The organism is Variovorax sp. LG9.2, from assembly GCF_035018885.1.
GTDB lineage: Bacteria > Pseudomonadota > Gammaproteobacteria > Burkholderiales > Burkholderiaceae_C > Variovorax.
Genome location: NZ_JASJXB010000003.1, coordinates 57494 through 115164, shown reverse-complemented (window position 1 = coordinate 115164; position 57671 = coordinate 57494). Strand labels below are relative to the sequence as shown.

General features: G+C 64.3%; 45 protein-coding genes (1 of these 45 cut by a window edge). 35 read left to right on the top strand and 10 right to left on the bottom strand.

From position 1 onward, the window contains the following. Positions 1–25 precede the first annotated feature (25 nt). From QN413_RS04070 to QN413_RS04060, 3 genes are read left to right on the top strand one after another with little or no spacing between them, the layout of a single operon-like run. Positions 26–1252, top strand: coding sequence for an efflux RND transporter periplasmic adaptor subunit (locus QN413_RS04070; RefSeq protein ID WP_323495373.1), 1227 nt, complete (start codon positions 26–28; stop codon positions 1250–1252). Then, the gene (locus QN413_RS04065; protein ID WP_323495372.1) at positions 1242–4433 is read left to right on the top strand and encodes a CusA/CzcA family heavy metal efflux RND transporter; all 3192 of its coding nucleotides are present in this window, start codon (positions 1242–1244) and stop codon (positions 4431–4433) included. Before QN413_RS04070 ends, QN413_RS04065 begins: the two co-directional genes overlap by 11 nt. Beyond that, positions 4430–5851 (top strand): efflux transporter outer membrane subunit, encoded by a 1422-nt coding sequence (locus tag QN413_RS04060; RefSeq protein WP_323495371.1) that lies wholly within the window; start codon positions 4430–4432, stop codon positions 5849–5851. Before QN413_RS04065 ends, QN413_RS04060 begins: the two co-directional genes overlap by 4 nt. 75 nt (positions 5852–5926) lie before the next feature. Here the strand turns inward: QN413_RS04060 and QN413_RS04055 are convergent, their stop codons facing one another. From QN413_RS04055 to QN413_RS04045, 3 genes are read right to left on the bottom strand one after another with little or no spacing between them, the layout of a single operon-like run. Continuing rightward, positions 5927–7228, bottom strand: a complete 1302-nt coding sequence (locus tag QN413_RS04055) for a TRAP transporter large permease (RefSeq protein WP_187050907.1) — start codon at positions 7226–7228, stop codon at positions 5927–5929. After that, positions 7225–7773, bottom strand: coding sequence for a TRAP transporter small permease (locus QN413_RS04050; protein ID WP_261802234.1), 549 nt, complete (start codon positions 7771–7773; stop codon positions 7225–7227). The genes QN413_RS04055 and QN413_RS04050 overlap by 4 nt, the downstream gene beginning before the upstream one ends. A gap of 3 nt (positions 7774–7776) precedes the next feature. Beyond that, complete coding sequence (locus QN413_RS04045; RefSeq protein ID WP_323495370.1) at positions 7777–8811, bottom strand: TRAP transporter substrate-binding protein; 1035 nt, start codon at positions 8809–8811, stop codon at positions 7777–7779. Between the two features lie 160 nt (positions 8812–8971). Between QN413_RS04045 and QN413_RS04040 the strand changes: the two genes are divergently transcribed. The 3 genes from QN413_RS04040 (at position 8972) to QN413_RS04030 (ending at position 13525) form a co-directional block, all read left to right on the top strand. Further along, the gene (locus QN413_RS04040; protein WP_416352136.1) at positions 8972–9775 is read left to right on the top strand and encodes an SDR family NAD(P)-dependent oxidoreductase; all 804 of its coding nucleotides are present in this window, start codon (positions 8972–8974) and stop codon (positions 9773–9775) included. A 170-nt stretch (positions 9776–9945) separates the two neighbouring features. Next, complete coding sequence (locus QN413_RS04035) at positions 9946–12381, top strand: catalase (RefSeq protein WP_323495368.1); 2436 nt, start codon at positions 9946–9948, stop codon at positions 12379–12381. A gap of 163 nt (positions 12382–12544) precedes the next feature. Continuing rightward, a complete protein-coding gene (locus QN413_RS04030; protein ID WP_323495367.1) occupies positions 12545–13525 on the top strand; it encodes a PA2169 family four-helix-bundle protein in 981 nt (326 codons plus the stop codon). A 51-nt stretch (positions 13526–13576) separates the two neighbouring features. On the opposite strand, the gene QN413_RS04025 is transcribed toward QN413_RS04030, so the two are convergent. Further along, positions 13577–14827: a DUF2252 family protein gene (locus QN413_RS04025; protein ID WP_416352135.1), complete on the bottom strand. Its 1251-nt coding sequence runs from the start codon at positions 14825–14827 to the stop codon at positions 13577–13579. Positions 14828–15022: 195 nt separating this feature from the next. Further along, entirely contained in the window at positions 15023–17407 is a 2385-nt protein-coding gene (locus QN413_RS04020) for an AI-2E family transporter (protein ID WP_416352134.1), read from the bottom strand. A 429-nt stretch (positions 17408–17836) separates the two neighbouring features. Between QN413_RS04020 and QN413_RS04015 the strand changes: the two genes are divergently transcribed. Then, positions 17837–19138 carry a phospholipase D-like domain-containing protein gene (locus QN413_RS04015; RefSeq protein WP_323495364.1) on the top strand — a complete coding sequence of 434 codons (1302 nt, stop codon included), beginning with the start codon at positions 17837–17839 and terminating at the stop codon, positions 19136–19138. A 74-nt stretch (positions 19139–19212) separates the two neighbouring features. On the opposite strand, the gene QN413_RS04010 is transcribed toward QN413_RS04015, so the two are convergent. Continuing rightward, a complete protein-coding gene (locus tag QN413_RS04010) occupies positions 19213–19470 on the bottom strand; it encodes a hypothetical protein (protein ID WP_323495363.1) in 258 nt (85 codons plus the stop codon). A gap of 102 nt (positions 19471–19572) precedes the next feature. After that, positions 19573–20649, bottom strand: a complete 1077-nt coding sequence (locus tag QN413_RS04005; RefSeq protein ID WP_323495362.1) for a LacI family DNA-binding transcriptional regulator — start codon at positions 20647–20649, stop codon at positions 19573–19575. 124 nt (positions 20650–20773) lie between these two features. On the opposite strand from QN413_RS04005, the gene QN413_RS04000 reads away from it, so the two are divergent. From QN413_RS04000 to QN413_RS03975, 6 genes are read left to right on the top strand one after another with little or no spacing between them, the layout of a single operon-like run. Then, a complete protein-coding gene (locus QN413_RS04000; RefSeq protein WP_323495361.1) occupies positions 20774–21793 on the top strand; it encodes a TRAP transporter substrate-binding protein in 1020 nt (339 codons plus the stop codon). A gap of 8 nt (positions 21794–21801) precedes the next feature. Next, positions 21802–23700 carry a TRAP transporter large permease subunit gene (locus tag QN413_RS03995; RefSeq protein WP_323495360.1) on the top strand — a complete coding sequence of 633 codons (1899 nt, stop codon included), beginning with the start codon at positions 21802–21804 and terminating at the stop codon, positions 23698–23700. A gap of 26 nt (positions 23701–23726) precedes the next feature. Further along, complete coding sequence (locus tag QN413_RS03990; protein ID WP_323495359.1) at positions 23727–24266, top strand: VOC family protein; 540 nt, start codon at positions 23727–23729, stop codon at positions 24264–24266. 5 nt (positions 24267–24271) lie between these two features. Continuing rightward, a complete protein-coding gene (locus QN413_RS03985) occupies positions 24272–25543 on the top strand; it encodes a ribulose-bisphosphate carboxylase large subunit family protein (RefSeq protein ID WP_323495358.1) in 1272 nt (423 codons plus the stop codon). A gap of 2 nt (positions 25544–25545) precedes the next feature. Continuing rightward, positions 25546–26865 carry a four-carbon acid sugar kinase family protein gene (locus QN413_RS03980; RefSeq protein WP_323495547.1) on the top strand — a complete coding sequence of 440 codons (1320 nt, stop codon included), beginning with the start codon at positions 25546–25548 and terminating at the stop codon, positions 26863–26865. Between the two features lie 55 nt (positions 26866–26920). Continuing rightward, the gene (locus tag QN413_RS03975; protein WP_323495357.1) at positions 26921–28174 is read left to right on the top strand and encodes a divalent metal cation transporter; all 1254 of its coding nucleotides are present in this window, start codon (positions 26921–26923) and stop codon (positions 28172–28174) included. Between the two features lie 227 nt (positions 28175–28401). Here the strand turns inward: QN413_RS03975 and QN413_RS03970 are convergent, their stop codons facing one another. Continuing rightward, a complete protein-coding gene (locus tag QN413_RS03970; protein ID WP_323495356.1) occupies positions 28402–28863 on the bottom strand; it encodes a DUF4188 domain-containing protein in 462 nt (153 codons plus the stop codon). Between the two features lie 430 nt (positions 28864–29293). On the opposite strand from QN413_RS03970, the gene QN413_RS03965 reads away from it, so the two are divergent. From QN413_RS03965 to QN413_RS03880, 18 genes are all read left to right on the top strand, one after another. Beyond that, the gene (locus tag QN413_RS03965; RefSeq protein WP_323495355.1) at positions 29294–29737 is read left to right on the top strand and encodes a hypothetical protein; all 444 of its coding nucleotides are present in this window, start codon (positions 29294–29296) and stop codon (positions 29735–29737) included. A gap of 106 nt (positions 29738–29843) precedes the next feature. Continuing rightward, positions 29844–30200: a DUF302 domain-containing protein gene (locus QN413_RS03960; protein ID WP_323495354.1), complete on the top strand. Its 357-nt coding sequence runs from the start codon at positions 29844–29846 to the stop codon at positions 30198–30200. 229 nt (positions 30201–30429) lie between these two features. Next, the gene (gene xdhA, locus QN413_RS03955; protein WP_323495353.1) at positions 30430–32088 is read left to right on the top strand and encodes a xanthine dehydrogenase small subunit; all 1659 of its coding nucleotides are present in this window, start codon (positions 30430–30432) and stop codon (positions 32086–32088) included. Then, on the top strand, positions 32085–34532 hold the full coding sequence (xdhB, locus tag QN413_RS03950) for a xanthine dehydrogenase molybdopterin binding subunit (RefSeq protein WP_323495352.1): 2448 nt from the start codon (positions 32085–32087) through the stop codon (positions 34530–34532). The genes xdhA and xdhB overlap by 4 nt, the downstream gene beginning before the upstream one ends. Positions 34533–34613: 81 nt before the next feature. Then, positions 34614–35615 carry a LysR family transcriptional regulator gene (locus QN413_RS03945; RefSeq protein WP_323495351.1) on the top strand — a complete coding sequence of 334 codons (1002 nt, stop codon included), beginning with the start codon at positions 34614–34616 and terminating at the stop codon, positions 35613–35615. Next, complete coding sequence (locus QN413_RS03940; RefSeq protein ID WP_323495350.1) at positions 35612–37186, top strand: ABC transporter ATP-binding protein; 1575 nt, start codon at positions 35612–35614, stop codon at positions 37184–37186. The genes QN413_RS03945 and QN413_RS03940 overlap by 4 nt, the downstream gene beginning before the upstream one ends. Next, positions 37179–38342 carry an ABC transporter permease gene (locus tag QN413_RS03935; RefSeq protein ID WP_187050919.1) on the top strand — a complete coding sequence of 388 codons (1164 nt, stop codon included), beginning with the start codon at positions 37179–37181 and terminating at the stop codon, positions 38340–38342. Before QN413_RS03940 ends, QN413_RS03935 begins: the two co-directional genes overlap by 8 nt. After that, positions 38342–39262 (top strand): ABC transporter permease, encoded by a 921-nt coding sequence (locus tag QN413_RS03930; RefSeq protein ID WP_187050920.1) that lies wholly within the window; start codon positions 38342–38344, stop codon positions 39260–39262. The genes QN413_RS03935 and QN413_RS03930 overlap by 1 nt, the downstream gene beginning before the upstream one ends. A 76-nt stretch (positions 39263–39338) precedes the next feature. Beyond that, positions 39339–40508 carry a BMP family ABC transporter substrate-binding protein gene (locus QN413_RS03925; RefSeq protein ID WP_323495349.1) on the top strand — a complete coding sequence of 390 codons (1170 nt, stop codon included), beginning with the start codon at positions 39339–39341 and terminating at the stop codon, positions 40506–40508. 175 nt (positions 40509–40683) lie between these two features. Continuing rightward, positions 40684–41880, top strand: coding sequence for an MFS transporter (locus tag QN413_RS03920; protein ID WP_323495348.1), 1197 nt, complete (start codon positions 40684–40686; stop codon positions 41878–41880). Between the two features lie 46 nt (positions 41881–41926). Then, the gene (locus QN413_RS03915; RefSeq protein ID WP_323495347.1) at positions 41927–42982 is read left to right on the top strand and encodes an adenosine deaminase; all 1056 of its coding nucleotides are present in this window, start codon (positions 41927–41929) and stop codon (positions 42980–42982) included. 124 nt (positions 42983–43106) lie between these two features. Then, on the top strand, positions 43107–44216 hold the full coding sequence (locus QN413_RS03910; RefSeq protein WP_323495346.1) for a BMP family ABC transporter substrate-binding protein: 1110 nt from the start codon (positions 43107–43109) through the stop codon (positions 44214–44216). 81 nt (positions 44217–44297) lie between these two features. Then, entirely contained in the window at positions 44298–46247 is a 1950-nt protein-coding gene (locus tag QN413_RS03905) for an acyl-CoA synthetase (protein ID WP_323495345.1), read from the top strand. 80 nt (positions 46248–46327) lie between these two features. Next, entirely contained in the window at positions 46328–47617 is a 1290-nt protein-coding gene (gene guaD, locus QN413_RS03900) for a guanine deaminase (protein WP_323495344.1), read from the top strand. Positions 47618–47685: 68 nt separating this feature from the next. Beyond that, positions 47686–48252 (top strand): dCTP deaminase, encoded by a 567-nt coding sequence (dcd, locus tag QN413_RS03895; protein ID WP_187050927.1) that lies wholly within the window; start codon positions 47686–47688, stop codon positions 48250–48252. A 172-nt stretch (positions 48253–48424) separates the two neighbouring features. Further along, positions 48425–48661 (top strand): hypothetical protein, encoded by a 237-nt coding sequence (locus tag QN413_RS03890; protein WP_323495343.1) that lies wholly within the window; start codon positions 48425–48427, stop codon positions 48659–48661. Between the two features lie 48 nt (positions 48662–48709). Further along, positions 48710–49597 (top strand): neutral zinc metallopeptidase, encoded by an 888-nt coding sequence (locus QN413_RS03885; RefSeq protein WP_323495342.1) that lies wholly within the window; start codon positions 48710–48712, stop codon positions 49595–49597. Positions 49598–49713: 116 nt separating this feature from the next. Next, positions 49714–51258, top strand: a complete 1545-nt coding sequence (locus QN413_RS03880; RefSeq protein ID WP_323495341.1) for a DEAD/DEAH box helicase — start codon at positions 49714–49716, stop codon at positions 51256–51258. 58 nt (positions 51259–51316) lie between these two features. Here the strand turns inward: QN413_RS03880 and QN413_RS03875 are convergent, their stop codons facing one another. Further along, the gene (locus QN413_RS03875) at positions 51317–52162 is read right to left on the bottom strand and encodes a symmetrical bis(5'-nucleosyl)-tetraphosphatase (RefSeq protein ID WP_323495340.1); all 846 of its coding nucleotides are present in this window, start codon (positions 52160–52162) and stop codon (positions 51317–51319) included. A gap of 23 nt (positions 52163–52185) precedes the next feature. Between QN413_RS03875 and QN413_RS03870 the strand changes: the two genes are divergently transcribed. Continuing rightward, on the top strand, positions 52186–53502 hold the full coding sequence (locus tag QN413_RS03870) for a hemolysin family protein (RefSeq protein WP_323495339.1): 1317 nt from the start codon (positions 52186–52188) through the stop codon (positions 53500–53502). 40 nt (positions 53503–53542) lie between these two features. Here QN413_RS03870 and QN413_RS03865 read toward each other — a convergent pair whose 3' ends face one another. After that, positions 53543–55354, bottom strand: a complete 1812-nt coding sequence (locus QN413_RS03865; RefSeq protein ID WP_323495337.1) for an acyclic terpene utilization AtuA family protein — start codon at positions 55352–55354, stop codon at positions 53543–53545. Positions 55355–55645: 291 nt separating this feature from the next. Here QN413_RS03865 and QN413_RS03860 point away from each other — a divergent pair, with 291 nt between their 5' ends. From QN413_RS03860 to QN413_RS03850, 3 genes are all read left to right on the top strand, one after another. Next, positions 55646–56452: a TIGR03084 family metal-binding protein gene (locus QN413_RS03860; protein WP_323495336.1), complete on the top strand. Its 807-nt coding sequence runs from the start codon at positions 55646–55648 to the stop codon at positions 56450–56452. Continuing rightward, positions 56449–57348, top strand: coding sequence for a phosphatidylglycerol lysyltransferase domain-containing protein (locus QN413_RS03855; RefSeq protein WP_323495335.1), 900 nt, complete (start codon positions 56449–56451; stop codon positions 57346–57348). Before QN413_RS03860 ends, QN413_RS03855 begins: the two co-directional genes overlap by 4 nt. A 174-nt stretch (positions 57349–57522) precedes the next feature. Beyond that, positions 57523–57671, top strand: partial view of an ABC transporter substrate-binding protein gene (locus tag QN413_RS03850; protein WP_323495334.1) — the beginning only. Its footprint extends 781 nt past the window's final position; 149 of the gene's 930 nt are visible here — the first part of the coding sequence; it begins with the start codon at positions 57523–57525; its stop codon lies beyond the right edge, outside the window.

Sequence of the window (57671 nt, the reverse complement as noted above, 5' to 3'; positions counted from 1 at the left end):
TCCGGCTTCGTGGCAGCGCCCCTCAATGAATATCTCGCGTCGATCTGCACATGCCGGCTGGCGGACGCTCACCGTCCTTTTGCTCGTGCTGGCAGTGGGCATTGGCATTGGTACGGAAGTCGCGCGCCACAAGGCGGTGCTGGATGCAGGAACAGCGTCCGCCCCCAGCCCAGCCGTTGCAGCGGCGGCCACGACCGCCCCGTCGGGATCCGGTTTGCTGCGCTATGCCCGCGACGCACCCGAGCTCGCATCGATCCGCATCACGCCGGTCGAGGCTGTGCCACTGCCGGCGCTGCCGCCGGCCAATGCCCACCTGGCCTATGACGAAGACGTGACGGCCAGGGTCAGCTCGCCGGTCGCGGGTCGCGTGGTTCGTCTGATGGTCCAGGCCGGTGACCGCGTGCGGCGTGGCGCCGCGCTGGCTGAACTTGACTCGCCCGACCTGGCGTCGGCCCAGTCCGACCTGGCCAAGGCGAAAGCCGACGAGGCGCACAAGCGGCAGAGCGTCGAGCGCACCCGGGCGCTGGCCGAAACCGAAACCGGTTCGCGCAAGGACAACGAGGCGGCCGAGGCCGATTTGCAGCAGGCCGTCGCAGAGACCCGTCGCGCTGCCCAGCGGATGAACAACCTGGCAACGGCAACGGCAACGGCAACGGCAACGGTCAGCGGTTCAGGTCGCTTCGTGCTCCGGGCGCCGATCGACGGCGTGGTGGTCGACCGGCAGATCAACGCCGGCATGGAAGTGCGCCCCGATCTGGCCAACCCGCTGTTCGTCATCACCGACACGGCAAAACTCTGGGCCTTGGCAGACGTGTCCGAAACGGCCTTGAATGCGGTGCACGCGGGGCAGCCGGTGGAACTCGAGGTCGATGCCTGGCCCGGCCAGCGTTTTGCCGGCGTGGTGCGCCACGTGGGCGCCGCGCTCGATGCCGCATCGCGTCGCCTGCAGGTGCGTTGCGAGATCGCCAACGCCGACGGCCGGCTCCGAGCAGAGATGTTCTCGCGCGTGGCTTTTCTCTCCGACACGCAGGCGACGGCAATTCGGGTACCCAACGGCAGCCTGGTGCTCAACGGTATGCAGAACTTCGTCATCGTGGAGCAGGAGCCGGGCGTTTTCGCGCGGCGGCCGGTGCAACTCCGCTGGAGTGGGCCTGACACCACCTATCTGTCCGCAGGCCTGCACGCCGGTGATCGGATCGTGTCCGAAGGCGCGCTCTTGCTGGCGTCCGAGTTTCCTGCCCATGCTGAATAAGTTCGTTCGCTTCGTGTTGGCCCAGCCGGTCTTCGTGCTGGTGATGACGGTGGCGTTGGCCGCCTTCGGCATCAATGCGGTCCTGCACTTGCCGATCGAGGCCTTTCCCGACGTGCAGGATGTGCAAGTCCAGATCATCACTCTGAGCGCCGGCTCCGCGCCGGAAGAGGTCGAGCGAACGCTGACGCTGCCGATCGAGCGCGAGATGACCGGTGTGCCGGGCGAGACCCAGTTGCGCTCGGTCTCCATGACCGGTCTGTCGGTGGTCACGCTGACCTTTGCAGATGGCACCGACAACTACTTCGCGCGCTCGCAAGTGCTGGAACATCTGGGCAACGTGACGCTGCCCACGGGTGTGCAGCCAACGCTCGCGCCACTCACCACCGCCGTCGGCGAGGTACTGCGCTATGTCGTGCAGGCGCCGCCGGACATGGCCGAGAACGACGTGCGTGCGCTGCAGGATTGGGTCGTACGCCCGGCCCTGCGCATGGTGCCGGGCGTGGCCGACGTGGCGAGCTTTGGCGGCACGGTCAAGGAGTACCAGGTGCTGGTGGACCCGGCACGGCTCAAGCGTTTCGGCGTGACCCTGGACCAGGTCGCGCTGGCCCTGACCAACAACAGCGCGAACGTCGGTGGCGGGGTGCTGCGCCGAGGCGACGAGGCGCTGGTCGTGCGCAGTATAGGACTGGTCGATTCGCTCGCCAGCATCGGCCAGGTGATCGTGCAGGCCAAGCAAGGCCGCACCGTGCTGGTGTCTGACATCGCCCAGGTGGAACTCGGCCACAAGCCGAGGTCGGGCATCGTCGCCTACGACGATCACGACAGCGTCGTCGAGGGCGTCGTGAGCATGACCAAGGGTCAAAACGCCGCCGTGGTGGTGGCGGGTGTCGAACAGGCCATGGCGGCGCTGGCGCCGCGCCTGCCGCGAGGCGTGACCTTGCCGGTGGTCTACACGCGGACCGACTTGATCCACCAGACGGTCGACACGGTGGTCGAAAACCTGGTGACCGGCGCCTTGCTTGTGATCGTCATCCTGGTCGTGTTCCTGCGCAACTGGCGTGCCGCGGTCATCGTCGCGACGGTGATCCCGCTGTCGCTGCTGTTCGCTTTCATCATGCTCGACCTGCGCGGCATACCGGCCAATCTGATCTCGCTCGGCGCTGTCGATTTCGGCATCATCATCGACAGCGCCGTCGTGCTGGTGGAGGCATTGATGGTCCGGCTCGCCCTGGACCGGAGCCTCTCGGTGACGGCGCCAGCGCACACGCCTTCGAGGCCCGGCGCCGCCGACCAGAAGGCGCTTACCTTTCATTCGCGGCTGCGGGTGTTGCGCGAAACCGTGGTGGACCTGGGCCGGCCGATCCTCTTCTCCAAGGGGATCATCATCATCGCGTTCCTGCCGATCTTCACCTTCCAGCGGGTCGAAGGAAAGATCTTCGCGCCCGTGGCTTTCACACTGACCTTCGCGTTGCTCGGCGCGCTCGTGCTGACCGTCACGCTGGTACCGACGCTGCTGCGTTTTGCCATGCGCGGCGCCAACATGGCCGAGCGGCGCAGCCAGTGGATGGAGCATCTGCAGTCGGGCTACCAGCGCCTGCTCTTGTGGGGTGGTGTGCGGCGCGTCATCGTCTTCACCCTGTCGCTGATGGTGCTGGGCGTGACGCTGTTGCTGGCGCCGCTGCTCGGCAGCGAGTTCTTGCCCAAGCTGGACGAAGGCAACATCTGGCTGGCCATCACCTTGCCGACCTCGACCGCCATCGACACCACCAAGCAGGTGGAGCGCAAGGTGCGTGCGGTGCTGCGCAGCTATCCGGAAGTGCGCCGGGTCATCACGCAGGTCGGGCGACCCGACGACGGCACCGATGCCAAGGGACCGAACAACCTGGAAATTCTGGCCGACCTGGTGCCGCGCAGCCAGTGGCACTTTGCCGACAAGCAGGCGCTGGTGGAAGACATGACTCGCCGCCTCAAAGCGCTGCCTGGCGTGCCGACCAATTTTTCGCAAGTGATCGAAGACAACGTCGAGGAGTCGTTGTCCGGCGTCAAGGGCGAGATCGCCGTCAAGATCTACGGGCCCGACCTGCAGGTGCTGGAAAAGAAGAGCGATCAGATCGCCGCCGTGCTGCGCGGATTGCGCGGGGCGGCCGACGTCGCAGCGATCCGCATCGGCGGCCAGAGCGAAGTCGACATCCAGGTCGACCGGCGGCGGCTCGCGCGGCTGGGCATCAGCGTAGCGGACGTCAACACGGTCATCGGCAGCGCGCTGGGCGACGTGGCGGTGAACAGCTTCTACGAGGGCGACCGGCGCTTCGACGTGACGATGCAAGTTGCGAAAGGCGCGCGCGCATCGATCGACGACATCGGAGCATTGCAGGTCAACCTGCCCGACGGCGCCGGCACCGTGTCACTCGACCAGGTCGCGCACATCGCATTGCGTCAGGGCGCCTCGCGGGTGAGCCGCGAAGGCGGCGAGCGCAATGCGTCGGTCAAAGCCAATCTGCTCGGGCGTGACCAGGGCAGCTTCATCGCCGAGGCGCAGCAGGCGGTGGCGGCACAGGTCGTGTTGCCGCCGGGCTACCGCATCACCTGGGGCGGCCAGTTCGAGAACCAGCAGCGCGCCGTCAAGCGGCTCGCCGTGATCGTGCCGATCAGCGCACTGCTGATTTTCTCGCTGCTGTTCTGGGCTTTCGGCTCGGTCCGGTACGCCTGCCTGGTGCTGGTGCTGGTGCCGTTCACCCTGATCGGCGGCATTGCCGGCCTGGCGATCGCGGGGCTTCACTTCTCGGTGTCGGCGGCGGTCGGCTTCATCGCGGTGGCCGGGATATCGGTGCAGAACGGCGTGATCATGGTGGAGCACATTGCCGACAACCTCGATGCGTCGGTCTCGCTTTTCGAGAATGCGGTGGCGGGCGCCGTCGCCCGGTTGCGCCCGATTCTGATGACGGCGCTGATGGCCGGCCTAGGCCTGTTGCCAGCGGCGTTGTCGCATGGCATCGGCTCCGAAACGCAGCGCCCGTTCGCCGTGGTGATCGTCGGCGGCGTGGTGTCGGCCACGCTGTTCACGCTGCTGTTGCTGCCATTGCTCTATCCGATCTTCGCGGGTGGCAAGCAGAAACGGCAAGAGGATTTCGAACCCGCTGTCGTTCCTGCTCCGGCTCCCGTTATTCCGGGCACACCATGATGTTCCTTCGAGATGGGTTTGCAGCGGTCTCGTTGGCGCTGGTCGCCGGCTGCGCTGTCGGCCCCGACTTCGTTGCGCCTCCAACACCGGCGCCGCCGGGCTACACCGCCGCGCCGGTTGCCGTGGTCACCCGCGGCACCGACATTCCGGCGCTGTGGTGGGAGCTTTTTCAGTCGCCCGCGCTGAGCCGACTGGTGGCGCGCGCGCTGTCGAACAACCCCGGGATCGAATCGGCCCAGGCCGCACTGAAGGCTGCGCGTGAAAACGCCGAAGCGCAGCGCGGCGCCTTCTTTCCGCAGGTCGGCGTGACAACGATGTCGAGCCGGCAGTCCTCGTCCACCACGCTGTCGTCGCCGCTAAATGACAACCGCTACATCTTCAACCTGCACACGCCGCAGCTGAACATCGCCTACACGCCCGATGTCTTCGGTGGCAATCGGCGACTGCTCGAATCGCAGCAGGCGCAGGCCGACGCGCAGCAATTTTTATACGAGGCCACGCGCCTGACGCTGGCCGCCAACGTCGTCTTGGCTGCCGTCACCGAGGCATCGATTCGCGGACAGATCGCCGCCGCGAACGACACCGTGCAGCTGCAGCAACGCCAACTTCTGCTGCTGCAGCGGCAACGAAAACTGGGTGCCATCGGCATCGCAGACACCGCCGCCCAGGAAAGTCTGCTGGCGCAGACCCAGGGCGCGATGCTGCTGCTTGAAAAACAACTCGCGCTGCAACGCAACCAGTTGTCGACCCTGCTCGGTCAGCGGCCCGACGAGGCACTGCCAGAGCGTTTCGAGCTGGCCGACCTCGTGCTGCCCAAAGCGCTGCCTTTGAGCCTGCCGTCGCAACTGGCCGACCAGCGCCCGGATGTGCGCGCGGCGCTGGCGCAACTGCAGTCGGCCAGTGCGCAGATCGGGGTCGCCGTGGCCGCCCGTTTGCCGGCCATCACGCTCACCGCGAACGCCGGTTCGACCGCGCTGACGGTGGGCAGCCTGTTCGGACCCGGCACCGGCTTCTGGGCACTGGGCGCAGGACTCGTGCAACCGCTGTTCGATGGCGGCACGCTGCTTCACCGCCAACGCGCTGCCGAGGCGACCTATGAAGAGGCCAGGGCGCAGTACCGGGGTGTGGTGATCGGCGCCTTCCAGAGCGTTGCCGATGCGCTCCAGGCACTCGACCATGACACGCGGATGGTCGATGCGGCCGCGCAGGGCGAGGAGGCTGCCGCGCGGTCGTTGCGGGCTGCGCAACACCGCTTCAATACGGGTGACACCGGCTTGTTCGAAGTGCTCGGTGCCCAGTTGATCGAGAGCCAGGCCAAGAGCACGGCGGTGCAGGCGCGCGCGAGTCGCTATGCAGACACCGTCGCGCTGCTGCAGGCGCTCGGTGGTGGCTGGTGGAATCAGCCGGTCCCGCACTAGCGTCCTGAACCCTGGCGTCTTGAACGCTACCGTCTCGAACCGCGCTGCAGCACAGCGCGGCCCCGTTCATCCCCGTCAGCCCATGCGCGTGGGCAGCCAGAGCGCGATGATCGGGAACGCGATGAGGATCACCAGCCGCAGCATGTCGGTCACGATGAAGGGCAGCACGCCCTTGAAGATGGTCGTGAAGCTCACCTCTTTCACCACGCTCTTGATGACGAAGACGTTCATGCCCACCGGCGGATGAATCAGCCCGAGTTCGACCGTCATGACGATGATGACGCCGAACCAGATCGGATCGAAGCCCAGGTGCACGATCACCGGATAGATGATCGGCACCGTCAGGATGATCATCGCCATGGCGTCCATCAGGCAGCCGAGCACGAGGTACATCAGCATGATGAGCGCCAGCACCCCATAGCGGCCGATGCCCAGCCCGGTAAGAAACTCGGTCAGCTTTTGCGGGCTCTGCGTGATGGTCAGAAAGTAGCCGAAGAGCAGGGCGCCGATCAGCACAGTGAACACCGCTGCCGAGGTCCGCGTGGCCGAGAGCAAGGCCTCGCGAATCTTCGGCCCGTCGAGCTTGCCGCGTACCAGGCCGAGGATGAAGGCGCCGCTCGCGCCCACGCCGCCCGCCTCGGTCGGCGTGAAGAAGCCACCGTAGAGCCCGCCGATCACGAAGATGAAAAGCACCAGCGGCGCCCACACGTTCTTCAGGTCGACCAGGCGTTCCGACCAGGGTTTGTTCTCGCCGGCCGGCAGCCAGTCGGGCCGTACCTTGACGATGATCGCGATGGTGATGACGTACATCAGCATCGCCAGCAGGCCGGGGATGATGCCGGCCATGAAGAGCTTGCCGATGTCTTGCTGCGTCAGGATGGCGTAGACCGCGAGCACCGTCGACGGCGGCAGGATGGCGCCGAGCGTGCCGCCCGCGGCGATCACCCCGGTCGAAAACGACTGCGGGTAATTGAAGCGCCGCATCTCCGGATAGGCCACGGCAGAGAAAGTCGCCGCGGTGGCGACTGACGAGCCGCAAATGGCCGCGAAGCCGCCGCAGGCCAGCACGGTGGCCACGCCGAGTCCGCCCCGCAGGTGGCCGATCATCGAGTTGGCTGCCTTGAAGAGTTCGCGGCTCACGCCCGACACCGACACCAGCGCCCCCATCAGCATGAACATGGGGATGACGCCGAAGGTGTAGTCGGTGACGGTGCGCATCGAGGTCTGGCCGACCAGCTTGAGCGCGGGCATCGGCCCGACGATCCACGCATAGCCGGTGACACCGACCAGCCCCATCGCCATGCCCACGGGCACGCGCAGCAGCATCAGCGCGAAGAGCGCGACGAAACCCAATACCGCTATCGCATCGGCGCTCATTCGTCTGCTCTCTGTTCAGGCTTGACTTCGTCCAGCTGCTCGGGGTGAAAGATAAGGCGATAGGTGCGGATGCCGATCAGCAGCACCGCGCAGACATCGCCGAACCAGGCGACCGCATAGAACGGCCAGGTCGGGATGTTCATGTCGTAGGTCTGCACGTTGTCGACGTAAGTGCCGCGCACCTTGTCGAACAGCATGGCGGTCTGCACCGCCACCACGAACAGCAAGACCAGCGTCGCGAAGACGTCGATCGCGCGCTTCATGCGCGGCCCGGCGGTCGACCACACCAGGTCGACCGTGATGTGGCTGCCGCGGTAGCTGGTCGCCGCGATGCCCCAGAAGATCAGGATGCCGAGAAACATCCGGCCGAAGTCGTAGGCATCGGGAATCGAGGTGTTGAAGAACTTGCGCAACACCACCGCGATGAAGATGTTCAGCGCAACCAGGCCGACGAAGATGGCTGCCAGCCATTCGATGCCGTTGATCATCCGGTCCATCACGCCGACCCGGCGCTTCTGGCCGGCCACAGGAGACACCGAATCCATCGACTACAGCGCCGCCTTGTTCTTTGCGAGACTGGCCTTGAGGCCGTCCATCACCGCTTTCGGATCCTGGCCGGCCTTCTTGACGGCCTCGCCCCACTGCACTTCTCCCGGCGCCGTCGCCTTGCGCCATGCATCGAGTTGCTCGGGCGTCAGCTTGTAGATCTCGTGGCCGGCTTGCGCGGCGATCTTGGCGTGTCCGGCAAACTCGAAGTCGGCCCACGGTGCGGCGACGCGCTCGGCCCATTCGCTGGTGCAGTGGTCGTCGATGACCTTTTTCTGGGCCGCCGACATGCTCTCGTATTTGTCCTTGTTCATGCCCCAGACGAAGGGCGTGACGTAGAGCGGCACATCCATGTGAAAGCTCACGACCTTGTCGATGCCGAAGAGGCCGATCGAGCCCCACGGAAAGGTGATGGCATCGGCCACGCCGCGCTCCAGCATGTCGCGCGATTCGGGCGCCGAGGCCTGCACGTTGGTGCCGCCGAGGGCCGTCACCATCTGGCCGATGGTGCTGGTGGCGGGCCGGATCTTCATGCCCTTGATGTCGGTGGGCAGCGTGATCTTCTTGCGCGCATGAAAGGTGCCGGGGTCGTGCACGAAGGCGAAGCAGAACTTGATGTCCTTCATTTCCTTGGCGGCGTACGGCCGGTACCACTCGTCGATGGCGGCGCTGCCACTCTTGCCGTTGGCGAACAGGAACGGCAGCGACGCGCCGGCCATGATCGGGAAGCGGCCGGGCTGGTAACCCGGGTTGATGTAGGCGAGGTCGGCGATGCCGTCGCGCGCCATGTCGTAGTGGTCGAACGCCTTGCCCAGTTGTTCCGAGGGGAAGAGCGTCGCGGTGATGCTGCCGTTGGACGCCTTCTTGATGTCGTCGGCCCAGGCCTGCAAGGAAGGGTTGAGCGGATGCTGCGCCGGCACCCAGCTCGACATCTTGAGGTTGACCGGCTTGTCTTGCGCGTGTGCGGGCAGGGCGGCGGTCAACGCTGCGGCCAGCGCGAGCAGGGCCGCGGGGAAACCAATGCGGGAAGTCTTCATTTCTTTGTCTCCTTGGATGTCGGAATCTGGGGGTGTTCGGATCGAATTCAGTTATGTTTTATAAGAACTGTGCGCTGCCGCCTATTCACGTTTTCCTTGGGTCGCCCGCTTGGGTAACCTATTGCCGAGTCAACTAAAACTGGAGCACAACTTGTCTGCAATCGAAACTTCCACCTCTTCGCCGTCCACAGCGCCAGTCGCTGTCGTGACCGGCGCAGCACGCGGCATCGGCCTGGCCGTTGCCAACTGGTTTCTCGCCCAGGGCCATCGGGTCGCGCTGCTCGATATCGACAAGACGACGCTTGCAACTGCAGCGGCCGGACTCGCGAATGACGCGGATGTGCTCGCATTGAGTTGCGATGTCTCCGATCCGGACCAGGTTCAGACGGCCATAGACAAGGTCGTCGCGCGCTTCGGCCGCATCGATGCACTGGTCAACAACGCCGGCGTGGCGGCATTCAAACCGATTGGCGAACACACCTTCAAGGATTGGCGCACCGTCATGGCCACGAATCTCGATGGCGCGTTCCTGTGCTCGCAGGCTTGCGTGCCGGTGATGCTCAAGACGGGCGGCGGCGCGATCGTCAACATCGCATCGATTTCAGGTCTACGGGCGAGCACCTTGCGCGCGGCCTATGGCACGAGCAAGGCAGCGCTCATCCACCTCACCAAACAGCAGGCGGCCGAGCTCGGAACAGTCGGCATCCGCGCCAACGCCGTCGCACCCGGACCGGTCGAAACCGAAATGGCCAAACTGGTGCACACGCCAGCGATTCGCGCCGACTATCACGATGCCATTCCGCTCGGTCGCTATGGAACGATGGAAGAGATCGCCGCGGTCACCGGCTTTCTTTGCAGCCCCGCGGCGAGCTACGTCAACGGTCAGGTCATCGCCGTCGATGGCGGTTTCGAGGCATCGGGTGTGGGCATTCCGACTCTGCGCAAAGACGCCGCGCAGCCGTAAATTCAGAAATAGTTCGGCATAGCTTTGGCAAGCCGCTGGGGCTGCGCGTGCGTAAGACTGCCGGGAATTTCTGACAGGTCGGGACAAGCCCGAGGACTACAAAAGTGAGAAGGAGCGGGCCGTAGCTTGACGCTCCCATTTCAACTCACTGCCACGCCCGGTTGACTGCCATGCCCAAAAAACCCAGCATTCCTCCCGCAGAACGCGACGCCACGCACGCGGCCGCTCGCAACACGGACAGCGGTCCCGCCCAGCCAGCACCACCTGCCGCAGGCAAGGGCGATTTGCCGACGCAAAAGTCGATCGACACGCAGGCGATGGCCAGCGCCATGCCCTCCAATCCGAACAAGTCATCGGAGTACGGCGAGGTGAATGCGCTCAATACGCCCAAGGGTGCCACTGTCGAGGCGCCCTCGCGTCTTCCAGCAGCCAGTACGCTGAGTGAGCAAAACTTCTCCGACAAGGTCGGCACCGCAGCGCGTGAGGGTGTCAATGCAACCATCGACACGCTCGACCGCGTGCGCGTCGACTCGAGCGGTCAGATGTTGACGACCAACCAGGGTGTCCCGGTCGCAGACAACCAAAACTCGCTCAAGGCCGGCGCGCGCGGCCCCGCCTTGCTGGAAGACTTCATCCTTCGCGAGAAGATCACGCATTTCGACCACGAGCGCATTCCCGAGCGGATCGTGCATGCACGTGGTTCGGGCGCACATGGCTTTTTCGAATGCTATGAACCCCTGACCAAGTACACCAAAGCCGCACCGTTCAAGGAAGCCGGCAAAGTGACGCCTGTCTTCGTCCGTTTCTCGACCGTCGCCGGCGAGCGTGGCTCCAAGGACACGGCGCGCGATGTCCGCGGCTTCGCGGTCAAGTTCTATACCGACGAAGGCAACTGGGACTTGGTTGGCAACAACATGCCGGTTTTCTTTATCCAGGATGCGATCAAGTTCCCCGACTTGATTCATGCCGTGAAGCCGGAGCCGCACAACCAGATGCCGCAGGCCGCCAGTGCGCACGACACGTTTTGGGACTTCGCGTCTCTGATGCCCGAATCGACGCACATGCTGATGTGGCAGATGTCCGACCGTGCAATCCCACGCAGCTACCGGATGATGCAGGGCTTTGGCGTGCATACCTTCCGGCTGGTCAATGAAGCGGGCGAGTCTGTGCTCGTGAAATTCCATTGGCAACCCAAGCTCGGAACACATTCGATGGTCTGGGAAGAAGCAGTAAAGGTCTCTGGCGCGGACCCGGACTTTCATCGCCGTGACCTGTGGGAAGCCATCGAGGCCGGCGAGTACCCGGAGTGGGAATTGGGTCTGCAGATCTTCACGGAAGAGCAGGCAGAAAAGTTCAGCTTCGACATACTCGATGCGACCAAGCTCATCCCCGAAGAGTTGGTGCCAGTTCAATTGGTCGGCCGGATGGTACTCAACCGCAACCCGGACAACTTCTTCGCCGAGACTGAGCAGGTTGCGTTCTGCACGGCTCATATCGTGCCCGGACTCGACTTCACCAATGATCCATTGTTGGCCGGTCGTATCCACTCCTATGTCGATACGCAAATCAGTCGACTGGGTGGGCCGAACTTTCATGAGTTGCCCATCAACGCGCCGATCGCTCAGGTGCACAACAACCAGCGGGACGGCATGCACCGCCAGGCGATCAACCGCGGCCGCGTGGCGTATGAGCCCAACTCGCTGGCCGGCGGATGCCCGTTTCAGGCCGGTGCCGCCCAGGGATTCACCAGTGTGGCGCGACGACTCGATGCAAAGGAGAGCGCAGACAAGGTCCGCATCAAGCCCGAGAAGTTTGCCGACCACTACACGCAGGCCAAGCTGTTCTTCGAAAGCCAGACCGAAGCGGAAAAGGCGCACATCGGCAATGCATTCCGATTCGAGTTGTCCAAAGTGACAGTGCCGGCCATTCGCGAACGCGTGGTCGCCAGCCTGCTCAATGCGGCGCCCGATCTCGCGGCACGCATCGCACAAGATCTCGGCATGGAGTTGCCTGCGCCACTGCCCAAGGCATTGGAAGTGCCGGCGGTGCCTGAAGTGGAAACGTCCCCGGCGCTGTCGCTCATGGCTCGCTCTGGTGACGGTGGCATTCGCACACGCAAGATCGCGATCCTGGTAGCCAACGGAGTCGAAGGCGCCTCACTCGGAAAGCTGGTCTCGGCCCTGGTCGCGGCGGGCGCGGTTCCGCGTTTGGTCGCGAGGCGACTCGGCACCTATGTCGGCATCGGCGGGGAGAAGTTCGCTGCCGACGCGACAATGGAAAATTCGCCCGGCTTCCTGTTCGACGCACTCGTGCTTCCGGACGGCGCGGCTGCAGTAGAAGCCCTTGACGCTGATGCGCATACGCTTGAGTTCGTGCGTGCTACCTATTGGCACTGCAAACCGATCCTGGCCTTTGGCGCATCCGATGCGTTGCTCGCGGAGGCACAAATTCCGATGACGCTGCCCGACGGATCAGCGGACGCGGGTCTTCTGCTCGCGGATGTTGGCAGTGCCGATTCCGCGATCGCGGAGTTCATCGCTGCAGTGGGATCATCACGGCAGTACGCACGGGAGAACGATCGACCGAAAGCGGCAGTGGTCGCCTGAGCGGCATGTGCTTGCTGACCGGCGCGAGCTGCATCGACAGGCCTACGACATCGGTCTGAATCCGATGACATCGGCCTGTCCCTTGCCCATGAATATTCGCCTCTTGCCTCTTCATTCGAAGAGGTCCAACCCAGCTTGCAAAGCAGGCGCTGAAGGAGATGACATGGCAACAGACAATGGCGAAATCGGTGTGGGTGAACCCAATCGTGACCCCATCACCGGCGCACCCGGCGCGCATCCGGTCGGCACTGGCGTCGGCGCAACGGGCGGTGCGTTGGCAGGCGCAGCGGCGGGTTCGCTCGCGGGCCCTGTCGGGACAGTGATCGGCCTGGTGGCCGGTGCCGTCGTCGGTGGCCTCGGTGGCAAGGCCGTGGCCGAAGGTGTGAACCCGACGCAAGAAGATGCGTACTGGCGCGAGAACTACGAAAAGGAAAGCTACTACACGGCAGGCCGCAGCTATGACGACTACGGCCCGGCTTACGAGATGGGCTGGTCTGGCAGGGCGCAACGTGGAGCCGACTTCGACGCTGTCGAGCCGGCGATGGCGAGCGAGTGGGCGGCGACGCGTGCTGGCCGGTCGAGCCTCGACTGGCCGTCGGCACGACCTGCCGTGCAGGCCGCGTGGGACCGTGCAGACGACACCTACTACGGCAAGCAGGCCAACGGCAGTGACATCGTCAATCACGAAGATTTGTCCAACGACGACGTGGTCGATGTGCTCAACGATCTGCTCGAGAACGCACGCGATGGCGAGTATGGTTTTCGCACTTGCGCGGAGCAGGTGGAGACAGCCAATGCGAAGCAACTTTTTGCAAGCCGCGCTGAAGGTTGCCGCCAGGCGGGTGACGAACTCGTCGCGCTGATTCGCGCCTATGGCGGTGAGCCGGCATCGGGTGGTACGGCCGCCGGTGCCCTGCATCGCGGCTGGGTACAGGTCAAGGGCAGCATGGGTGCCGACAGCGAACTGTCGATCCTCGAGTCTTGCGAGCGCGGCGAAGACTCAGGCATTGCGCGTTACAGGAAGGCACTCAAGCAAAGCTTGCCTGCGGATGTGCGCGCGGTCGTTCAGAAGCAGGCAGACGGCGCCCAGCGCAATCATGATCAGATTCGTGATCTGAGGAATGCGGCGCGCGAGCGTGCCTGAAGCCATGGCCGGGTTGCTTATGAATGGCAACCCGGCTGTCCGCGCAGACCTTCAGCGCGGCGCCGCAGTCGACGTTGCAAGGGCATATCGTCGGCAATGGTCGAGATACCCTTTTTCATGTGAGGCGACGAGCTCCACTACGCTGGTCCATAGCCAAGGTGGCGCGTCAATCACCTTAGAGTGACTCGACACAAGCTCCTTGCGCCACGCCTTTCGCGTGGCTTCGTCCATCTGCCTTGCGTGTGAGGCACCGACCACGCGAGCAAGGTAATACGCCGCCGTCATGGCTTCATCCACAGTCAGCTGGGAAAATTCCAGTTTCAAGTCTTGTGGCAGCAGTTCGCGCACGAACACCGAACGGCGCAATACGCGATCCGCGTGCATGCGACTCCCGAGAAACGGTGACATCGCCTTTGCGCCCGCTACAACACGGTTTGCATTGTCAGGGGGCATAAGACCTTCGTCCCGGTCATGCGGAGCGACTGCAGTGATCGCTTCCTTGATGTCCAGTAGACAAAAGTCGCGGCCTTGGGCGGTGTCGCGTCCAACGTCGACGAGCACGGCATAGCGAAGTCGACCGAGCGAGCTGCACCCTTTCATCCAGTACGCAACGTCGAGCATGCGCACCTCTGCTGCATTGTCACGATGACTGAGGCGCGTTACGAGGCTGTGGACCTCTGCACCATGGACGAGCCGCTGAACGCTTTCTCGCTCCGCTTCCGACACTGGCCAGAAACGCTTGCCGAGAGGAATCTTTCGGGTCGCGCCTTCGATCCGTTCCCTGGCGAGGTGACGCCAGGTGCGCTGCTTTGCTTCGCGCATTGCCTGCGCCACGGTCAATGGTTTGAGCAGAGGTCGAGATACCTTGCGCGGCGCAAAAGCATCTGTGTACCCGAGGCTCAGCTGCTCGATCATCCGCGCCGTGACGACGCCCGGCAGATCCGAGCCACGCGCTGCAGAGGCCAATGAAAGTCCCAACCGAACGAGGTCGTGTGCCGGATTGCCGACGACTGTCTGATCGAAGTCGCGGATCTCGATGGCGAGATCGCCATGGACGTCGGCCACCGGTCCAACATTGCCGATATGGCAGTCCCCGCAAATCCAGACCGAGGGGCCTTCAGGCAGAGCGACGCGTTCGACGGAGTCGAGCCAGTCGTAGAACCGCGCGGTATTGCCGCGAACATAGGCATGCGCGGAGCGCGCCATCTTGGCGTTGCGTGCTCCCACGAGGATGGGCAGACGTTGATCGGGCACCGGCGCGCGCACTGATGCATCCGAAGCGTGATTCTTCAAAGTAGGCATGTTGTTTTGGATATCGCCTGAGGGAACGCGGCGCCATATGGCGCTCACGTATCGGGAACACGCAATCTATCCATGACACACGCCGTTGCTGTAGGTCGGCGCATGCACCGTATGTCGTCTTGCTGTCGAGGCGGGAAGGCGATCGATGGCGATCAACGGCGCACTTGCGGGTGCACCGTTTCTTGGCCTTGCGCGCTATGCCGCCGGTATCGGCTGTCCCAAAGTCGCGCCCAAAGCGCCCTGTGCTGGCGTTGACGGCGGCACCGCATCGCCCCACTGCACGACACTTGCGCGCAGCGCGTCCATCAGGTCATCTGCCATCGCCTCGAGCAGGCGAACCTCGCGCTGGTTGAGCGCATGCGGCTCGGTGTCCAGCAGGCAGAGAGTGCCGAGCACTTGGCCTCCAATGTCGCGCAGCGACGCACCGGCGTAGAAGCGAAGCCCCTTCGATTGCAGCGCCGGATTGCCGGCAAAGCGCAGGTCTCTGGCAACGTCTGGCACGACCAGCGTTTGTGCGTTGGCGACGACGTGGCCGCACATCGAGGATGAGCGGGGCATGTGCATGTCGTCGGCACGCACCCGCGCAGCGGCTTCGGCGCTGCGCAGACTGCCGAATGCACCCCTGACCTGTTGCGAGTCATCGTCGATGAACGACACCATGGCCATCGGCACATCGAAGATATCGGCCGCGCGCTTGGAGGCTGCATCGAAGAGGGGCTGCGCCCGTACGTCCAAAGCGCCGCTCGCATGCAATGCCATGATTCGCTGTGCGTCTGCTTCGGGCACGACCGCCTCCATGAAGCCTTCGCTGAGTTGCGCCCCCATCAATGCGGTGATGCGCACCGCCGCCTCGCCGATCGACGTGACCACGGCATCGGCACCGAGCGACTTGCACGCTTCTTCGCCGAGCAGCTCGGCTGGGGCGTTCCACAGGCCGAGCACGATCTGCACGTCGGGCCAGCGCCGCTTGAGGCGTCTGCAAAAGTGTTTGGCCTGCACCCTCGGTTCAGGACTTAAATAAGACAGGCAGACGACCTGCGCCCCATCGAGCGCCAGGCCGGCGATGTAGTCTGCGTTGACCGTTCCCGCAGGGCGGTGCGCGGCGGGGTAATTTTCAAGCGACAGCGCGTGGGCGAGCATGCGCGCGGCCAGGCTATCGACCTCCCACTTGCCACCGATGCACACCACCCGTGCACCATCGGGCGCTTCCGGCGCCGGTTGCTGCTCGAGCAGGTCGTCGATGACGGCGTCCATGCCTATTACGACGCGGTGCCGATGCTCGGCCGTGGCAACGCTTGCGTGGTCGCTCGACGCCATGCGCAAGACAGGCAGGCCGACTTCGCCGTAGAAGCCGATGACGTTGCCGTCGATCACCTGCTCGTTAGCCAGTTCGCTGGCTTCCTCGACATCGCCGGCAATGAGCCGTTGATAGATGCGGGTGGGTGTGTCCAGGGCCGGCTGGCTGCCAAGCAGCACATCGAGAAAACGCAAGCGCGGAAGGTGCCGCCCGATCACCAGCAGGCACACGGTGAGCGGCGTCGACATGATCAGCCCGACCGGACCCCACAACGCAGTCCAGAAGGTGGCCGACACCATCAGCGACATTGCCGACAACCCGGTGCTCGCGCCGTAGAGCCAGGGTTCGATCACGTTGTTGCTGAGCATCTCCAGCGCGGCGATGAGGCCGATTGTCCAGAGCACCATGCTCCAACCCGGGTCGACCGCGAAAGCCAGCGTCAGCGGGAAAACTGCCGAGATCATCGGGCCGACGTAGGGCACGAAGCGCATCACAGCCGCCACGGCGCCCCAGAGCATTGCGCCGGGCACACCGATAAACCAGAGCCCCACGGCCATCGGCACGCCATAACTCAGGTTGACGATGAGCTGCATGGTGAGGTACTTGCTGATGCGCTGGCCGGCCTCGTCCATCGCATCGGTCGACCGGTGCAGGCTGCCGCCCCAGAGCCGCAACAACCTGTCTCTCAAGTCGAGGCGGTCCAGCAGGATCAACACGACGAAGACCAGAACGATGCCGGCATTCGCAAGCGGACCGCTGGCAACCTCCAGCCAGTTGAGCGCCTGCTGAAACGCGGAGGGCGGTCGCTCTGTCAGCTGCACGCGCTGCGGCTGCGGCTGCGGCGGCGTCGCACTGCCCTTCGTCGGCGCGGTACCCGGCGCCGTGCTGGCCGATGTACCGGACGGTGCAGCGGGAGAGGTCTGATCCACCTCGTTCTTGAAGGTGTCGAAGGTCTTGACCACACCGTCGAACATGCCGGGGCGGTTGGCGCTTTCGCGAAGATCGCGCAGCTTCGTCTTGATGTTGCTTTGGTATGTCGGCAGCTCTGCACTCAACGTGCTCACCTGGCTTCCGAGAAACACGCCGGCCAGGCCAACCATGCCCAGGGCAAAGATCACTACGACGATGACCGCAGCCGCGCGAGGCATGCCCCAACGCTTCAGCCGCATGACGAGGGGGTCGAGCACGAAGCCGAGCAGGAACGCGAGCGCCAGCGGAATCAGGATTTCGCGGCCGAAGTACAGCGCGGCGATGATCATGGCGCCGGTAACGAGGCCGATCATCAATTTGAGTTCAGGGATCACCGTCGCCAACGTCGACAGTGCGCTGCCGGAAGGCGCCAGCGGCGACAAGCCCGAAGCGGCGCCTTCTTCACGATGGCTTCCTGCGAAGTCTTGGTTGCTCACTGCGCGCCTTCAGTTTCTGAAGCGGGCACTTTCTAGCGACGCGATGTAACGCGGAGTCGTCCAGCCACGCGACCGTTGGTAGTCCGCCCGCCCGAGTGCATGCGATTGCCTGAGACAGCAGCGGCGTGCCGCAAGCCGCTAGGGTGGGATCAGAACAGTCCTGTATCGAGGATTCGGATTCGTCCTGCACCTGAATGCGCAGACTGCCTGCCAGCGCAATTTCAAGGCGCGGCACGCTACCGGGCTTAAAGTAAAAACGAAGGAGATAACCGTGAACGTCACCGATAAATTCGTGCGCTACCGTCTATGAAGCCTTCGTCCTCGCGTGTCGGCACCATCGCGTCGACAGTCGTTCTGACAGTGGCTGCAATGCTGCTGGCACTCAACTTCACCAGCGGCGAGAAAAAGCTCGACGAGCAGATCAAGCGGGAGTATTCGCTACACGATGCGCAATATCAGCGTGCGCTCGGCGTGCTGCTCGGCCCGCCGATTCTTGATGGCAACCGCTTCGAGGCGCTCTACAACGGTGACCGCATCTTTCCGCCCATGCTGCAGGCCATCCACAGCGCGCAGAAAAGCATCACCTTCGAGACTTACATCTACTGGTCGGGCGACATCGGCAAAGCCTTCGCCGATGCGCTCACCGAACGCGCCAGGGCGGGCATCAAGGTTCATGTGTTGCTCGACTGGGTCGGCAGTGCAAAGATCGATGAGAGTTTCCTAAAGGACATGGGGGCGGCTGGCGTGCAGATCCGCAAGTTCCATCAACCGAGCTGGTATGACATCGCACGCATGAACAACCGGACGCACCGCAAGTTGCTGGTGGTCGATGGCCGCACAGGCTTTACCGGCGGCGTCGGCATCGCTCCCGAATGGACCGGCAACGCGCAAGACGCGGAACATTGGCGCGACTCGCATTTCAAGGTCGAAGGTCCGGTGGTCGCGCAGATGCAGGCAGTGTTCATGGACAACTGGATCAAGGCGTCTGGCGACGTGCTCCATGGGGAAACTTACTTCCCTGCGCTCGCCCCCCTGGGGCCTGCAGTGCCGTCGGGCACCGGTCGGGCGCAGGTGTTCAGCAGTTCGCCCTCGGGCGGCAGCGAAAGCATGCACCTCATGTACCTGTTGTCGATCGCGGCGGCAGCGAAGAATATCGACCTGTCCAGCGCGTACTTCGTGCCGGACGACCTCACCGTCGGCGCGCTGGTCGCCGCGATGCAACGCGGTGTTCGCGTGCGCATCATCGTGCCGGGGCCGATCATCGATTCGCAGTCAGCACGCGGGGCATCGCGTGCAAGCTGGGGTCCGCTGCTCGAAGCCGGCGCCGAAATCAGCGAGTATCAGCCGACGATGTTCCACGTCAAGGTGTTCACGGTAGACGGCCTGCTGTCTTCGGTCGGCTCGACGAACTTCGACAACCGCTCTTTCAGGCTCAACGACGAGGCCAATCTCAATATTTACGACACAGCCTTCGCCGCAGCGCAGACGACTCAATTCGAGGAGGACTTGACGCATTCGAAGCGCGTCACGCTCCAGGCCTGGCGCGACCGGCCGTTGCGGGAAAAGGCGTGGGAGCACATTGCGTCGTTGTTGTCATCGCAGTTGTGAGGGCGACGCTTTCAGCGAAGGCCTCGGATGCTTTGTCAGGCAGCGACCTGATGGCGTTGCTCAGGCCAGGACGTTCAGGCCTGTCTCGTTAATTCGCTGCCCACTGGGGAACGCCAGAACAACATGCGCCGCCAAATCGGCACCGCCACAGCATCCAGTGTGCCGAAGCCCGTGCCACCTTTCGCGTTCGCCCGCCGCCGGCTCTCTGTTTCGTAAAGGTGTGCCAGGCTGAACGCCTTCTTGTTCCCGTGCAAAGCCTCGCGCCGCCAGATGATGGCTTTGACCTGGACTTCGTCGTCGGTCAGCTCGGTCAGATTGGTTTGCAAGTTCATAAAATATTGTCTCTGACCGACAAGAAGACTCGCACGCCGTCAATCAGACCGTTTGCAATCGAGCGAACAATTTCACGGTCCGATGCTCGGTGCTGTATGTCACTAAGGCAGGTTTTCCCGAAAGATCACTTGGCTTCGGGTCGACTCGATTCCGCTCAGCGCATCGCGGCGATCACGCAGGTTGCTGAAGATGCGCACGCAGTTCATCAGCGTGGTTTGCGGGCTTTGAGTGATGACAGCGTCGAGGCTGCCGTCGATTAGCAGTGCGCGCGTATCCGGCGTGAGCCCGTGGCCCACGAACACGACCTTGTGGTCGCGCCCGGCTTCTTTCAGCGCGCGGGCCACGCCGTCCGACGCACCGCCGATGTTGTAGATGCCGCCGAGGTCCGGATGCTGAGCGAGCAGGGCGCGGGTCTGCCGATAGTTCTTTTCGGCGTCGTCCTGACCCTCGCGCAGGTCCACCACCTCCAGCCGCTTGAAGAGTTCGTCGATCACGTGCTGAAAGCCGGCCTCGCGCTCTTCGTGTGCACGGTAGCTGCGGCTGCCGGCAATGAGCGCGACCTTGGCGGTGGTGCGCGCGCCGATAAAGCGGCCGATGAGATAGCCGGCGGTGCGGCCGGCCGCGCGATTGTCCAGGCCGATGTAGGCCGCACGCGCCGAGTTGGAAAGGTCGGAGATCAGCGTGATGACCGGCACGCCTTGCTGCGCCAGCGTGTTGACGGCCTCGCGCACGGCCGCATGTTCGAGCGCCATCATGGCGATGCCGTCGCTGCGCTTGCCGTGCCGCAACAGGGCGGCGGCAAGCGCCTGCGGATTGAAGCCTTCGATGAACTCGGCGCGGCAGGTGACGTTGAACGGTGCCCAGTGCTCCTGCGAGTAGCCGACCATATCGCCCAGCATGCGGATGAAGCGGTTGGTGCCCGCGGGCAGCAGGAACGACAGGCGCAGCGGCGGTGGTGCCAGCGCCGCGTAGAGCGCGGTCTCCGGCAGGTAGTCGAGCGCACCGGCCGCCTTGAGCACCCGCTGCGCAGTGGCGTCGCGCACGCCGGAGCGACGGTTGAGCACACGGTCGACGGTGGCGGTCGACACGTTCGCGGCGCGCGCGATGTCGGCCACGCTGGCGCGCGTCGTCGAAGGCCCGCCCGGCGGTGGCGGTGGCGCTTTCGGGTTAACCCTCATACATCAAAAACCATCAGTGCGTTGATTTGACCGAGCGGAGTATGCCCTCTAAGGTGCGTTTGCGCTGATGGATCGATGACGCATCGATGCATCAAATCGCATCAGAACCATTCCGGAGACACGCATGCAAAAAATCACCCGTCGCGGCGCGCTGCGCACGCTTTCAGCCCTGCCCGCCGCAAGCATCGTGACGGCGATTCCGCGCATCGCGCATGCTGCCGAGTTCTCGTACAAATACGGCAACAACCTGCCGCTGAGCCATCCGCTGAACGTGCGGTCGCAGGAAGCCGCCGACCGCATCGCCAAGGAAACCGACGGCCGGGTCGAGATCAAGATCTTCCCCAACAACCAGCTCGGCGGCGACACCGACATGCTGGCGCAGGTGCGCTCCGGCGGCATCGAGTTCTTCACCCCGTCCGCCCTGGTCATCGCGACGCTGGTGCCGGTCGCTGCCATCAACGCGGTCGGCTTCGCGTTCTCCGACTACAGCCAGGTCTGGAGTGCGATGGACGGCAAGCTCGGCGCCCATGTGCGCGACGCCATCTCCAAGTCGCGCCTCTACGCTTTCGAAAAGATGTGGGACAACGGCTTCCGGCAGACCACCAGCAGCAAAGCGCCGATCACCGCTGCCAAGGACATGGACGGCCTGAAGATCCGCGTGCCGGTGAGCCCGCTGTCGATCTCGATGTTCAAGGGCCTCGGCGCATCGCCTGCCAGCCTGCAGTTCAGCGAGGTGTACTCCGCGCTGCAGACCAAGATCGTCGATGCGCAAGAGAACCCGCTGCCGATCATCCAGGTCGCCAAGTTGTACGAGGTGCAAAAGTTCTGCTCGCTCACCAACCACATCTGGGACGGCTACTGGTTCATCGCCAACGGTCGCGCGTGGGAAGCCTTGCCGGCCGACCTCAAGACCATCGTGGCGCGCGCCATCAACGAGGCGGGCCTGAAGCAGCGTGACGACATCAAGAAGCTGAACGAATCGGTCGTCGGCGACCTCGAGGCCAAGGGCCTCACCATCAACCGGCGGGCTGCCGAAACCTTCCGTGCCAAGCTGCGCGAATCGAGCTTTTACGGCGAGTGGAAAGGCCGCTTCGGCCCCGAAGCCTGGGCCCTGCTCGAAGGCACGAGGGGCAAGCTGGCCTGAAGAGGAGCATGAGCTTGAACGTAAGCGCGATCGCTGCCATTCCGGACATCGCCGTGGCGTCGTTCGGCAATGCGCTGAGCCCTTGGGCCAAGCGCGTCGACGGCTGGCTCGGCTACGTCGTCGAGAGCATCGCGGCGCTGCTGGTGCTGGCCGAGATCTTCGTGCTGGCGGCCGGCGTCACAGCGCGCTATGTCTTTCATTCGCCGCTGGTCTGGTCGGACGAACTGGCGTCGATCCTGTTCCTCTGGCTGTCGATGCTCGGTGCCGTCGTGGCACTGCGCCGCGGTGAGCACATGCGCATGACCGCGCTGGTCGACAAGCTCACGCCTCCGCGGCGCGCCGTGCTGGACGCCTTCGCCATTGCGGCGTCCCTCGCATTTTTGGCACTCGTGCTTTGGCCGGCATTCGACTACGCGCATGAAGAATCTTTCATCGTTACGCCTGCGCTTGAAATCAGCAATGCCTGGCGCGCCGGCGCGCTACCGACCGGCATCGCATTGATGATCGTGGTCGCGCTGCTGCGCATGCTTCGGATCTGCGATGTGCGCCAGATCGCGACGACGCTGATCGGCACCGCCGTGGTGGTGGGCTTGTTCTGGGCGGCCGGTCCGTTGCTGGCACCGCTCGGCAAGTTCAACCTCGTCATCTTCTTCGTCGGCGTAGTGGCGGTCACCGTGTTCTCCGGCGTGCCGATCGCGTTTTCTTTCGCGCTGGCCACCTTCGGCTACCTCGCTCTGACCACGCGCACACCGTTGCTCGTGGTGGTCGGCCGTCTAGACGAAGGCATGTCGCACCTCATCCTGCTGGCAGTGCCGCTGTTCATCTTTCTGGGCGCGCTGATAGAGATGACGGGCATGTCGCGCGCCATGATCCAGTTCCTCGCGAGCATGCTGGGCCGGGTGCGCGGCGGCCTTTCGTATGTACTCATCGGCGCGATGTACCTCGTGTCGGGCATCTCGGGCTCCAAGGTTGCCGACATGGCCGCCATCGCGCCCGTGCTGTTCCCCGAAATGAAGAAGCGCGGCGCCAAGCCGGGCGACCTGGTGGCGCTGCTTGCAACCACCGGAGCGCAGACCAAAACCATTCCGCCATCGATCGTGCTCATCACCATCGGCTCGGTTACCGGCATCTCGATCGCAGCGTTGTTCACCGGCGGCTTGCTGCCGGCCGTGGTCCTGGGTGCGGCGCTCTGCACTGTGGTCTGGTGGCGCTATCGGCATGAAGATTTGAGCGGCGTCGAGCAGCACAGCAAGCGACAGATCGCGCGTCTCCTCGCGGTCGCGTTGCCGGCGGTGTTGCTGCCTTTCGTGATCCGTGCGGCGGTGGTCGAAGGCGTGGCGACAGCGACGGAAGTGTCGACCATCGGCATCGTCTATTCGGTCGTGGTGGGGCTTGCGATCTATCGGCAGTTCGACTGGAAGCGGCTGCGGCCGATGCTTGTCGAAACGGCCTCGCTGTCGGGCGCCATCATCTTCATCGTCGGTTGCGCCACGGCCATGGCGTGGGGGCTCACGCAGTCGGGCTTCTCGCAGGATCTCGCGAAGTGGATGGCCGCGATTCCCGGTGGCAGCTACGGGTTTCTCGCGATCTCGATCGTCGCCTTCATCGTGTTGGGCAGCGTGCTCGAAGGCATCCCGGCCATCGTGCTGTTCGGGCCGTTGCTGTTCCCCATCGCCAAGGCGGCCGGTGTGCACGAGGTGCACTACGCGATGGTCGTCATCTTCGCGATGGGCATCGGCCTCTTCGCGCCGCCCTTCGGCGTCGGCTACTACGGCGCCTGCGCTGTGAGCAAGGTCGATCCGGGCGACGGCATCAAGTACATCGGCGGCTACATCGTCGCGCTGCTGGTCGGCCTGATTCTGGTGGCCGCATTCCCCTGGTTTTCCATCGGCTTTTTGAAGAACTGAAGCCGGACATTTTCACGGAGCATGCAATGAGTCGATTCCTCGGCGAGATTCGCCAACTGGGCTATGTCGTGCACGACATCGAGGCAGCCATGGACTACTGGAGCGGCACGCTCGGTGTCGGCCCCTGGTACTACAACCCGAAGGTGCCTATCGTCAATTACGAGTACCGCGGCGCGTCGCATCAGCCGCACAACTCGGTGGCACTCGCCAACTCGGGCTACGTGCAGGTCGAGTTGATCCAGACCCGCAATGACGTACCGTCGATGTACCGCGACTTTTTGCAGGCCGGTCGCACCGGGCTGCAGCACGTCGCCTACTGGACGGCTGACTACGACGCCGACCTCGCACGCCTCACCGCGCAAGGTTTCAAGCCGGTGATGAGCGGTGAAGTGGGCGAGCGCGGTCGCTTTATCTACTTCGATACCGAGTTCCATCCGGGCACCGTGATCGAGCTGTCGGAAGTCGCCGGACCCAAGGGAAAGATGTTCGACCTGATTCGCGAATCGTCGGTCGGCTGGGACGGCAGCGACCCGGTTCGGCCCTTCCCCGATCTGAGCAAGCTTTGATGGTCATGCCCGGTTCAGATCGCATCCACGCGAGTTACCTGGTCGAGACGCCGCTGGCGCCCGAGGCGGTGGCCGAAGTGATGGCGGGCGAGCAATCGTGCGGCACCTTCACCCGGGTCGAAGGCGAAACGGATGCTTTGCGCAAGCGAGCCCGTGCGACGGTCGAGTCCATCGAAGAGCTGGAATCGGTTGATACGCCTTCGCTACCCAACGCGTTGCTGGAGCGCAAAAAAACGCGCGGGCCATGGCGGCGCGCTACGGTGCATCTGTCTTTCCCGGTTGCCAACATCGGCGCGAATTTGCCGACGCTGGCGGCCTCCGTCTCTGGCAATCTGTACGACCTGGGCGAAGTGACCGGAATGCGGCTGGAGACGATGCACGTGCCCGCCGCGTACCGTGCGCGCTTCGACCTGCCGTCGCTCGGCATCGCCGGCACGCGCCGCGTCGCCGGTGTGGCGACGGGCGCCTTGGTCGGCACCATCATCAAACCCAACGTCGGCTTTTCGGCGGCGGAGACGGCCGAACTTGTCGGCCGTTTGTGCGCGGCCGGCGTCGATTTCATCAAGGACGACGAGGTCAGTGCCGACCCCGACCATGCGCCGCTGGCCGAGCGCGTGCCCGCCGTGATGGCGGCCGTGCGCGCGCACCAGCAGCGCACGGGCAAGCACGTGATGGTGGCCTTCAACATCACCGACGAAACCGATGCGATGCGGCGCCACGCCGACTTGGTCGAGCGCGAAGGCGGATCGTGCGTGATGGCGAGCCTCAACTGGTGCGGCTTCTCCGCCATTCAGACCTTGCGGCGCCATACGCGCCTTGCGGTGCACGGGCACCGCAACGGCTTCGGCGCGATGTCGCGGCATCCTTCGTTGGGCATCGGCTTCCAGGCTTATCAGACGCTGTGGCGGCTGGCCGGCGTCGACCACATGCATGTGCATGGTCTGCAAGGCAAGTTCGCGCAGGCCGATGCGGAAGTCATCTCCTCTGCGTACGACTGCTTTACACCCTTGGCAGAGGGCATCGACGATGCGGTGATGCCGGCGTTCTCGTCCGGTCAATGGGCCGGCACCGTGCCTGCGACCTGGGCTGCCATCGGTCGCGACGATCTGTTGTTCATGTCGGGCGGCGGCATCCTCGCGCATCCGGGCGGGGCCGCTGCCGGCGTGACGAGCATTCGGCAGGCATGGGCGGCTGTGCGCGCTGGAGTGCCGCTTGCCGAGGCGGCGGTCGATGCGCCGGAGCTGGCGCAAGCGCTGGCATTTTTCGGGCGTACTTGACCATGTCGTCAGTGGCGCTGCAGATCGCGCCGCACATCGCGTTTTACGGCGACGACTTCACCGGCGCCACCGATGCGCTGGGCACCGCGACGCGCGCCGGCTTACGCACACTGCTCTTCCTGTCCGTACCCGATGAAGCTCGCATGCACCGGGTCGGTGAACTCGATTGCGTCGGCATCGCCGGCGCGGCGCGATCCATGTCGCCCGAAGAGATGCGCGCAGAGCTGGCACCCGTCTCGCGTTGGTTCGAAAGCCTCGGCGCCTCGGTGCTGCACTACAAGTGCTGCTCGACTTTCGACAGCGCGCCGGAGGTCGGCAGCATTGGCGTCGCGGTCCACGTGTTGCGGCCCGCCGTCTCGCAGCCTTGGGTCGCGGTGGTCGGTGGCCAGCCCGAGCTGCGGCGCTACTGCGTCTTCGGCAATCTGTTCGCTGCGGCCGGCCATGGCGGCGAGGTACAGCGGATCGACCGGCATCCGACCATGAGTCGACATCCTGTCACCCCGATGTACGAGGCCGATTTGCGTCAGCACCTTGCGCTGCAGGAATTAGACGGACTGCGCTCGCTGGCTTATCCGGCGTATGCGGACGGCGCCGAGGCTGTGCATACCTCGATTGAGGCGATGGTGTCGGAGGGGGCGAGCGGCGTGCTGTTCGATGTCGCTCGGCAGGAAGACCTTGCAACGCTCGGCGAAGCACTGTCTTTGAGTTGCAGGTTTGGGCAGTCGATGCTGGTCGTCGGGCCGAGCAGCGTGTTGCAAGCCTTCGCATCGCAGCATGCAACGCCGATCGCCGCCTTATCGCGTGTGGCGCCAGCGCAAGGCTCGGTGCTGGTGCTCGCCGGCAGTCTGTCGCCAGTGACCGCGAAGCAGGTCGCAGCCGCAACGTCCTACGAAAAGGTCTGGCTCGACCCGGTGGCGCTCGCCGCTGCCGAGCCTGCTCACCTCGACACTGTCGCTGCCCAACTGTGCGGCCTGCTCGCCGCAGGGCACAACGTGCTGGCCTGTACCGCGTCCCCGGCGACCGGTGTCGATGCCGGCCTCTCCGCACGCGCATTGGCCCACGCCGGCGGCGCCTTGCTCGTGCGGGTGCTCGGCGCCACGCCCGTGCGCCGCGTCGGCGTTGCGGGCGGTGACACATCGAGCCATGCGGTGCAAGCACTCGATGCTTGGGGTCTGTCGTACATCGCCGCGTTGTCATCCGGCGCCCCACTGTGCCGCGTCCACAGCGATGAACCAACACTCGACGGTATCGAGCTCATGCTCAAGGGCGGCCAGATGGGCGACGACGACGTGTTCGAACGGCTGGTGCACGGCACGCGCTGAGCGCCCACTCTCCGCTGGTCATCGCCCGGTCAGGGCCCGGTGCCATGATCCGCAGGTGAAAAAGTACATCCCCTCTTTCTTGCGCCACGTCGGCCCCGGTGTCATCACCGGTGCGGCCGACGACGACCCGTCGGGCATCGCGACGTACACGCAGGCGGGTGCGCAGTTCGGCACGGGGCTGCTGTGGACGGTGTTTCTTTCGCTGCCTTTCATGATCGCCATCCAGCTGGTGTCGGCCCGCATCGGTCGCGTCACCGGCAAGGGCGTCGCGGCCAATTTGCGGCAGCATTTGCCAGCGCCATTGCTGCTGGGACTGGTCGGCTTGCTGGTGGTGGCTAACACCATCAACATCGCGGCCGACGTCGCGGCGATGGGCGAGTCGCTCAAGCTCGTCATTGGCGGCTCGGCGCACTTTCATTCGCTGATGTTCGGGGTGATCACGGTGCTGCTGCAAGTCTTCGTGCCTTACAGAAAGCTGGCGCATGTACTCAAGTGGCTGACGTTGACGCTCTTCGCATACGTCGCCACAGTGTTGGCGGTGCACGTCGACTGGGGCCGGGTCTTGTATGACCTGGTGGTGCCCAAGCTGCAGTTCGACGGCGGCTACTGGATGATGATCGTCGCGCTGCTCGGCACCACGATTTCGCCCTATCTGTTCTTCTGGCAGGCCTCGCAAGAAGTAGAAGAACTCGGACTGAAGGGTGGGCAACGCGGCACCGACGAAGAGGTCTTGCACGACCTGGCCCGCGTCAAGCAGGACACCTGGATCGGCATGACCTTCTCCAACATCATCGCGTTCTTCGTGATGGTGGTGGGTGCATCGGTGCTCTACGCCGGCGGGGTGCACGACATCACATCGGCCGCGCAAGCCGCGGAGGCATTGCGCCCGCTGGCCGGCGACTTCGCCTTCTGGCTTTTTGCCGGCGGCATCATCGCCACCGGCTTGCTGGCGGTGCCGGTGCTCGCGTCATCAGCTGCTTATGCTGTCGCCGAGGCGTTTGGATGGGAAGAGGGGCTGGAGCGGCACTGGCGCGAGGCCAAGCAGTTCTACGGGATCATTACCGTGGCGACGCTGGTCGGCACGGCCCTCGGCTTCACGCCGATCGACCCGATGAAGGCGCTTTACTGGAGCGCGGTCATCAACGGCGTGGTGGCGGTGCCGATCATGGCCGCGATGATGGTGCTGACGACACGCGCCGATGTCATGGGCCGATTCACTTCAGGTCGCAAGACGCGGTGGCTCGGGTGGGGTGGAACTGCGCTGATGGGATTCGCGGCGTTGATGATGGGTTGGGATCTGGTGCATTGACGGTGCCATGCGTCGGCTGCGCCTTCACCGTGGAGGCGACGCCCGCTGAGAAGCTTGCCGGCAAAGCGCCAACGAACATCAAAGCTCACTCGACAAAGGTCGTCGGCAAGCGCGGCAGGACCACAAGCCAAGCCAAGCCGGCGTTGAGAGCAACGTAAATGGTGACCGCGCCAACAATCTTCTTGTCGCATTTCGTGGAGTGGTTCGGAATCTTTGCTTCTGGCCCGTCAAACGTCTTTCCCCGCAGCATCCAGTCTGCCAGAGGCTGTCTGTCTTCCCCCTGTCGCCGCCCTTAGATTGCCTGCGCGACCTAGGCCGAAAGCCGGCATGTTGACGTACACGTTTTCGTAGCTTCCCGAAGTCGCAGAGTAGGTTTCATGCCAAATTCCGACCGATCCATCCGTTCCGATGGACTTGTTGAAGGCTTTCCGCGCAGGGGGATGCTCGGCGGTTCGCAACTTCGCATAAGCCATGAGCTGTTCCATCGACCGCCAGTACTGAACCATGATCGTCGTGCGCGCAAACCACATCTCGGCATGGATAAAGCCGAGCTCCGGTTGGCGATGAAGCTCGACGAGCATGCGAGGCATCGCGCGGATCACCGGGAGCCACTTGTGAATCTTAAGAGGTGCATTGATCCGCACGCCGATCATGAACACAACGAAGTCACCTTCCAGGTCTGCGGTCATCCGTTCACATCGAATCATGATGTTTTCTCAGGGGTCATGTAGCGATTCTCGCGTCGTCGAGCGCTTTACTGTGAAGCTGCTTTCTCTTTCGAACGACGTGTAGCGCGAGCCTAGTTGGTGACAACTCTGTAGCAGCGACATCGCGTTCGGAGAGGTATTTCATTGAAGACGAAGAGCTGCTTCTGGCCAGACCCCACCACATCCGACAAGACGGCAATGACCCATCGCCCTTGTATCGAGACTTCGTGTCCACGTATTGAGATGTCATCGCGCAACTTCTTGATCCTGCTCAAGTGCCCCCTCGCAGTCGCTTCATAGAATTTTTGAAGTTATTTACGTTCCTCATGCAGCGGTCTCGCTGACCCGCCAAAAATCCCATTCGTCCCTCGCTCACTTGGTCCGAACAGGACCCACACCCCAGGAGTTCAACATGACCCCCGTTCGTACCCTCGTTGCACTGTCCGCTGCCGTACTCGCAAGCGCCTGCGCAAGCCCTGGCTCGGTCAATGCACCGCCGCCTTCGTCCAACGTTGCGGACACCGGCGCGGCCGCATCCATGACCCCGATGGAACCCCGCATGAAGGCGATGCAGGAGATGCACCAGAAGATGATGAACGCCAAGACCCCCGAGGAGCGCAGCGCGCTGATGGCCGATCACATGAAGGCCATGCAGGGCGGCATGAGCATGATGAAGGGCATGAGCGCTATGGATGGCAAAGGGTCCATGGAGGGCATGGGCGCGATGGCCGATACCAAGGGCATGCCGGCCGACATGGCCAAACATCACAAGACGATGGAACAGCGCATGACCACGATGCAAATGATGATGGAATTGATGATGGACCGGATGCCGCCGGCGTCCATGAAGCAGTGAACCGACCATGAGTCACCCACCACCGGTCTCGGTCTCTCCGAAGGGTCCCAGCTACGGTTTCAACTGCAGGCTGGAAGGTCTGACCTTTCCGCAGGCAATCGCGACAGTGACCGACGCGCTGAAGGCAGAAGGCTTCGGCATCCTGACCGACATCGATGTGCAGGCCACGATGAAGGCCAAGCTCGGAATAGACGGGCGGCCATACCGGATTCTCGGCGCCTGCAATCCGCCGTTGGCGCATCGCGCACTTCTCGCCGAGCCCGACATCGGCTTGCTGCTGCCGTGTAACGTGGTCGTGCGCGAAGCGGAAGATGGCGGTTTTGTCGTCGGGTTCATGGACCCCGTCGCGGTGCTGCAAATGGCCACTGATCCCGAGATTGGCCGCGTCGCACGCGAGGTGCGCCAGAGGCTGGACCGAGTACGGTCGGCGTTGATTGACCGGGACACTGCCGCGAAATCGTGAAGGCGTGGACAGGCCGCTAGCCTCAAACTTTTTCGAGCTCTGTCCGAACCCCCCGCCGCCTTGGCGCAACAATTGCTCGTTGTTCAACGTAAACCTCAGGGTTTCCCCGGAGGCCGCATACCGAGGAGCACATACGCAATATGGTCGACATGGTATGCGTCGGGCGGCAGAGGCCGGTAACTTCCGGCTTTGGTCCCAACGTCACACGCACAACGAGCTGCCAACGAGCATGAGCATCCAGAGTTCCACCCAACCGATCCGGTTCTTTCACCGCGGCAAAGTCGTCGAAGTGAGCGGCGCGCATCCGACGCGATCGGTGCTCGACTGGCTGCGCGAAGACGCCCGCTGCACCGGCACCAAGGAAGGCTGCAACGAAGGCGATTGCGGTGCATGCACCGTGGTGATCGGCGAGCTGGCCCGCGCGGGGAATGCATCGGGCGAGGGCGCGGTGGGCGGCCTGAACTTGCAGACCGTCAACGCCTGCATCCAGTTCCTGCCGACGCTGCACGGCAAGGCGCTCTTCACGGTCGAAGATCTGAAGGCCCAGTGCGAGATGAAGCGCGACCCGGCGCAGCATGAAAAGCACGCGGTGCGGCAGTTGCACCCGGTGCAGCAGGCGATGGTCGACTGCCATGGTTCGCAATGCGGCTTTTGTACGCCCGGCTTCGTGATGTCGCTCTGGTCGACCTATGAGCACCACCAGGCTGGCGGCACCCAGCCGACGCGCCAGCAACTGGCCGACGACCTGTCGGGCAACCTGTGCCGCTGCACCGGCTACCGGCCGATTCTCGATGCCGGCCAGCGTATGTTCGACTTGCCGGCGGTGCGGCTCGATACGGCGCCCGCTGTCGCTGCCTTGACCAGCCTGCAGCGCGAGTCCACTTTCACGTATGCGGCGCCGTGGACCGGCAACGCGACGGGTGCCGCAGATGCTTCCGGCGAGACAGTCCCGCGCATCGACCGCTACCACGCCCCCAAAACGCTCGACGAACTGGCGACGTTGCGCGAGCAACACCCGAAGGCGCAATTGCTCGCCGGCTCGACCGACGTCGGCCTGTGGGTCAACAAGCAGTTTCGCGACTTGGGCGACATCATCTACGTCGGCGATGTCGGTGCGATGAAGGTCGTCGAGGAGCGCGGCGACACGCTCTACATCGGCGCCGGCGCCTCGCTCGAATCAGCCTACGGCGCACTCGCGCAACGCGTGCCCGCGCTCACCGACGTGTGGCTTCGCTTCGCGTCGCCGCCGATCCGCCATGCCGGCACCATGGGCGGCAACGTGGCCAATGGCTCGCCCATCGGCGACTCGCCGCCGGTGCTGATGGCGCTCGATGCCGACATCGAATTGCGCCGTGGCGAGCATGTGCGCCAGATGCCGCTCTCCAAGTTCTACATCGACTACATGAAGAACCACCTGCAGCCGGGCGAGTTCGTGCAGGGCCTGGTCGTGCCACTGGTTGCGATGCGGCGGCAGGTGCGCGTCTACAAGATCAGCAAGCGCTTCGATTGCGACATCTCTGCCTTGTGTGCCGGCTTCGCGATCGAGCTCGATGGGGACATCGTCAAGGAAGTGCGGCTTGCTTTCGGCGGCATGGCCGCGACCGTGAAACGCGCGGCGCAGGCAGAAGCTGCCCTCGTCGGCAAGCCGTGGTCGCAGGCCAGCGTCAAGGCGGCAAAGCTCGCCCTGGCGCAAGACTTCCAGCCGCTGTCGGACATGCGGGCTTCGGCCGCATACCGCCTGCAAGTCGCGCAAAACCTGATCCAGCGGCTGTGGCTTGAAACCCGTACGCAGAATGCGTTGCCGATCGAGGCGACGAGCGTGTGGAGCGCGATGCCGCACATCACCGCGGTCGCCGCTGGCACCAATGTTCAGGGAGCCGTCGCATGAACAAGCCCATCGACGCCGCGCTCCTGCAGCCGGCCGAGGCCTTCGCCGATTACCTCAAGAACACAGCGACCCGCATCGACAAAGTCGCAGAAGCCAAGGCGCAGGACGACGGCGCCCGCGTCGGCATCAGCCGGCCGCACGAGTCGGCTCATCTGCATGTCGCAGGCGAGGCAACCTACATCGACGACATTCCAGAACTGGCCGGCACGCTGCATTGCGCGCTGGGCCTGTCTCCCGTCGCCAACGGCCGGCTGACCTCCGTGTCGCTTGACGCCATCCGCGCCATGCCCGGCGTGGTGGACGTGCTGACGGCCAACGACATCCCAGGCACCAACGATTGCGGCTCGATCGTTCACGACGACCCGATCCTGTGCTCCATCGAAAAGCACGACGATGGATCTTCGTGGGGCGACATCCGCTACATCGGCCAGCCGGTGTTCGCGGTCATCGCCGAAACGCGAGATGCGGCGCGCCGTGCTGCTGCGCGCGCCAAAGACGCGCTGATCATCGAAGCCGTGCCGCCCGTGCTCACGCCGCAAGACGCGCACGCAAGGGGCCAGTACGTCGTGCCGCCGATACACGTCATCCGCGAAACGAACAACGGTGGCGCACGCGGCGCCATCGACCGCGCGCCGCACAAGCTCAAGGCGACGCTCGACGTCGGCGGTCAGGAGCAGTTCTATCTGGAAGGGCAAATCAGCTACGCCATCCCCAAAGAGGGCGGCGCGATGCATGTGTACTGCTCGACGCAGCACCCGAGCGAAATGCAGCACCTGGTGGCGCACGCGTTGCATCTGTATGCAAATGAAGTGCATGTCGAGTGCCGGCGCATGGGCGGCGGTTTCGGCGGCAAGGAATCGCAGTCGGCCATCTTCGCGTGCGTGGCGTCGGTTGCGGCGCACAAGCTGCAGAGGCCGGTCAAATTGCGGCTTGACCGCGACGACGACTTCATGATCACCGGTCGACGCCACTGCTTCTGGTACGAGTACGAAGTCGGCTACGACGACGAAGGCCGAGTGCTCGGCGTCGAGATCACGATGGTGTCGCGTGCCGGCCACTCCGCCGATCTGTCGGGTCCGGTGATGACGCGTGCGCTGTGCCACTTCGACAACGCCTACTGGTTGCCCGACGTGGCCATGCACGGCTTCTCCGGCAAGACCAACACGCAGAGCAACACGGCCTTTCGCGGCTTCGGCGGCCCGCAAGGCGCCATCGCGATCGAGAACATCCTCGACACGGTGGCGCGCAAGCTGGACCGCGATCCGCTCGACGTACGTCGCATCAACTTCTACGGCAAGAACGAAAACAACGTCACGCCCTACAAGCAGGTGGTGACCGACAACATCATTCACGAGTTGGTCGCGCAGCTGGAAGAGAGCAGCAACTACCGTGCCCGCCGCGCCGAGATCGCGGGCTTTAACAGCAAGAGCGAAGTGCTCAAGCGCGGCATCGCGCTGGCGCCGCTGAAGTTCGGTATTTCCTTCAACGTGAAGCACTTCAACCAGGCCGGCGCGCTGGTCCATGTGTACACCGACGGATCGATCCTGGTGAACCACGGCGGCACCGAGATGGGCCAGGGCCTGAACACCAAGGTCGCGCAGGTCGTCGCGCACGAGTTGGGTGTCAACTGCGAGAGCGTGCGCGCGACCGCGACCGACACCACCAAGGTCGCCAACACGTCCGCCACCGCCGCATCGACCGGCGCCGACCTGAACGGCAAGGCGGCGCAAGACGCGGCGCGGCAGATTCGCGAACGGCTGGCGGTGTGCGCTGTGGCGCGCCACGGCGGTGATCCAAAAGACGTGCGCTTTGCCAACGACAAGGTCGAGGTCAACGGCCGCACGCTGTCTTTCGCGACCGTCGTCGGCGAGGCGTACTTGGACCGCGTGCAGTTGTGGTCCGACGGCTTCTACGCCACGCCCGGCCTCAGTTGGGACAAGGAGAAGATGGAAGGCCGGCCGTTTTTCTATTACGCCTACGGCGCCGCCGTGAGCGAGGTGATCGTCGACACGCTGACCGGCGAATGGAAGCTGCTGCGCGCCGACATCCTGCACGACGCGGGCAAGTCGTTGAACCCGGCCATCGACATCGGCCAGATCGAGGGCGCCTTCATCCAGGGCATGGGCTGGCTCACCACCGAAGAACTGGTATGGCACCCGCAGAGCGGCAAGCTGACCACGCACGCCCCCAGCACCTACAAGATCCCGACGGCCAACGATTGCCCGCCGGTCTTCAACGTCAAGCTGTTCGAAGGCGACAACTTCGAAGACTCGATCCACCGCAGCAAAGCGGTCGGCGAGCCGCCGTTGCTGCTGCCTTTTTCGGTATTCTTCGCGATTCGCGATGCGGTGTCGGCGGTGGCCGATCACAAGGTCGATCCGCCGTTGCGGTCGCCCGCCACCAGCGAGGCGATCCTGGCCGCGATCACTGCCGTTCAAGCCTAGCCAGCCGTAGACTTCGCGGCATGTTTAGACCCAACGCCATGCTCGAGTCGGCCCCTCTTTTTGCTGTGGGAGCGAGCAATCGTGCGTGACCAGGCGCTTTTCGACAAGATCGATCTTCACTTGATCCGCGTGCTTCATACCGTGCTGACCGACCGCAGCGTTTCACGTGCCGCCATTCGCCTGGGCATGTACCAGCCGGCCGTCTCCGCAGCCCTCAAGCGACTGCGCGACCTGTCAGGCGATCCGCTGCTGGTGCGCTCTGGGTCCGGCATGGTTCCGACCGATGCGGGCCTGCGAATGATCGAGCCCGCCGCCGCCATCCTGCGCGCCGCCGAGGTGTTGTTCACCGATGCACGCGGCTTCGATCCGCGCACCGCCACGAGCACCTTTCGCATCGCCGCCAGCGACTACCTCGACCCGCTTTTTCTGCCGATGCTGGTGGCGCAGATCAAGAGCCAGGCGCCGATGTGCCGCATCGAGATCCATCCGCTATCGCCGGACTCCAACTACCACGGTCACCTGTCGCTCGGCCACGTCGACCTGGTCATCGGCAACTGGCTGAAGCCGCCGGAAGACCTGCACATGGCGCGGCTCTTCGGTGATGAGATCGTCTCGCTCATCAACAAGGATCACCCTGCCGCGCGGCGCGGCTGGGACGTCGACACCTGGCTCGCTGCAGAGCACATTGCGCCGACGCCGATGCACCCCGGCGCGCGCGGCATCATCGACCAGATGCTCGATGCGCTGAAGCTCGAACGCAATATCACCGCGCGCTGCGCCCACTTCAGTTTGATCCCCGACATGGTGGCATCGAGCTTGCTGGTACTGACCACCGGACGTCAGTACTGCGAACGCTTCATTCCGCGCCTGCCGGTGAAGATCGTCGAGTGCCCGATGACGCTGCCGCGCCTCATGTACTACCAGCTGTGGCACGAGCGAACGCACTCGTCGAGCTCGGCGCGCTGGCTGCGCGAGACCACCAAGTCGGTCGCCGCGTCGTTGCGGCCGCCGCCTGGTTCCGGTGTCGTCGCAGCCGACAAAAAGAATCCTTCGACAACCCCCACGAGCCCCACCAAGGTATGACGACCTCCAGACTCCAACTTGCGCACATCACCAAGCGCTACCCGGCGGTGGTGGCCAATAGCGACGTGTCGCTGGTGGTGCAGCCCGGTGAAACCCATGCAGTGCTGGGCGAAAACGGCGCCGGCAAATCGACGCTGATGAAGATCATCTACGGCTCGGTCAAGCCCGACGAAGGCACCGTCATGTTCAACGGCCAGATGGTGAACGTGCGCAACCCGCAGGAGGCGAGGGCGCTCGGCATCAGCATGGTGTTCCAGCACTTCAGTTTGTTCGACACGCTGACCGTGGCGGAGAACGTGTGGCTGGGTTTGGACAAAAGCCTGAGGCTGGCCGAAGTGACCCAGCGCATCACCGCCAAGGCGAGCGAATACGGCTTGGATATCGACCCGGTGCGGCCGGTGCACACGCTCTCGGTCGGCGAAATGCAGCGCGTCGAAATCATCCGCGCACTGCTGACCGACCCCAAGCTGCTGATCCTCGACGAGCCGACCTCGGTGCTGACGCCGCAGGCCGTGGTCAAGCTCTTCGTCGTGCTCAAAAAGCTCGCGTCAGAAGGCTGCAGCATCCTGTACATCAGCCACAAGCTGCACGAGATTCGCGAGCTTTGCACCGCCTGCACGGTGCTGCGCGGCGGCAAGGTCACGGGCGTCTGCAACCCGCAGAACGAAACCAATGAATCGCTCTCGCGCTTGATGATCGGCGCCGAGCCGCCGCCGTTGCAGCATCGCGCGGTGAAGACCGGCGCGGTGGCGCTCAAGGTCGATGCGCTGACGCTGGCACGCGAAGACCAGTTTGGTGTCGACCTCGATGCGGTGTCGCTCGAAGTACGTGCCGGCGAAGTGGTCGGCATCGCCGGCGTATCGGGCAACGGGCAACGTGAATTGCTCTATGCGCTGTCGGGCGAAGACGTGCGCGCCGAAGCCTCGATGATCCAGGTATTCGGCCAGCCCGCCGCCCACATGCGGCCTCGCAAGCGCCGTGCACTCGGCGTGCATTTCGTGCCCGAAGAGCGGTTGGGCCGCGGCGCCGTACCGACGCTGGGCCTCGCGCACAACTTGCTGCTGACGCGCAGCAACGCGGTCGGCAAGACAGGATGGATTCACACCAAGGCGCTCGACCGTCACGCGGCAGAAATCATCAAGCGCTTCAACGTCAAGGCCGGTGGACCGAGCTCGGCAGCGAAGTCGCTGTCGGGCGGCAACCTGCAGAAGTTCATCGTCGGCCGCGAGATCGATGCCAACCCGAAAATCTTCATCGTGTCGCAGCCGACCTGGGGTGTCGATGTCGGTGCCGCGGCGCTGATTCGCGGCGAGATCCTGGCGCTGCGCGATGCCGGCTGCGCTGTGCTGGTGGTGAGCGAAGAGCTCGACGAGCTGTTCGAGATCAGCGACCGTTTGTACGTGATTGCCAAGGGCAAGTTGTCGCCTTCGGTCGACCGCGCCGCTGCCACCGTGCCGCGCATCGGCGAGTGGATGAGCGGACTCTGGGACGCCAACGAGAACGCAGCGAGCGGCGCGACAGCCGCGGATACAGGTGCCGATACAGCCGCCAAGGAGATGTCTCATGTTTAAGCTGGAACCGCGCCCGCAGCTCTCGCGCTTCTGGAGCTACGGCTCGCCCATCCTGGCGCTGCTCATCACCGTGCTCATCGGCATGGTGCTGTTCGCAGCGCTCGGCAAAGACCCGGTCAAGGGGCTGCTGGTATTTTTCTACGAGCCCGTCAAGAGCTGGTACGCCATCGGCGAGTTGATGGTCAAGGCGACGCCGCTGCTCATCATCGCGCTGGGGCTTGCCGTGTGCTTTCGCGCCAACGTATGGAACATCGGCGCTGAAGGGCAGTTCGTGTTCGGTGCGGTGGCTGCAGGAGGCATGGCCTTGCTGGCCGACAAGACAACCGGCCCGTGGATCGTGCCGGCCATCCTGGTCGCGGGCGTGCTCGGTGGCATGTTCTGGGCCGCCATCGTCGCGTGGCTGCGAGACAAGTTCAACGCCAACGAAATCCTGGTGAGCCTGATGCTGGTGTACGTGGCCGTGCTGCTGCTCGGCTACATGGTGGCCGGCCCGTGGAAGGACCCGGGCGGCTACAACTTTCCGCAGAGCAAGACCTTCGAGGCGGTGACGCAGATTCCGCGGCTGATGAAGGGCTCGCGGGTCAGCATCGGCTTGATCATCGCGTTGGTCGGCGTCGGTGTGCTGTGGGTATTCCTGTTCCGCACGCGGGCCGGCTTCGCACAGCAGGTCGGTGGCTTGGCGCCTGCCGCTGCCCGCTATGCGGGCTTCTCGGCACGCCGCGCCGTGTGGATCGCGCTGCTGACGTCCGGTGGTGCCGCCGGGCTCGCTGGCGCGCTCGAAGTCGCGGGCCCGATCGGCCAGCTCACGCCTTACGTGCCGGCCGGCTATGGATTCGCCGCCATCATCGTGGCCTTCGTCGGGCGGCTGCATCCGGTCGGTATGGTGTTCTCGGCGCTGCTGATGAGCATGTTCTATATCGGCGGCGAACTGGCGCAGTCACGGCTCGGTTTGCCCAAGTCGCTGACGGGTGTGTTCCAGGGACTGCTGTTGTTCACGCTGCTGGCCTGCGACACGCTGATCGCCTACCGCATCCGGCGCAAGCTGGCAGTCAAGGCGGTGGCTGTCCGGCCGACGAGTGCGGGCACTTCGTCGCTGCAAGCCAGCACGCCCCTTACCGCGCAGATGCCGCAAGCCACGCCGGAAGGAGCGATCTGATGGAATCGTATGCATTGCTGCTGGGCTCCACGCTCAGCGCCGGCACCATCCTCGCGCTCGCTGCGCTGGGGCTGCTCATCAACGAGAAAGCGGGCATCGTCAACCTCGGCGCCGAGGGGATGATGCTGTGCGCGGCCATCGCCGGCTTCGCTGCGACGGTGACCACGGGCAACGCGTGGCTCGGGTTTCTGGCGGGCATGGCGGCCGGCGCCGTGCTGGCGGCGATCTTCGGCGTGCTGGTGATCTGGCTGAACACCAACCAGTACGCGACCGGTCTGGCGTTGAGCCTTTTCGGCGTGGGGTTCTCGGCCTTTGCCGGCATCGGCTTCGTGCAGGCCAAGCTGCCCGAGACCATTTCCTACGCGATCCCGGTGCTTGGCGACATCCCGCTGATCGGGCCTGCGCTGTTCCGTCATCACCCGCTGGTGTACTTCGCGATCGCGCTGACTTTCGGGTTGATATGGTTTCTGTATCGCACGCGCTCGGGGCTGGTGCTGCGCTCGGTCGGCGAGTCGCCGGAGTCGTCGCATGCGCTGGGCTATCCGGTGCGGCGCATCCGTTTCGCGGCGGTGGTCGTCGGCGGCGCGTTGTGCGGCCTGGCGGGCGCGTATCTGTCGATCGTCTACACCGGCCTTTGGGTCGAAGGGATGGTGGCGGGCAAGGGCTGGATCGCGCTGGCGCTCACCACCTTCGCCACGTGGCGACCGATTCGGGTGCTGCTCGGCGCCTATCTTTTCGGTGGTGTCTCGATGCTCGGATTCCATTTCCAGAGCATCGGCATCGACGTGCCGAGCCAGTTCCTGAGCATGCTGCAATACATCGCGCCGATCGTGGTGCTGGCCATCATCTCGCGCAACCCGGCGTTCATCCGCATCAACATGCCGGCGTCGATCGGAAAGCCGTTTTACCCCGGCTCATAATCGCGTTTTTTCGTGTTTCCCGTCGGTCGTTTCTGTCTTTAGTTTTTGCCAACCTGTCCTTTGAGGATTTATCCAAATGAATGATCTGAACAAGCGCTCCCTGCTCAAGCTCGCTGCTGTCACGGCGGTGGCTTCGGCCGCCCTCATCGGCTGCGGCAAGAAAGAAGAAGCGCCCGCTGCCGCTGCACCTGCTGCGCCGGCACCGACCGCTGCAGCACCGGCGGCAGCACCTGCCGCGCCGCTCAACATCGCCTTTGCCTATGTCGGCCCGGTTGGTGACGGGGGCTGGTCTTTCGCGCACGACAACGGACGCAAGGCGCTGGAGAAGGAATACGGCGACAAGATCAAGACGACCTTCGTTGAGAGCGTGCCTGAATCGGCCGATGCCGAGCGCGTGTTCCGCGACATGGTCGGGCAGGGCAACAAGCTGATCTTCGGCACCACCTTCGGCTACATGGAACCGATGATGAAGGTCGCCGCCGACAACAAGGAAGTGAAGTTCGAGCACGCCACCGGCTACAAGACGGCCGAGAACATGCGCACCTACGACAGCCGCACCTACGAAGGCGCCTACATGGCCGGCATCATCGCCGGCGGCATGACCAAGACCAACCAGCTCGGCGTGGTCGGCTCGGTGCCGATTCCTGAAGTGCTGCGCAACATCAACAGCTTCACGCTGGGTGCGCAGTCGGTCAACCCGAAGATCACGACCAAGGTGGTGTGGGTCAACGAATGGTTCAGCCCGCCGAAGGAGACCGAAGCCGCCACCGCGCTCATCAACGGCGGCGCCGACGTGTTGTTCCAGAACACCGACTCGCCCGCCGTGCTGAAGACCGCGCAGGAAAAAGGCAAGCGCGCCTTCGGCTGGGATTCGGACATGACCGCCTACGGCCCCAAGGCCCACCTGGCATCGGCCGTCATCAACTGGGGTCCGTACTACATCAAGGCCACCAAGGACGCGCTGGATGGCAAGTGGGCGACCGGCCAGAGCTGGTGGGGCGTGAAGGAAGGCGCCATCGACATCGTGTCGATCGCCGACGACGTGCCGGCCGACATCAAGGCCAAGGTCGAGACCGTGAAAGCCGGCCTGAAGGACGGCAGCTATTCGATCTGGAAGGGCCCGATCGTCGGCCAGGACGGCAAGGAACTGGTCGCTGCCGGCGCGGTGGCCGACGACAAGTTCTTGTCGGGCGTGAACTTCTACGTCAAGGGCGTGGACGGCAAGGTGCCCGGCGATAAGAAGTAGAACGAGAGCTCGCCCCCAGGTTGCTGCGCACTTCGTGTCGCAGCGCCCACCCCCTGACCGGGAGCGACACCAGTGGCCCGGCGAAGCCGGTTCCACGGTGTCCCTGGAAGGGCCGCGGGGTGCTTCAGAATGAAGGGTCGCCTTGGGTGGCCCTTTTTCTTTTTTGCGGTTTCGTTTGTCTCATCCCCTAGTTTCCGAAGACGCCACGGCTTTCCTGAAGCGCGGAACGCCTGCGTATCGTCGAGCGACCTTCGCGATCTTCTGCGCCGGCCTGTCGACCTTCGCTTCGATCTACTGCGTTCAGCCTTTGCTGCCGCTGTTCGCGAGCCACTTCGGCGTGTCGGCGGCCAACAGCAGCCTGACGCTGTCGCTGACCACTTTGTGTCTTGCGCTGTGCATGCTGGTTGCGGGTTCGCTGGCCGAAGCACTGGGGCGAAAGCCGGTGATGCTGGTCGCGCTTGGGGTGTCGGGCGTGCTCGGGCTCGCCTGTGCTTTCGTCGATTCGTGGCCGCTGCTGCTCGTGTTGCGTGCGCTGGTCGGCGTTGCGCTCAGCGGGCTGCCTGCTTTGGCGATGGCCTACGTGGGGGAAGAGTTCGATCCGTCGTCGCTGTCGTCGGCGATGGGGCTCTACATCAGCGGCAACGTGCTCGGCGGGCTGGCCGGGCGGTTGCTCTCGGGTGGACTCGCCGACCTCGGTGGCTGGCCCTTGGCGATGGGCGGGATCGCGACGCTGAGCCTGGTATCGCTGGTTATCTTCGCGTGGCTGCTGCCGCCTTCGCGCCACTTCAGGCCGCAACCTTTGTCGCTGCGTGGGCTGACCGGCAACTTCGCGATGCATCTCAAAACACCTGCACTGCGCACCGCCTTCGCGCTGGCTTTTCTGTTGATGGGCAGCTTCGTCGCGGTCTTCAACTACATCGGCTTTCGCCTGGCGTTGCCGCCGTTCGGCCTGTCGTCCACGGTCATCGGTCTGCTCTTTACCGTCTACCTGCTCGGCAGCTACAGCGCGAGCAAGGCGGGGTCGATGGTGGACCGAATCGGGGCGCGCCGCGTGGTGCAGATAGGCATCGGTTTGATGCTGCTCGGAATCGGCGCGCTGGCGACACCGTGGCTGCCGGTGGTGGTGGTCGGGCTTGCTTTGCTCACGGTTGGATTTTTTGCCGCGCACGCGGTGGCCAGTGGCCAGATCGGTCAGCGCGCGCACAGCGCAAAGGCACAGGCCGCGTCGCTGTATTTGTGCGCGTATTACCTCGGCTCAGGGGTGCTCGGCTACGCTGGTGGCGCGCTGTGGCAGCACGCGGGATGGGTCGCGCTGATGGCGGGGGTGGCGATTTCAGTGCTCATCGCCGCTGCCTTGACCCGCCGTTGGTAACCGCGGTGCGGCACACTTGCCGAAGAATCATTTCAGGAGTGCCCCGATGACACCCACGACCACGATCGACTTCTCCAAAATCGCATCCGACCGCCTGCCCGAATTGCTCTGTGCGATGCCCAAGGCGGAGCTGCACATGCACATCGAAGGCTCGCTTGAACCCGAGCTGATCTTCGCGCTGGCGCAGCGCAACAAGGTGTCGATTCCGTATGCCGATGTCGAGGCTTTGCGGCGCGCCTATGCCTTCACCAATCTGCAGAGTTTTCTGGACATCTACTACGCCGGCGCGAGCGTCCTCATCACCGAGCAGGACTTCTACGACATGGCCTGGGCCTACCTGCAGCGCGCCGCGGCCGACAACGTGGTGCACACGGAGATGTTCTTCGATCCGCAGACGCACACAGCGCGTGGCATTCACGTCAAGACGGTCATCGACGGACTGCATCGCGCCTGTGTCGACGCCGAAGCACAGCTCGATGTCAGCGCATCGCTCATCCTTTGCTTTTTGCGCCACCTGAGCGAAGAAGATGCGTTCGAAACGCTGTCGCAAGCACTGCCATATCGCGACCAGTTCATCGGTATCGGGCTCGATTCCGGTGAGGTCGGCAATCCGCCCGAGAAGTTCGCACGGGTGTTCGCGCGCTGCCGCGAGTTGGGCTTTCACCTGGTCGCGCATGCCGGTGAAGAAGGGCCGCCGGAGTATGTGTGGAGTGCGCTCGACGTGCTCAAGGTCGAGCGCGTCGACCATGGCGTGCAGAGTTCCAAAGACCCGGCGCTGATGACGCGGCTCGCGCAAGACCGCATCCCGCTCACCGTATGTCCGCTGTCGAACCTCAAGCTTTGCGTGTTCCCGGTTCTGGCCGACCACAACCTTGGCGCGTTGCTCGATGCCGGCCTGGTCGCGACCGTCAACTCCGACGACCCGGCGTACTTTGGCGGCTATATGAACGAGAACTTTTTGCAGACCTTCGCTGCGACCGGGCTCACCGCGCAGCAGGCGTGGCAGCTGGCGGCCAACAGCTTCGAAGGCAGCTTCATCGATGACACCGCGAAGGCGCGCCACATCGATCGGCTCAACGAGGTTTTCGCGCGCTTCACCTGAGGTCGTGATCTATCGGCGGCCCTCGGGCTGGCCGATGTTTTGCCGGCGGATGGGACAATCCGCCTGCGCAGCCGTTGCTCCAGGCCGTGCACTCTTCTATTTCGGGGCCATGTTGAGGAACACCATGTACAAAAACCTTGTGGCTGCGCTCGCGGCTGCCTGTTGCTTTTTATCTCCCGTCTTTTCTCCCGCTTTGGCCCAGACGGCCAAGCCCGCTGCATCAGGCGATCCGCTCAAGGTCGCCTTCGTCTACGTCGCGCCGCTCACCGACACTGGCTGGGTCCATCAGCACGACCAGGGCCGCAGAGCGATGGAGATCGCGCTCGGCAGCAAGGTCAAGACAAGCTACGTCGAGAACGTAGCCGAAGGGGCCGACGCGGAACGCGTGATTCGCGACCTGGCGATGCAAGGCAACAAGCTCATCTTCACCCCGAGCTTCGGCTACATGGAGCCGACGCTGAAGGTCGCCAAAGACTTCCCTGACGTCAAGTTCGAGTCGATCACAGGCTACAAGACCGCACCCAACGTTGCGACCGCCAACGCGCGCTACTACGAGGGCCGCTACCTGGCGGGCATCGCGGCCGGCCGGATGACAAAGACGCATGTGGCCGGCTACGTGGCCGGATTCCCCATTCCTGAAGTGCTGCAGGGCATCAACGCCTTCACGCTCGGCATGCGTTCGGTCGACCCGACGGCGCGCGTCAAGGTCGTGTGGCTCGACGTCTGGTTCGACCCGTCGAAGGAACGCGACGCGGCCATGACGCTCTTCAACCAGGACGTCGACGTGATCGCCTTCCACACCGGCTCTTCCGCCGTGATGGCGGCAGCGCAAGAGCGCGGCAAGCTGGCCATCGGCTATCACTCCGACATGCGCAAGGTCGGGCCCGACGCCCAACTCGTCGCGGTGACGCACGAATGGGGCGGCTATTACACGCAGCGCGCCCGCGCCGTGCTCGATGGCAGCTGGAAAAGCGGCGATGTCTGGGGCGGCGTGAAGGAGGGCATGGTCCACGTCGGCGACTTCGGCTCCAAGGTGCCCAAAGCCGTGCAGGACGAGGTGCTGGCACGGCAGCGCGCCATCGCCTCCGGCAAGCTGGTGCCGTTCCATGCGGTCGCCGACGTGCGCGACAACGAGGGCAACGTTGTCATCGCCAAGGGCACGAGCCTGAGCGATGCGCAGATCCTCCAGATGAAGTGGCTGGTCGAGGGCGTGCAGGGGCGGGTCGCGCACTGACATCGCGCACCGACATCGGAGACAGGCAGGCGGTGAGGGCGCGCGTACGATCGTCCGAAAGCGTTTTCAGGAGATAGAACCATGTCAGCCGTGCCACCTGCTGCACCCGCCACAGCACCCCAGGCGTTCAGCGCCGCGTTCCCGATTCGTTCGGTCGACGATGTCCGACGGCTCGAAGAAACGCCGCTTGAAAAGGCGCTCACCGTTCGCAGCACCTACGAGCTTTTCTGCAACGTCGCGCGCGCTCATGGAGAGCGCCCCGCGCTTACTTTTCTACGCACCGGCGACCCGGAAGACGAACCGATTCGCTGGACCTACGCCGAGCTGTTGCGCGGCATCCATCAAACGGCCAATCTGCTGCACACGCTGGGCGTCGGTCCGCAGGATGCGGTCGCCGTGTTGCTGCCCGGTTGCCTCGACTATCACCTCGCGTTGTGGGGCGGCGAGGCGGCCGGCATCGTGCAGCCGCTGAACCCGCTGCTGACCGACGAAAAGCTGGTGTCGCTGATGCGGGCGGCCGGTGCCAAGGTGCTGATCGCTTACGGCTCGGACGACGAATCGGGCATGTGGTCGAAGGCCATGCGGCTGCGCAGCCAGGTGCCGACGCTGACGATGGTGCTGCGCGTGGCACCGCACGACGAGCCTGCGGATGCGGCCATCGATCTGCCGGAAGGCGTCGGCGATTTCAGTTCGCTGCGCGCGCAGCAGCCCGACGATCGGCTGGTGAGCGGGCGCGACATCGCACCCGAAGACATCGCCGCGTACTTCCACACCGGCGGCACCACCGGCGCGCCCAAGCTCGCGCGGCACAGCCACGGCGCGCAGGTCTTCACCGCCTGGGCCTGCGTCCAGCTGACCGGTGTCACGCACACCGACGTCACCATCAACGGCTATCCGCTGTTCCATGTCGCGGGCGTGCTGCCGGCCTCGCTGGCGTCGCTGTCGGCGGGTGTCGAGTCGATCATTCCGACGACCTCGTTGTTGCGCAACAAGACGGTGCTGGCCAACTACTGGCGGCTTGTCGACAAGTACCGGCCGACTTCGCTGTCGGCGGTGCCGACGGTGCTGGCCGCACTCGCCAACGTGCCGTTGAACGGTGCCGATCTTTCGTCGATTCGTTACTGCCGCACTGGAGCCGCAGTGCTCGCGCCCGAACTGGCGGCGCGCTTCAAGCGGCTGTTCGGCTTGCATGTGCACGAGAGCCTCGGCATGACTGAAATGGCGGGGATTTCGACGATCACGCCGCCGGGTGTGGAGGGGCAGGCCGGATGCGTCGGCTTTCGGCTGCCCTACTCGCAGATGCGCATCGTGGCACTCGACGACCAGGGCGGCGCCAGCGACCGCGACGTGGCGCCGGGCGAGCACGGCATGGTGCTGTTCAAGTCACCGAATCTGTTCTCGGGCTTCCTCGATCCGGCCGACACGGCCAAGGCCTTCACCGGCGACGGCTGGCTGGCAACCGGCGACCTCGGCTGGCTCGACGATCAGGGCCGGCTCAACCTCACCGGCCGCTCGAAAGACCTGATCATCCGCAGCGGCCACAACATCGATCCGAAGACCATCGAAGACGCGCTGGGCGCTCATCCCGCGGTGCAGTTGTGTGCGGCAGTGGGCGCGCCCGACGCGTATGCGGGCGAGCTGCCGGTGGCCTATGCGACGTTGGTGCCGGGCGCGCAGGTGACCGAGGCTGAACTGCTGGCTTTCACTTCGGCCGGCGTCGACGAAGCGCCTGCGCGACCCAAGTCGGTGACCATCATCGAACACATGCCGATGACCAACGTCGGCAAAATCTACAAGCCGGAACTGCGTGGCCTGGCAGGGCAGCAGGTCGCAAGTGCGCTGGTGGACGCGGTCTGCACCGGCCTGGGGCTTGGCGCGATGGTGCGGCCGGCGGTGCGCATCGAAGGTGAAACCGGCGTCGCGGTGCTGATCGATGCGTCGGCCGCCGGCACGCATGCGGATGCATTGCAGGCGCAACTGCAGGACGCGCTGGGACGGCTGCCGATCAAGACGCGCGTCGCACTGGTCTGAGCGCGCTGGCTTAACGCTCGTATAGCCCCCATACGTGCACGGAAATTGCGGCGTGTCCTCCTGGCCTTACCCTCAAGCCCATGCACGCGTACCGAGCCTCCCTTCTGCGATTCGACCCCACCGGCAAGCCGCTCTTCGATGAAGACGGCCTGCTGGTCGTCGGCCCCGATCCACGCGGCCGCCAGATCGTCGTGGCGGCAGGTGCCTTCAATTCGATCCATTCGCAGTACGCCCACGTGCCGGTGACGCACTGGCCGGGTCGCATCCTGGCGCCGGGCTTCATCGATATGCACGTGCATTTTCCGCAGACCGACATCATCGGCGCGCCATCGGAAGGCTTGCTGCCGTGGCTCGAGAACTACACCTTCCCTGCGGAGGCGCGCTTTGTAGACCCGGCACATTCGATCGAAGTGGCCGAGTTCTTTCTCGACGAGATGCTGCGCAACGGCGTGACCACCTCACTCACTTTCGCGACCTCGCACGTGCAGTCGGTCGATTCGTTTTTCGAAGCGGCACAGCGGCGCAGCCTGCGCATGATCACCGGCAAGGTGCTGCAAGATCGTCACTCGCCCGACGGCGTGCGCGACGACACCGAGCAGAGTCTGATCGACACCGAATCGCTCATCCGCAAATGGCACAACGTCGACCGGCTGGGTTACGCGATCACCCCGCGTTTTGCACCGACCAGCACCGACGCGCAACTGCGTGGTGCCGGCGAACTGGCCGCGAAGTACCCCGACACCTGGATTCACTCACACGTCGCCGAGAACAAGGACGAGGTGAAGTGGGCGCGCGAGCTGTTTCCCAAGGCGCGCTCGTATCTCGACGTGTACACGGGCTTCGGGCTGATGCGCGAGCGCGCGGTGTATGCGCACTGCATTCACTTCGACGATGACGACCGCCGCCTGATGCGCGAGACCGGCGCGGCCACGGCGGTGAGCCCGACCAGCAATTTGTTCCTCGGCAGCGGCTTCTTCGACTTCGAGGGTGCCGACCGCATCGACTACCACTACGGCCTGGCCAGCGATGTCGGGGGCGGCACCAGCTTCAGCCCGTTCCACACCATGATGGCGGCTTACTACGTCGGGCGCGAAGGGCAGACCAAGCCCGGCATCAGCATCGCGCCGTCGGAACTGTGGTGGCGCCATACCGGTGGCGCGGCACTCGCGCTCGGGCTCGATGGCGTCGCGGGCAATCTGCAGCCAGGCTGCGAGGCCGACTTCATCGTGCTGAACCCGAAGGCGACGCCCCTGCTCGCGCGCAAGAGCGGTTTGGCGGCGAATCTCGAAGAGTTGCTTTTTTCGATGATCGTGCTCGGCGACGACCGGCTCATCGAGCGGACGGTGATCTCGCAGGCGAGCGGCAGCTGACGCGTCTCGCATCGAGGATGTCGCAGGCCGGCTCCTTAGAATGACGCTCCGAGGAAGGACCCCCTGAGATGACCATCAAGAGCGACAAATGGATTCGGCGCATGGCCGAGCAGACCGGCATGATCGAGCCCTTCGAGCCCGGGCAGGTGCGCGAGCGCGAAGGCAACAAGATCATCAGCTACGGCACGTCGAGTTACGGCTACGACATCCGCTGCGCGCCCGAGTTCAAGGTGTTCACGAACATCCACAGCACGGTGGTCGACCCCAAGAATTTCGATGAGAAAAGCTTTGTCGACATGGACGGCGACTTCTGCATCATTCCGCCGAACAGCTTCGCCCTGGCGCGTACCGTCGAATACTTTCGCATCCCGCGCAACGTGCTCACCATCTGCCTTGGCAAGAGCACCTATGCACGCTGCGGAATCATCGTCAACGTGACGCCTTTCGAGCCCGAATGGGAAGGCTATGTGACGCTCGAGTTCAGCAACACGACACCGTTGCCGGCCAAGATCTACGCGGGCGAAGGCTGCGCGCAAGTGCTGTTCTTCGAGAGCGACGAAGTTTGCGAGACCAGCTACAAGGACCGCGGCGGGAAGTACCAAGGCCAGCGCGGCGTCACTTTGCCTAAAGCCTAAAGCCTCAGGGGCGCAGAGCGAGGCGGCTTGCGCCTTTGGCCGATGTCATGGAGTCGATGTCGTACTTCGGTCCGGTCCTACACCGCATCGCGCCCGGCTCCCCCACCTTGTTTCCTGGGCGCTCCCCACTATCCGTTTCAGACTCGTGCAGCCAGCACGACCAGGAATCGATATGACTCAATGGATCGCCGAACTGTCGCCGCTGCGTAAATTGCTGATGGCCGCATTGGTCGCCATAGTTTGCGCACAGGCTGCCGCCATGACCATGCTGGTGCGCTCGCAAGTGCAAAAGGCCGAGATGCGCGAAGCTGCGGAGGCTTCCAGTCGCGGAGTCGTTGCACAGCGCCTGGACTCCAATTCGGCGGCTAAGGCTCGCACGATGTCGGTCGGTTACGTCGCACCCCGTTAAGCCGGTACCATCACGTGAAAGCCGGCCGTTGCCGGTGAGGAGAGTCTCATGAAGTGGGAAGGCAACGAGCAGTCGGACAACGTCGAAGACCGCCGCGATGGCGGGGGCGGCGGCGGCGGCGGTGGATTTCCGATCGGCGGTCGCAGTGTCGGAATCGGCACTGTGGCGGTGGCGCTGATCGCAGGCTGGATTTTCGGCATCAACCCGCTCACCGTGCTCGGTTTGCTGACGGGTGGGGGCCAGGCTCCCCAGGTCCAGCAACAGCAAGGTCCGGCCAAGGCGCCGCCGTCCAGTGATCGCGAAGCCTCGTTCGTCTCGACCGTGCTGAAGAACACCGAAGTCGTCTGGACGGATATCTTCCAGAAGAACGGCGGCACCTACCACGCACCCAAGCTCGTGCTGTTTCGCGGCGTCACGCCGACCGCTTGCGGCACCGGCCAGTCGGCGATGGGCCCGTTTTATTGCCCCGGCGATCAGAAGGTCTACATCGACCTCGGCTTTTACGACACGCTGAAGAACCAACTCGGCGCGCCGGGCGAGTTCGCTCAGGCATACGTCATCGCGCACGAGGTCGGCCATCACGTTCAAGACGAACTTGGCATCACGGGCAAGGTCGACGGCATGCGCGGCAGGCTGAGCCAGACGCAGAACAACGCGCTGAGCGTGCGCGTCGAACTGCAGGCCGATTGCTTCGCCGGCATCTGGGCGAACAAGTCGCAGCAGTCCAAGAACTGGCTCGACCCGGGCGACATCGAGTCGGCAATGAACGCCGCGCAAAAGATCGGCGACGACGCGCTGCAGCGGTCGGCTGGCCGTGCCGTGGTGCCCGACAGCTTCACACACGGATCAAGCGCGCAACGGCAGAAATGGTTCGGTGCCGGCTACCAGAGCGGCAGCATCCAGTCGTGCGACACGTTCAATTCAAAGAGTCTTTGACGTCTTCGAAAACGCTTCGATGGACGCCGCGATGAGGTCGCCCCCTTAACCGCAAAAAGCCGTGTCTCAGCGCTGTCATCAGTGTTTTTTGCGGCGGTGCGACAATAGAGGGCTTAATGACAAGCTCCTTTTCCAATCTTTCGCTGGCTGAACCGCTGGCGCGCGCCGTAGCCGAAATGGGCTACGAGACCATGACACCGATCCAGGAGCAGGCGATTCCGGTCGTGCTGTCGGGTCAAGACGTGATGGGTGCCGCCCAAACCGGCACCGGCAAGACCGCAGCGTTTGCGCTGCCCTTGCTGCAGCGCATGCTCAAGCACGAAAACTCATCGACCTCGCCCGCCCGGCATCCGGTGCGTGCATTGGTGCTCCTGCCGACGCGTGAACTCGCCGTGCAGGTCGCGCAGCAGGTCGAGCTCTACGCCAAGTACACCAATCTGCGCAGTGCGGTCGTTTTCGGCGGCATGGACATGAAGCCGCAGACGCTCGAGCTCAAAAAAGGCGTCGAAGTGCTGGTGGCAACGCCCGGCCGGCTGCTCGACCACATCGAAGCCAAGAACGCGGTGCTCAATCAGGTCGAGTATGTCGTGCTCGACGAGGCCGACCGCATGCTGGACATCGGCTTCTTGCCCGACCTGCAGCGCATCCTGAGCTACCTGCCCAAGCAGCGAATCACGCTGCTGTTTTCGGCCACTTTCTCGCCCGAAATCAAGCGGCTCGCCGGCAGCTATCTGCAGAACCCGGTGCTCATCGAAGTGGCCCGGCCCAACGAAACGGCATCGACCGTCGAGCAGCATTTCTACAGCGTGAGCGACGACGACAAGCGCCGCGCGCTCAAGCAGATCGTCAAGCAACGCGGCATCACGCAGGCCTTCGTCTTCGTCAACAGCAAGCTGGGGTGCGCCCGTCTGGCCCGGTCGCTCGAGCGCGAAGGCCTGAAGACCACCGCATTGCACGGCGACAAAAGCCAGGACGAGCGGCTGAAGGCGCTCGAATCGTTCAAGAAGGGCGAAGTCGATCTGCTGGTGTGCACCGACGTGGCGGCACGTGGTCTCGACATCAAGGACGTGCCGGCTGTTTTCAACTTCGACATCCCTTTCAACGCCGAAGACTACGTGCACCGCATCGGCCGCACCGGTCGTGCCGGCGCGTCGGGTCTGGCGGTCAGCTTTGCCAGCGGCGGTAACGATGCACGGCTTGTCGCTGACATCGAAAAGCTGATCAAGACCAAGATCGAGCTCGAAGCGATCGAGTTCGAAGAAGACGCTCCCCGCGGTCGCATCAACGACGGTCGCCGTCATTGGCGCGAAGAGGGCGAGGCCGGCGATGCACGCGATGTGCTCGACCAGCCGCGCGCAAGGACTGACGGTGATAGCGGCAGCAACTTCGAGTCGCGCGATCGCAGTGATCGTGGCGGTGAGCGCAGCAACGAGCGTTTCAGCGAAGCGCGGCCGCCGATGCGTGGCGGCGGGCGTCCGCACCGGGGCCCCGCCATGTCGCGCGACCCGTTCTTCGACAAGCCGTACGAACCGGGTCAGCCCGACGCAACGCCGGCGTGGGAAGCCGCCGCCAAGGCGGCGCCTTCGCGCGGTATCTCGAGCAACATCAAGACCAAGCGCAAGGTCGCGGCGCTGTTCAAGACCAGCGAACCGACGACCTGAACGCGCAGCAACCGGGTCGGCGGACCCGGGCAAATCTGCAGCGATCGCAAAAGCCGGGCTAGACGCTCGGCTTTTGCGCTTCTGCGCACTGCACCTGAATCAACTCCCGCTCGTCCAGCGTGGCGCCGATGCGCACCGCGCTCAGGCAGCCGCCCCAAACGCAGCCGGTGTCGGTCGACAACAGGTCGGGCCGCGAGACGTAGCCCAGCGTCGACCAGTGTCCAAACGCCAGCGTCGCCGCAGCGGTCTTGCGGCCGGGTACGTTGAACCACGGCATGCAGCCAGCCGGCGCTGTGTCGGCACTGTCTTTCGCGTCGAAATCCATCACGCCCGCCGCTGAGCAGAAGCGCAGCCGCGTCAGCGCGTTGACGATCACGCGCAGTCGCGCACTGCCGGCGAGTGTGTCGCTCCACTGCGCCGGTTCGTTGCCGTACATCGTCATCACGAACTCGTTGAGCGCCGGACCGCGCAGCACGGACTCGACCTCGGCGGCCAGAGTCAACGTATCGGCCACGTTCCATTGCGGCAACACGCCGGCGTGCACCATGAGCAGATCCTTGCCGCCGACGGTGCGATGCAGCGCCATCGATTGATTTCGCAACCAGTCGAGCATCGCTTCGCTGTCGGCCGCGGCGAGCAGCGGCGCCAGCGTGTCCTTGCGGCCGGCTTTGCGCGCGCCATGCGCGATACCGAGCAGGTGCAGGTCGTGGTTGCCGAGCAGCGCGTTGGCGGCATTGCCGAGCGCGTGCACGCGGCGCAACACGGCGGCCGATTCGGGCCCGCGATTGACCAGGTCGCCGAGCAGCACCACGCTGTCGCGGCTCGCGGAAAAGTCGATCTTGTCGAGCAGGCGCTGCAACGCTTCGTCGCAGCCCTGTACGTCACCGATAAGGTAGAGTGCCATGCTTCCCATTCTCACCCGCGTCCATGGATGTCCTTCTGCTGGCCTTGTTGACCACGCTCAACGCGTTGTTCTCCATGTCCGAAATGGCGCTGTCGACCAGCCGGCGTGCACGGCTTGCGGCCATGGCCGAATCGGGTGACGCCGGCGCCGCTGCGGCGCTCAAGCTGATGGAAGACCCCACGCAGTTCCTGTCGAGCGTCCAGATCGGCATCACCTCGATCGGCATGCTCAGTGGCATCGTCGGGGAGGCCGCTTTCGCAGCACCTTTGTCGGTCTGGATGGAAAGCCTCGGCATGCGTACAGGGACAGCAAGCGTCGCGTCGACCGCGGTCGTGGTCGCCTGCATCACTTTCTTCACGATCATCTTCGGCGAGCTCGTGCCCAAGCGCATTGGCCAGCTCTATCCCGAGCCTGTCGCGCGCTTCGTGGCGCGGCCAATGCGCTGGCTCGCCAAGGGCGCCAAGCCTTTCGTGCTGCTGCTTTCCGGTGCGACCGCGGCCATTCTCAAGCTGCTGAAGATCGACACCAACTCGGCCCGCGTGGTGACCGAAGAAGAAATCTCCGCCAGCCTCGAAGAAGGCGTCGATGCTGGCCTCATCGAGCAGCACGAGCACCAGATGGTGCGCAACGTGTTCCATCTGGACGATCGGCGTCTGTCGTCGTTGATGATTCCACGCGGCGACATCGAATGGCTCGAAGCGTCCGGCACGGTGGCGTCGAGCCTGCAAAACGTGGCTGCCGCCGGTGCGCTCAACCTGGTGCACTCGTGGTATCCGGTGTGCCGCAACTCTCTGGACGACGTGGTCGGCGTGATCAGCGTCGCACATCTGTTGCGCCTCGGGCCTGCCTACGAAGGCTCGATCGAAAGCGTGGCCCAGCCAGCCTCGTTCGTGCCAGAAACGCTGACCGGCATGGAGCTGCTGGAACAGTTTCGCGAGCGCGCCGGCCGCCTCGTTTTCGTGGTCGATGAATATGGCGTGGTGCAGGGGTTGATGACGCCGCGCGACCTGCTCGAAGCGATCACCGGTGAGCTGCAGCCCGGCATGCAGACCGATGCCTGGGCGACCGAGCGCGAAGTGGGCGTGTGGGAACTCGACGGCCTGATGCCCGTGTCGGAACTGCGTGCGCGCCTCGCCATCCGCGAGTTGCCCGATGAAGACCGCGGCCGCTACAACACGGTCGCGGGCTTGCTGATGTCGGTGTCAGGGCAGTTGCCGAAAGTCCACGAGATCATCGAGTGCGCGGGCTGGAGTTTCGAGGTGCTGGCGCTTGATGGCCGGCGTATCGACAAGGTGCTGGCGCGTGTCGACGTGCCGGCGCAAATCACCGGCAAGCGCTGAGTCGCACCGCAGCGCTCGCGCAGCCAGCAGCGACGGGAGTTCAGCCGCGCGGCGCCGGCAAGCTGTCGGCCACCGATGCCGGAACCTCGATGACGAGGTCCAACAGCATCTGCGCCATGCCCTTGCCGAGCGGGTCCATCCGCATCGACGAGGGTCCGCCGCCATCGAGCGCATCGTGCAGCAGCAGATTGAGCGACGCGATGCCGGGCAGGTAGAAGCGTTCGATGCGGCCATGCACCATGTGCGCGAAGTAGTCGCCCACGGCCTTGTCGCTCAACCGGTTCCACAGCAACGGCAGCCATTCGGGTCGGCGCGCAATGACACCGATGTTCGAGAGGTTGCCCTTGTCGCCGCTGCGTGCATAGGCCAGGTCGATCAGCCGCACTTCGCGTGAAGCGCCACCCAATTCTTTCCACGCTTCAGGCGCGCCGACATCAGGCGTCGCACCGTCCCCGGCACCTTTGCCGATCGATACCGTTTGCCGCTCGCCATCGATCACGAAAGCCACCGGCAAGGCCTGCTTGTCGAGCAGAAACGAGAAGGGCTTGATCAACGGCGACACCGCCGGCCGACCGCCACCGGGGCTGGTCGTGCCCGGCGCCCATGAGGTGCCCGATGGTGAGATTTCCTGAGCGAAGATCGCCAGCGCGGCCTTCAGCGGATGGTTCGCGACCACGCGCATCATCACTTCGCGCGACGGCCGCACGCGTGATTGCGCGCCGTAGGAAGACTCCGATCCGACGACTTCGATGTACGTCGAAGTGAACGGCGGCATGCCGCCCTCGCGCAGGATGTCGCTCACGCGCTCGATGATCGCTTCGGCGGTGCGACGCGCTTTCTTGTCGGCGTCGATGCCGATGATGACCATGCTGCCCGCGCACCGGAAGCCGTCGAGTTGAGTGGCCGAGACCTTGTAGAACGGCGTCGGCGCGCGTCCCTTCGCCGGGCTCACCCGCACGCGGTTCTCGCCCTGCTGCTCGATCGTCACATCGCGAAAATCGCAGCACACGTCGGGCAGCAGATAGGCGCCCGGGTCGCCGATCTCGTAAAGCATCTGCTCGGCGACGTTGGCGCGAATCACCTTGCCCCCCGTACCTTCGGGCTTGGTCACGACGAAGCTGCCGTCCGCATGGCATTCGATCACCGGATAGCCCATATGGGCCCAGTCGGGGATGTCTTCCCAGTCGGTGTGCAGACCACCTGTCGCCTGACAGCCGCACTCGATGATGTGGCCCGCCAGGCTGCCGGAGGCCAGCAGGTCGTAGTCGGCATCCGTCCAGCCGAACTCGTGCATCAGCGGGCCGAGCGTCACCGCGCTGTCGACACAACGCCCCGTGATCACCACTTCGGCGCCGGCTGCGAGTGCGGCGGCGATCGGTGTCGCGCCGAGGTAGGCGTTGGCGCTCAGCACTTTGTCGGGCAGCGACTCGCCGGTGAACATATCCTGCACGCCGCGCGCGCGCAGCCCGGGCATGTGCATGCTGACGTCGTCGCCTTCGACCACCGCGATACTCAGCAAAATGCCCTCGGCCGTTGCCAGTGCCTGCAACGCGGCCGCACAGCCGTGCGGGTTGATGCCGCCGGCATTGCTCACCACCTTGATGCCTTGCCGCTTGATTTCGGACAGCACCGACTTCATCGCGATGTCGACGAAGTCGGTGGCGTAGCCCATCTCGGGCTTCTTGGCCCGCGCCGAAGCCAGGATCGACATCGTGGTCTCGGCCAGGAAGTCAAACACGAGGTAGTCGAGCCGGCCGAGCTTCACCAACTGCGGCGCGGCGACCATGCTGTCGCCCCAGAAGCCCGAAGCACCGCCGATGCGTACGACTTTGTTCGTTACGTTGTCTCTCATGGGGGTGGTCTCATCGATGAAAGCATCCGGCCAGCCTAGCGACGCACCGCCTGCAATGCTTGCGCCGAGTCGCTGACCGCAGCCACTGCGCGCAAGACCTTGGCGCGCACCCACGCTAGCCTCTTTGAAACAACGGAGACCTGCATGGAATTTGGTTCCGCGCCAGCATCCGCGACTTGGTGGCGCGCGAGATCACGCCCTTCGTCAAGGTACGGCAGCTCGGCGTATAAAACACAACGCGATCAGACAACGCAACCACGACAAGCGCGGCACGACGCGCACAGACCCAAGATGAAGCAAACGAGTGACGACCTCCGCAACGAATACCGCGACCTGGCCGACCTGGTGCGGACGCTGACGCCTGCGCAGTGGCGACTGCGAAGTGACTTCTACGGCTGGACGCCGTGGGACGAAATTGCCCACCTGTGCTTCTTCGACGAGACCGGCCTGCTGTCGGCCACCGACTCCGACGCGTTCGCCGCCGACACCGCGACGTTGAACGCCACGCTCGCCACGGGCAAGGAAATCAGCGCCATCGCGCGGGAGAAGTACGGCCACCTCGACGGCGCGCAACTGCTCGCGTACTGGGAACCCCTTTCTACGCAACTCGTCGATGCGCTGGCAGCGCTCGACCCAAAAGCCAGGCTACCGTGGTACGGCCCGACCATGAGCGCACGGTCGTTCGCAACCGCGCGTCTCATGGAAACCTGGGCGCACGGGCAAGACGTGTGGGACGTCGTCGGCCGCCGGCGACCGGCTACCGACCGGCTGCGCCACATCGCCCACATCGGCGTCACGACCTTCGGCTGGAGCTTCGTGAACCGCAAGCAGCCGGTACCGGCCGTCGTGCCCTACATCGAGCTCGATGCACCCCAAGGCGGCGTCTGGACGTGGGGCGATGCGGCCTCGTCGGAGACCATCCGCGGGCCGGCAGATGACTTCTGCTTGCTGGTGACGCAGCGCCGCAATCTGGCCGACACTGCCCTGCGTTACAGCGATGGATCGGCACGCGACTGGCTGCGGATCGCGCAGTGCTTTGCCGGTCCACCGGCCGACGCGCCCGAGCCCGGCGTGCGGAAGGTGGCGGCCACCGCTTGACGCACGGCGTGCCGATCGAACTCGGCCTGCAGCCGCGCATCGATGCGGCGCTGGCTGCGTTGCGTGAGGGCAGTGGCGAGCACTGCTTGTCGGACCACGCGTTCTCCAATCTGTACCTTTTCAGGGCGGCGCACGACTACCGGTTCGTCGATGGTGACTGGCCTGGCATCGCCGGCCGCGCGTATGACGGTACGCGACACTTCATGCCGTTGTTCGTGCCGCGTTGCGCGCCGCTGGACGTGCTGTCGGAACTGATCGAAGCGCACGGATGTCTCTTTCCGGTGGCAGCGCGCGATGCGGCCGAGCTGCCGGACAACGTCTTCGTTGCGACCGCGTCGGCGGACGATGCGGACTACCTTTACCAAGCCGAAACCTTCGTCGACTATGCCGGCCGCCCGTTGGCGAAGAAGCGAAATCTGGTGCGTCAGTTTCTGGCGCAGCACGAGCCATCCTGCCGGCCGTTCGGACCCGAGCTGGTCGACGCTGCGCGCAGCGTGCTGAAAGGCTGGTTCACGCACAAGGGCAAGGCGCGGGGCGAGGCCGACGACGATGCCTGCCTTGAAGCGATCGACAACGCCGCACGCTTCGGGCTCGAAGGATTCGTTCACTTCGTCGGCGACCTGCCGATTGGTTTCGTGTTGGCGCAGGAGCTGCAGCCGGGCGTCTTCGCGATGCGATTCGCGAAGGGGCTCGACAGTCACGTCGGGATCTATCCGTATATGTTCCAGCACTTCTGCAAGCACTTTGCGCGCGAGGTCGCCTGGCTCAACTTCGAACAAGACATGGGGCTTACCGGGTTCCGGCGCAGCAAACGCTCGTATCAGCCGGCGGCACTGCTGCCCAAATGGCGTGTCGCGTTGGTGCATCAAGCCGAAAAGTCCGAGCCAGCGCCTTAACGCCGCGCATAGCAACCCTGTTTCGACAGGCTGACCGACGTGGACGCCTGCACAAGCAGTCGTGCGCCTACACACAAGTGCTGCCCCGGCCCCTCGCCTACGCTCTCATGGTGCGCTGCAGCAAAGCTGGCATGGTGCCAGCCGCTTGCGTCGTTTTTCCAGGAGTCTCGGACTATGCAAAACCTTTCTCTCCCGTCCGGACGCTCTGTCCGGCGCCTTCCCGCGCTGGCCCGTCTGCGCGGCGTGGCAGTCGCGGCCCTGAGCCTTTCGGCTCTCGCGATGACTGCCACCTCGGTTCATGCCGAGGTCGCCAAGGTCCCGGC

Coding starts and splice junctions, on each gene's coding strand:
- QN413_RS03885 (WP_323495342.1), top strand. CDS start 48,710: ATGAAGTGGGAAGGCAACGAGCAGTCGGACAACGTCGAAGACCGCCGC.
- QN413_RS03875 (WP_323495340.1), bottom strand. CDS start 52,162: ATGGCACTCTACCTTATCGGTGACGTACAGGGCTGCGACGAAGCGTTG.
- QN413_RS04030 (WP_323495367.1), top strand. CDS start 12,545: ATGGCAACAGACAATGGCGAAATCGGTGTGGGTGAACCCAATCGTGAC.
- xdhB (WP_323495352.1), top strand. CDS start 32,085: ATGAACAAGCCCATCGACGCCGCGCTCCTGCAGCCGGCCGAGGCCTTC.
- QN413_RS03985 (WP_323495358.1), top strand. CDS start 24,272: ATGCCCGGTTCAGATCGCATCCACGCGAGTTACCTGGTCGAGACGCCG.
- QN413_RS03925 (WP_323495349.1), top strand. CDS start 39,339: ATGAATGATCTGAACAAGCGCTCCCTGCTCAAGCTCGCTGCTGTCACG.
- QN413_RS04005 (WP_323495362.1), bottom strand. CDS start 20,649: ATGAGGGTTAACCCGAAAGCGCCACCGCCACCGCCGGGCGGGCCTTCG.
- QN413_RS03995 (WP_323495360.1), top strand. CDS start 21,802: ATGAGCTTGAACGTAAGCGCGATCGCTGCCATTCCGGACATCGCCGTG.
- QN413_RS04025 (WP_416352135.1), bottom strand. CDS start 14,827: ATGCCTACTTTGAAGAATCACGCTTCGGATGCATCAGTGCGCGCGCCG.
- QN413_RS04060 (WP_323495371.1), top strand. CDS start 4,430: ATGATGTTCCTTCGAGATGGGTTTGCAGCGGTCTCGTTGGCGCTGGTC.
- QN413_RS04015 (WP_323495364.1), top strand. CDS start 17,837: ATGAAGCCTTCGTCCTCGCGTGTCGGCACCATCGCGTCGACAGTCGTT.
- QN413_RS03870 (WP_323495339.1), top strand. CDS start 52,186: ATGGATGTCCTTCTGCTGGCCTTGTTGACCACGCTCAACGCGTTGTTC.
- dcd (WP_187050927.1), top strand. CDS start 47,686: ATGACCATCAAGAGCGACAAATGGATTCGGCGCATGGCCGAGCAGACC.
- QN413_RS03965 (WP_323495355.1), top strand. CDS start 29,294: ATGACCCCCGTTCGTACCCTCGTTGCACTGTCCGCTGCCGTACTCGCA.
- QN413_RS03880 (WP_323495341.1), top strand. CDS start 49,714: ATGACAAGCTCCTTTTCCAATCTTTCGCTGGCTGAACCGCTGGCGCGC.
- QN413_RS04000 (WP_323495361.1), top strand. CDS start 20,774: ATGCAAAAAATCACCCGTCGCGGCGCGCTGCGCACGCTTTCAGCCCTG.
- QN413_RS03865 (WP_323495337.1), bottom strand. CDS start 55,354: ATGAGAGACAACGTAACGAACAAAGTCGTACGCATCGGCGGTGCTTCG.
- QN413_RS03970 (WP_323495356.1), bottom strand. CDS start 28,863: ATGACCGCAGACCTGGAAGGTGACTTCGTTGTGTTCATGATCGGCGTG.
- QN413_RS04035 (WP_323495368.1), top strand. CDS start 9,946: ATGCCCAAAAAACCCAGCATTCCTCCCGCAGAACGCGACGCCACGCAC.
- QN413_RS04065 (WP_323495372.1), top strand. CDS start 1,242: ATGCTGAATAAGTTCGTTCGCTTCGTGTTGGCCCAGCCGGTCTTCGTG.
- QN413_RS03935 (WP_187050919.1), top strand. CDS start 37,179: ATGTTTAAGCTGGAACCGCGCCCGCAGCTCTCGCGCTTCTGGAGCTAC.
- QN413_RS03860 (WP_323495336.1), top strand. CDS start 55,646: ATGAAGCAAACGAGTGACGACCTCCGCAACGAATACCGCGACCTGGCC.
- QN413_RS04055 (WP_187050907.1), bottom strand. CDS start 7,228: ATGAGCGCCGATGCGATAGCGGTATTGGGTTTCGTCGCGCTCTTCGCG.
- QN413_RS04070 (WP_323495373.1), top strand. CDS start 26: ATGAATATCTCGCGTCGATCTGCACATGCCGGCTGGCGGACGCTCACC.
- QN413_RS03930 (WP_187050920.1), top strand. CDS start 38,342: ATGGAATCGTATGCATTGCTGCTGGGCTCCACGCTCAGCGCCGGCACC.
- guaD (WP_323495344.1), top strand. CDS start 46,328: ATGCACGCGTACCGAGCCTCCCTTCTGCGATTCGACCCCACCGGCAAG.
- QN413_RS03980 (WP_323495547.1), top strand. CDS start 25,546: ATGTCGTCAGTGGCGCTGCAGATCGCGCCGCACATCGCGTTTTACGGC.
- QN413_RS03940 (WP_323495350.1), top strand. CDS start 35,612: ATGACGACCTCCAGACTCCAACTTGCGCACATCACCAAGCGCTACCCG.
- QN413_RS04010 (WP_323495363.1), bottom strand. CDS start 19,470: ATGAACTTGCAAACCAATCTGACCGAGCTGACCGACGACGAAGTCCAG.
- QN413_RS03915 (WP_323495347.1), top strand. CDS start 41,927: ATGACACCCACGACCACGATCGACTTCTCCAAAATCGCATCCGACCGC.
- QN413_RS04020 (WP_416352134.1), bottom strand. CDS start 17,407: ATGATCGGCCTCGTTACCGGCGCCATGATCATCGCCGCGCTGTACTTC.
- QN413_RS03890 (WP_323495343.1), top strand. CDS start 48,425: ATGACTCAATGGATCGCCGAACTGTCGCCGCTGCGTAAATTGCTGATG.
- QN413_RS03990 (WP_323495359.1), top strand. CDS start 23,727: ATGAGTCGATTCCTCGGCGAGATTCGCCAACTGGGCTATGTCGTGCAC.
- xdhA (WP_323495353.1), top strand. CDS start 30,430: ATGAGCATCCAGAGTTCCACCCAACCGATCCGGTTCTTTCACCGCGGC.
- QN413_RS04050 (WP_261802234.1), bottom strand. CDS start 7,773: ATGGATTCGGTGTCTCCTGTGGCCGGCCAGAAGCGCCGGGTCGGCGTG.
- QN413_RS03905 (WP_323495345.1), top strand. CDS start 44,298: ATGTCAGCCGTGCCACCTGCTGCACCCGCCACAGCACCCCAGGCGTTC.
- QN413_RS03910 (WP_323495346.1), top strand. CDS start 43,107: ATGTACAAAAACCTTGTGGCTGCGCTCGCGGCTGCCTGTTGCTTTTTA.
- QN413_RS04045 (WP_323495370.1), bottom strand. CDS start 8,811: ATGAAGACTTCCCGCATTGGTTTCCCCGCGGCCCTGCTCGCGCTGGCC.